The sequence below is a fragment of the Acidovorax sp. 22279 genome, assembly GCF_052045435.1.
Classification (GTDB): Bacteria; Pseudomonadota; Gammaproteobacteria; order Burkholderiales; family Burkholderiaceae_C; genus Acidovorax; species Acidovorax delafieldii.
This window is the reverse complement of sequence record NZ_JBQEOV010000026.1, coordinates 1-40990: the sequence shown is the minus strand read 5'-3', so window position 1 is coordinate 40990 and position 40990 is coordinate 1. Positions and strand designations below refer to the sequence as shown.

The 40990-nt window shown below is 59.8% G+C and carries 30 protein-coding genes and 2 pseudogenes; 17 read left to right on the top strand and 15 right to left on the bottom strand.

Annotated features, from left to right (window positions below):
* On the top strand, positions 1-340 hold a 340-nt coding region (locus ACTJKQ_RS23825), incomplete at its 5' end, for an integrase core domain-containing protein (protein WP_440598275.1).
* 14 nt (positions 341-354) lie between these two features.
* Positions 355-747: a hypothetical protein gene (locus ACTJKQ_RS23820; protein WP_440598302.1), complete on the top strand. Its 393-nt coding sequence runs from the start codon at positions 355-357 to the stop codon at positions 745-747.
* Between the two features lie 435 nt (positions 748-1182).
* On the opposite strand, the gene ACTJKQ_RS23815 is transcribed toward ACTJKQ_RS23820, so the two are convergent.
* Positions 1183-1494 (bottom strand): helix-turn-helix domain-containing protein, encoded by a 312-nt coding sequence (locus ACTJKQ_RS23815; RefSeq protein ID WP_440598301.1) that lies wholly within the window; start codon positions 1492-1494, stop codon positions 1183-1185.
* Between the two features lie 1652 nt (positions 1495-3146).
* On the opposite strand from ACTJKQ_RS23815, the gene ACTJKQ_RS23810 reads away from it, so the two are divergent.
* From ACTJKQ_RS23810 to ACTJKQ_RS23795, 4 genes are all read left to right on the top strand, one after another.
* Positions 3147-4487, top strand: a complete 1341-nt coding sequence (locus ACTJKQ_RS23810) for a phosphoribosyltransferase-like protein (RefSeq protein ID WP_440598300.1) — start codon at positions 3147-3149, stop codon at positions 4485-4487.
* 195 nt (positions 4488-4682) lie between these two features.
* Positions 4683-5831 carry a reverse transcriptase family protein gene (locus ACTJKQ_RS23805; RefSeq protein WP_440598299.1) on the top strand — a complete coding sequence of 383 codons (1149 nt, stop codon included), beginning with the start codon at positions 4683-4685 and terminating at the stop codon, positions 5829-5831.
* Positions 5832-6034: 203 nt separating this feature from the next.
* Positions 6035-8989: a KAP family NTPase gene (locus ACTJKQ_RS23800; protein WP_440598298.1), complete on the top strand. Its 2955-nt coding sequence runs from the start codon at positions 6035-6037 to the stop codon at positions 8987-8989.
* Between the two features lie 517 nt (positions 8990-9506).
* Entirely contained in the window at positions 9507-11498 is a 1992-nt protein-coding gene (locus ACTJKQ_RS23795; RefSeq protein ID WP_440598297.1) for an ATP-binding protein, read from the top strand.
* A gap of 200 nt (positions 11499-11698) precedes the next feature.
* Here the strand turns inward: ACTJKQ_RS23795 and ACTJKQ_RS23790 are convergent, their stop codons facing one another.
* The 6 genes from ACTJKQ_RS23790 to ACTJKQ_RS23765 form a co-directional block, all read right to left on the bottom strand.
* Positions 11699-15703 carry a DEAD/DEAH box helicase gene (locus ACTJKQ_RS23790; RefSeq protein WP_440598296.1) on the bottom strand — a complete coding sequence of 1335 codons (4005 nt, stop codon included), beginning with the start codon at positions 15701-15703 and terminating at the stop codon, positions 11699-11701.
* Entirely contained in the window at positions 15696-17660 is a 1965-nt protein-coding gene (locus tag ACTJKQ_RS23785) for a hypothetical protein (RefSeq protein ID WP_440598295.1), read from the bottom strand. The genes ACTJKQ_RS23790 and ACTJKQ_RS23785 overlap by 8 nt, the downstream gene beginning before the upstream one ends.
* A 14-nt stretch (positions 17661-17674) precedes the next feature.
* A complete protein-coding gene (locus ACTJKQ_RS23780) occupies positions 17675-18940 on the bottom strand; it encodes a hypothetical protein (RefSeq protein ID WP_440598294.1) in 1266 nt (421 codons plus the stop codon).
* Between the two features lie 361 nt (positions 18941-19301).
* Positions 19302-19886, bottom strand: a complete 585-nt coding sequence (locus ACTJKQ_RS23775) for an HAD domain-containing protein (RefSeq protein ID WP_440598293.1) — start codon at positions 19884-19886, stop codon at positions 19302-19304.
* A 91-nt stretch (positions 19887-19977) separates the two neighbouring features.
* Complete coding sequence (locus tag ACTJKQ_RS23770; protein WP_440598292.1) at positions 19978-20205, bottom strand: antitoxin Xre/MbcA/ParS toxin-binding domain-containing protein; 228 nt, start codon at positions 20203-20205, stop codon at positions 19978-19980.
* 111 nt (positions 20206-20316) lie between these two features.
* Positions 20317-20976, bottom strand: a complete 660-nt coding sequence (locus ACTJKQ_RS23765) for a helix-turn-helix transcriptional regulator (protein WP_440598291.1) — start codon at positions 20974-20976, stop codon at positions 20317-20319.
* A gap of 1047 nt (positions 20977-22023) precedes the next feature.
* Here ACTJKQ_RS23765 and ACTJKQ_RS23760 point away from each other — a divergent pair.
* Complete coding sequence (locus ACTJKQ_RS23760; RefSeq protein ID WP_440598290.1) at positions 22024-23058, top strand: tyrosine-type recombinase/integrase; 1035 nt, start codon at positions 22024-22026, stop codon at positions 23056-23058.
* A 345-nt stretch (positions 23059-23403) separates the two neighbouring features.
* On the top strand, positions 23404-24771 hold the full coding sequence (locus ACTJKQ_RS23755) for a hypothetical protein (protein ID WP_440598289.1): 1368 nt from the start codon (positions 23404-23406) through the stop codon (positions 24769-24771).
* Positions 24772-24808: 37 nt separating this feature from the next.
* On the opposite strand, the gene ACTJKQ_RS23750 is transcribed toward ACTJKQ_RS23755, so the two are convergent.
* Complete coding sequence (locus ACTJKQ_RS23750; RefSeq protein ID WP_440598288.1) at positions 24809-27328, bottom strand: tyrosine-type recombinase/integrase; 2520 nt, start codon at positions 27326-27328, stop codon at positions 24809-24811.
* Positions 27329-27666: 338 nt separating this feature from the next.
* Here ACTJKQ_RS23750 and ACTJKQ_RS23745 point away from each other — a divergent pair, with 338 nt between their 5' ends.
* From ACTJKQ_RS23745 to ACTJKQ_RS23725, 5 genes are all read left to right on the top strand, one after another.
* Positions 27667-27921, top strand: a complete 255-nt coding sequence (locus ACTJKQ_RS23745; protein ID WP_146191451.1) for a hypothetical protein — start codon at positions 27667-27669, stop codon at positions 27919-27921.
* 23 nt (positions 27922-27944) lie between these two features.
* On the top strand, positions 27945-28415 hold the full coding sequence (locus tag ACTJKQ_RS23740; RefSeq protein ID WP_440598287.1) for a hypothetical protein: 471 nt from the start codon (positions 27945-27947) through the stop codon (positions 28413-28415).
* Between the two features lie 13 nt (positions 28416-28428).
* Entirely contained in the window at positions 28429-29007 is a 579-nt protein-coding gene (locus ACTJKQ_RS23735) for an RES family NAD+ phosphorylase (protein WP_440598286.1), read from the top strand.
* 316 nt (positions 29008-29323) lie between these two features.
* A complete protein-coding gene (locus tag ACTJKQ_RS23730; RefSeq protein ID WP_440598285.1) occupies positions 29324-29683 on the top strand; it encodes a hypothetical protein in 360 nt (119 codons plus the stop codon).
* 19 nt (positions 29684-29702) lie between these two features.
* A complete protein-coding gene (locus ACTJKQ_RS23725) occupies positions 29703-30206 on the top strand; it encodes a chlororespiratory reduction 6 domain-containing protein (protein ID WP_440598284.1) in 504 nt (167 codons plus the stop codon).
* A gap of 159 nt (positions 30207-30365) precedes the next feature.
* On the opposite strand, the gene ACTJKQ_RS23720 is transcribed toward ACTJKQ_RS23725, so the two are convergent.
* On the bottom strand, positions 30366-31337 hold the full coding sequence (locus ACTJKQ_RS23720) for a hypothetical protein (protein WP_440598283.1): 972 nt from the start codon (positions 31335-31337) through the stop codon (positions 30366-30368).
* Between the two features lie 1305 nt (positions 31338-32642).
* A complete protein-coding gene (locus tag ACTJKQ_RS23715; RefSeq protein WP_440598282.1) occupies positions 32643-32807 on the bottom strand; it encodes a hypothetical protein in 165 nt (54 codons plus the stop codon).
* A 590-nt stretch (positions 32808-33397) separates the two neighbouring features.
* Here ACTJKQ_RS23715 and mobI point away from each other — a divergent pair.
* Together mobI and ACTJKQ_RS23705 are read left to right on the top strand one after the other, a co-directional pair.
* Positions 33398-33883: a conjugative transfer protein MobI(A/C) gene (gene mobI, locus ACTJKQ_RS23710; protein ID WP_440598281.1), complete on the top strand. Its 486-nt coding sequence runs from the start codon at positions 33398-33400 to the stop codon at positions 33881-33883.
* A gap of 1165 nt (positions 33884-35048) precedes the next feature.
* Positions 35049-35669, top strand: coding sequence for a hypothetical protein (locus ACTJKQ_RS23705; protein ID WP_440598280.1), 621 nt, complete (start codon positions 35049-35051; stop codon positions 35667-35669).
* A 325-nt stretch (positions 35670-35994) separates the two neighbouring features.
* On the opposite strand, the gene ACTJKQ_RS23700 is transcribed toward ACTJKQ_RS23705, so the two are convergent.
* Both ACTJKQ_RS23700 and ACTJKQ_RS23695 read right to left on the bottom strand, forming a co-directional pair.
* Complete coding sequence (locus ACTJKQ_RS23700; RefSeq protein WP_440598279.1) at positions 35995-36264, bottom strand: hypothetical protein; 270 nt, start codon at positions 36262-36264, stop codon at positions 35995-35997.
* Positions 36265-36272: 8 nt separating this feature from the next.
* Positions 36273-36953, bottom strand: coding sequence for a helix-turn-helix domain-containing protein (locus ACTJKQ_RS23695; protein ID WP_440598278.1), 681 nt, complete (start codon positions 36951-36953; stop codon positions 36273-36275).
* A gap of 163 nt (positions 36954-37116) precedes the next feature.
* Here ACTJKQ_RS23695 and ACTJKQ_RS23690 point away from each other — a divergent pair.
* Positions 37117-37704 (top strand): annotated as a pseudogene (locus ACTJKQ_RS23690) (transposase); the annotation flags it as partial.
* Between the two features lie 68 nt (positions 37705-37772).
* On the opposite strand, the gene istB reads toward ACTJKQ_RS23690, so the two are convergent.
* Both istB and istA read right to left on the bottom strand, forming a co-directional pair.
* Positions 37773-38582, bottom strand: coding sequence for an IS21-like element helper ATPase IstB (gene istB, locus ACTJKQ_RS23685; RefSeq protein ID WP_440598277.1), 810 nt, complete (start codon positions 38580-38582; stop codon positions 37773-37775).
* A complete protein-coding gene (gene istA, locus ACTJKQ_RS23680) occupies positions 38572-40098 on the bottom strand; it encodes an IS21 family transposase (RefSeq protein ID WP_440598276.1) in 1527 nt (508 codons plus the stop codon). The genes istB and istA overlap by 11 nt, the downstream gene beginning before the upstream one ends.
* Positions 40099-40206: 108 nt before the next feature.
* Here istA and ACTJKQ_RS23675 point away from each other — a divergent pair.
* Positions 40207-40620 (top strand): annotated as a pseudogene (locus ACTJKQ_RS23675) (IS3 family transposase); the annotation flags it as partial.
* A gap of 30 nt (positions 40621-40650) precedes the next feature.
* Here ACTJKQ_RS23675 and ACTJKQ_RS23670 read toward each other — a convergent pair.
* Positions 40651-40990: integrase core domain-containing protein (locus ACTJKQ_RS23670; RefSeq protein WP_440598275.1), on the bottom strand; the 340-nt coding region annotated here is incomplete at its 5' end.

Genomic DNA, 40990 nt, shown 5'->3' with positions numbered 1-40990 from the left:
GGTGTTGCGACGACCGGTTGAATCCGCCCAATACGTTTCCATTCGCTACACCGAACGCCTGGACCAGGCGGGCATTCAGCCATCAGTGGGCAGCAGGGGCGACAGCTATGACAACGCACTGGCCGAGACCATCAACGGGCTGTACAAGGTCGAATTGATTCACCGCAGGGGACCCTGGAAGAACAGGGAATCCGTGGAACTGGCCACCCTGCAATGGGTGCACTGGTTCAACCACATCCGACTGCTCACGCCGATTGGGGGCATCCCTCCGGCAGAAGCTGAGGCAAACTACTGGAGGCAACTCGCCAACAGCAACACCTCTGCAGAGGTGTCAACTTAAACCAATCGGCCTCCTTGAAACCCGGGGCGGTTCAGTCCGTACTGAAACTCCTTGCTTGGAAGGACCGCCACTCGGCAAGCCGCAAAGATGCCACCGATTTCCTGCTGATTGCTCAGCGCTATGCGGAGGCTGGAAATGAGGACCGGCTTTACGAATCCGAGATTGAAGTGCTGACCAAGGTGGAACACGACATGGAGCTGGCGGGGGCAATGTTGCTCGGCAAGGATGCTGCTAAGACCTGCAGCCCAGCAACTGCGCTGCAGATACGGGAAATTCTCGCTGACGAGGAGCTTCGGCAATTGATGATTGACCAGCTGTTGCGCTCCAATGCGATGGCGGAGCCTGCACTGAGAGAAGGGCGGCTTGCGGCCTTACTGAGCGCATTTGAACGCGGCTTTGGCTTCTGAAGGCCCAGAACAATCGGAGTGGGCGAGGCTTCCGGAGCAATTGTGGGGCGTCAAGGACAACTCCGCCGAAAGAGATTTCGGGAGATGCGCGTGATGATCCGATGGGACCGCGAAGAGGTGCGCATCGTTGAGAGGCGCCGTTCGCTTAAGCTTGGATCACTGCCCGAGGGGGTACCACGGATTTAGAGCATTCAGGCGCGCGTGTGCAACGCTATGGCCGGTCCACATGCCGGAATAGTTGAATTGACGGATCCACGAGCCGCACCACCGCCCAATACTCTGCTGCAAGGAAGCTGTAGGTTCTAGCCAATCAGCCCTGGCATCGGATATGGAGACCTTTGTAGAACTCAGCCGTAAGCTGATGAAACTCCTATCCTGCTTCGAATGAAGCGGTCCTTTGACTAAACGCTTGTCAGATTGCAATCAAGCTACTCATCAGCTGCGAACCCCGCCAGGCAGATCAAGCTCGGCGACTTCCTTTTGGACTGCAGCCAAGACAACCGAGACGTCATCTAGCGAGGGAGAAGCGGCAAATGAAATGGCAAGCAGCGTCAGGGGATGGACGTTCAAAGCGGTGGCGATCTGCTCCACTTTTCCCAAGGTGGGACTTTTGGTGCCCCGCTCTAGACTGCTGATGTAGGTTCGACTTGAAACAGAGGAAAAATCCTCTTGGGTGTAGCCCCGCGCGCGGCGGATTACCCGCAGAGCCATGGCGATATTGTTCAATGCATTCGAATGAGCTTCCATCTCCTCGATTAGGAAATATTGAATACAATAGGGCTACAATCTATAGTGTTCAAAAGATGGCTGACCAATGATTTCTTACTTTCGCAGTGTGTTGGCTGGGCTAGCTAGAGTCTCCCGTCGAAGAGCCCCCATGGCTAGCCTAAAATTTTCTCGGCCATATTTCTTTGTCGAGTACCGTACAAATAGCATTGGCGGAGGCATGGATAATATTATTTTGTCCAACGAAGACCTGCTGTTCGACTTTGTGAAGCAAAGTTCTGTGCAAGGCCATATTGTGGATCGCGTGAGGGTAATCTCACCTGGATACATGCAGGATTCAAAATTTTGGCATTTTGAAGATCTGGTAGCTGTATGGGAGGCAAAAGAACCTCATATGTATGAACCAGCTCTCGTGTACACACTGTCAACTGGTGTCGAATTAGTAAAATCAACTTGCTTCACTACGATAGAGCATTTAGGAAAGCGCAAACTGTTATATCGGGCTCCTTAAGGCGGGGGAAGTAGCAACTATATGCTCCATGCTTCTCTCGAAAAGCCGCTGAGCCGAGCCTCCTGAGACGTTTTTCCTTTAGTTAATTGAGGACATGACTATGACCGAGTTCTGTAACAATTCTGTTGCTGTGGGAATGAGTCTGTTCGGACTGTTTCTGTTAGTGGGTTCCGAATTTTCAAAATTGCAGGCTCATTGGGAGCAAAAACACACTCGCAATGACGATCTTTGATCGAATGCGGAGCCTCATTGCTTTTCGTGAACTTAGTTGAATCGACAGGGAGAGTAGGAGAACGCTTTTTTCCGTCCTTCAAAGGTTCCGCGATTGATTGAGCATCAGTCCCACGTTATTTACGTTGCGAATACCGCCTTGGACTTATCTATTTCATTCCAGCGCTAGTATGATTTATTGGTGTATATCTCTGCAACGGAAAATCGACGCTGAAATCTTTGGAATAGCCTTGACTGCGTTGCACCAACGGCATAAGCTGCACTGCGTGAATAAAGCACATCCGTTAGCCTTCGGTATGACCACCGTCCAACTGCAAGAGTTGGCCAAACAGGCTGTTCGTGACGCCATAACCAAGAACGTTCAGGCGGGTGTTTCAACAACCGTTCTGCTCAACGGGTGTGTGCAATCGCTTGATGCAAGTGATCTACGACTGCAGTCGCTCTTGAACGGACGGGGCGCGACTGGCCACGAGTCGTAGTGCAACGGAACTCCTTGTGGAAGGCCGTGCCCGTCATCGAAAGCTCGAACTTCGTAGGGTGTCATGGCGGCGTACCAGCTCGGACTAGTGAGGCTGGCTCTCGGGGGAGAGACCGCCACAATGGTGCCTTGAGGAAGGGCGGCTACCTCTAGCAGGGCCCGTGTCGGTTCAGTAGCGTACCCTTTGTCAAGCAATTTGCTGATGAAATCAGGTCTAGTTCGTACCGAGATTCCGAATTGCGGAATAAATGCCGCCTCATTTAAGGCGGTTCATATATCGAAGCACGTGGGTGGTGCAGCGGGCGGATTTAGGCTGGTTGCTGCCGGTCAGACACCCGACGGTGAACGGCGGCTGCGACCGAGAGCGGACTATGCAGAACAACAGCTAGCGCCTTTCTGATCCCCAAGACCTGACACACCCAGCGTAGTCAGTCATGGACGCAATCGTCTGGAATGGACATTGTTGTCGTGCGTACGGTGGTCACAGGCTACTATCACGTGAGCTTGCGCAATTCGGGACTGAAGGAGGGCTTTGTGCCAGGCAACAAGCGATTTATCGAATCCGCGCCCACTCGGGCCTGGCTGAGTCAATTCGACCCAGACTCGCAGCGTGTCATGATCGCGATGCTGAAGGCCATGCGCCTGGTGACGCGAGATATGTTTGCTGACGCGCTGCGCGCGCGACTGCTACAGGCTGCTGAAGGTACTTCGGGACGCATCGGACTTTATGTGGAACGCGAGATGCCGCAAAGGAACGGCCCGGTCTCGCCATTGTTCTCACAATCGAAAAAGCTCCCAAGACGTGCTACTGGCCCGGGACCGCGTCCCATCGAGCCAGACGAAAAACAGCCTGGCGATGTCGGCAGTGAGGGCATCGTGGCTCAACTCGTATCTGAACTTTGCCGTGAAATGCCGCAAAGCTTTGTTAGCCATCCAGGGCCCGACCAGATTCGGTCTCACGACAACCCGGTCAGAAAGTTCATATTGGTAACGGACCTCATCGGCAGTGGGCAGCGAGCCGAACGTTACCTTGATGCCGCCTGGGGTGTATTCTCGGTCAAGAGCTGGTGGTCGAGTCGGCGTACCAAGGGCTTGTCTTTCGAGGTCGTGGCTTATGCTGCGACCGAAGCCGGGCTGGATCGGGTTCAGAGCCATCACCTGCGACCTCGGGTCAGGCTCGTCGCCCATTGCCCAACCATCGAAACGTCATTCAACGAGGAAGACGCGGACGCCATCAAGCGCGTCTGCTTCCAATACAACCCGCGAGCGGCCGGGGCAAATCCGCTTGGTTATCAGGGCACCGGTGCGCTCATCGCGTTCGCGCACGGGGCACCTAACAACTGCCCGCGCATCCTGCATGCGCGCAGCAATGCCTGGGCTCCCTTGTTTGCGCGTCGTGTAACCGCTCAGACGCGATCCGAATTCAATGAAGAGTTGGATCCTGAGCAGGTCCAGCAACGGCTGGTAGATATGCGGCACCGACGCCTTTCGGAGGGCTACGTCTGGGCTCGAGCCCGCAAAGGCACCCTGGAAACCTATCTGGTGCTGGCGGCACTGTCACACCGTCCGAGAAGGATCGACGTTGTGGCTCGACGCACTGGTCTGACCTTACTCGAGGTCGAAGCGATGGTGCGTAAGGCTGAGACTCACGGCTGGATCGACAAGGAGTACAGGCTTACCGATACCGGGCAGACCTATCTGCGCGCCGCCAAGAAAAAGCGCCACGCGGTCCCCCCGACTAGCAGCGACATTGCAAAACCGTACTATCCTTCGACATTGAGGGTGCCAGCGTGACCGTCTAGTGATGCCGGCGTCGCAGGACGTTGGGCGGAGATGACTTCGGTCATCGAAGAGGGGGCACAGATTACTGTCGCTTCGCGCATGAGCTCCCGCTAGAGGCAAATCGCGCCCCGCCGTGACCCTAAAGGGCCGGCTCGGTGCCTCGCCTTCTCGGCGGGGCGTGACTTACCCTTCGGGTATCAAAGGTAGATGCAACGCTGGAACCCTCAACTTTTTCGTAAGCAGGCCTCGGGCGTGAAGCCCGAACTGCTGGCCCACCTAGTGAAAGTCGGCAGGCGCATCACTCAGGCCCACCGAGATGTCCAACCAGTCTTCACCTTGAGACATCTGGCAGCACTGAGCGAAGTCGACTATGGCTTTCTCCGGCAGACCGTGGCACGGCGGACGGAAGCCTATGCTGAATTTCGTATTAAGAAGCGGGCGGCCGAGCACCTGCCGCCGCAGTACCGCACGATATGTGTGCCGTCGCCCAGCCTGATGAAAGTGCAGCGCTGGATTACGCAAAACATCCTCGCCCATGTGCCGGCTCACAACTGTAGCGCCGCCTTTTCCAAAGGAGACAGCCTCTACAAGGCCGTGGAGCCGCACTGCCAGACGAAGTGGCTGGTCAAAATCGATGTAAAGAGCTTCTTCGAATCCATCTCAGAGTCAACCGTCTACAGGCTTTTCGACAGCCTGGGCTTCGAGCCTCTTGTCGCCTTTGAGATGGCAAGGTTGTGCACCCGCGACCAACACGATGTACAGCACAAGAAGGCGCAATCGAAAGACTACAGCCTTGCCTCGCTTTACGTCATTGAGCAGTACATTCATAGCGTTCAGGGCCATCTTCCGCAAGGTGCGCCAACCAGCCCCATGTTGGCCAACCTGGTCTGTCGCGGGCTCGACGAACGACTGGCAGCGATCGCTGAGGAGCAGGATCTCAACTACACCCGCTATGCCGACGACATAACCTTTTCCTCATCCGATCCGAACTACGGGCGCGAGATGGCAAAGGCCCTGATCCAAAGGGTCTATCGCGAACTTGCGCGGCAGGGCCTTAGACCCAATACAGCCAAGACAACCGTCGTCCCCCCCTCTGCGCGCAAGATTGTGCTCGGGTTGAGCGTGGAAGAGGAAACGCCGCGGCTGGCTCGGCATTTCAAAGACCTGCTACGGCAGCACATCCACTATCTCACGCACCCTGAGATCGGCCCGATCAAGCATGCAACGGCCCGTAAATTCGCATCAGTTGCCGGCTTAAGGCACCATGTAGGTGGATTGTTGTCTTATGCGGCGCAGATCGAACCGGATTGGGCTGCAAAGCAACGCATGCGCTTTTTAGAGATTGACTGGCCATGATCGACAGCGCTCAGCCACGCTGAAGGCATCTTTGCGCTGCAGGACCACGTTACTTGGCAGATCTACGCCAGCTTCGCCACGCAGATAATCTTCCGGACCGCGCAGGATGCCGAGGCGCGCCAGCACGCCCCGCAAGCCGCCGCACGTACACGGCGCTCACGCGTCACAGGGAGGAATGTTGAATGGCGGCTACCGAGCACACGATGAAAATGCCCGAACTCCTGGTCTTTGCCAAGATGTTTGTAGTTGGCTTGGTTGCCGCAGAAGTCTGCAGGACAACCTACTACCTGGGGACTGCGTTTGCTCCTGCGATAGCCGACTTTTCCCTTTGGGCCAGGGGAATACCGGTTCTCATCGGACTGGCGGTCTGCGTGGTCTACGCCGTCAATCGTGGCGCGCATGTTTCTGCCGTACAAATGGGGCGAAGCCTTCGTTTCGATCTACTCATCGCAATGTGCTTGGGGGTTTGGTCAAACCAGTTGGCCATGCCTTGGCTTTCTAAGTTCCACTCAGCATTGAGAGCGTCGGACCCTTGTTGGGCGCCAGTTGCTTTTCTGCTGTTCTGCACTGTGCTTTTGTCCCCGATAGTCCAGCAACATTGGCCTAGGAGGAGGCAGACTACTTCGCAACTCCATTTCCTTGCGGACGAAGAGATCAGGCGGCAGAACGACGATCTGCTCTCGAACGAGACCCAAGCAAAGTCTTTCGCAGAGATAGTCCTCGCCAGCGGCGCGCACTCGGGATTGGTGTTCGGTGTGGATGGACCCTGGGGCGTAGGCAAGACAAGCTTCATCAATCTTGCCGAGCGCTACTGGGAACGAGCCGCGGACAAGGTGATCGTTTGTCGGTTTGAGCCTCTTCGATACGCATCGGAGCCAGATCTTGCCGATCGCTTGATTCGCGACCTGTCCGCCGCGATTCAAAACAGGGTCTTTGCTCCGGAGTTCCGCCCTGCAGCCTCTAGATACTCTCGGCTCATAAAGGGAAAAGCAGACGTTTCGTTCCTGGGCTTCAAGCTTTCGCTGGAGCCGTCCCAGGAAACGGTCGATGAGCTGCTTGACGACATTGACGAGGTACTTCGTCGCATCGGTCGACGTGTGATCGTTGTCATCGACGACTTGGACCGTTTGGATGCGAAGACCGTCAACAACGTCCTGTTCGCAACGCGGCGCACCTTCAAGCTGTCGCAAGCGACATATGTCCTTTGCTATGACACCGAGGTACTGGCCGGCAGCAAAGAGGAGGGATCCAGGGCGCGGGAGTTTCTTGAGAAGTTCGTAACTGTGAAACTGAGTTTGTTCGTGGACAGCTCCAGCATCCGCAACTTCTTGCAACGCGACTGGGAAAAGAGCGAGAGCCAGCTCGAGTCTGTGCCATCAGACACTATGGTGAAGCTTGGAGCCGTACTCAACGAGCTTGCGGAGATCTTGGCTGGAGAGTCCGCCGCCAAGTACCTTCCATTGATCGGCGATCTACGCAAGGTGAAGCGCTTCATCAATGCCATTCTTCTCATGCAGATCGAGAAAACCGATCTTGGGCGGACTGATTTCAACAAGCGTGACCTCATCCATCTGATGCTGTTGCATCTGAACTATCCCGGATTGTTCAGGCGCATATATGCCGAGGAGACAGAGGGGCGCAGTGGTACTTTCTCAGTTCGGCGCAAATACGACGAATCAGAGTTCAAGAACGCCGATGGTTTTGAACAGGTTAAGGAAGAGCACCCTGGTTCTGCCAAGTTCCTGTTGGAGCAGTTGTTTGATGTGGGTGTCTTGAAACTGGGCGACGGGCGCAACATTGAAGAGTCGGTTCTTCGGTCTCGGGCGTGCTTCAACAAGGGCGACACCAGAAACCTAGAGAGCTTTCTAAAGCTCATCGTGCGCTTTGCCACGCCGGAACCGCAGGAGACCTTTGTTCTTTACCAAGCAGCGGTGGATCGGGTTCGCAAGGGTCGAAAGATTGCCTCAGTCTTCGCGGAAGCGGAGTTTGCTCTCGAGAAACAAGAGACCACACACGATCAGTTCTGGCGGGTACTGGTCAATCACGCCCACGACTTCACCAGCCAGACCGCAGAAGACGCCATCGAAACGCTCGTTGCGTATCTGCCGTGCTACTCGTCGTTCGACAACGATGACCGTGGACTGCGGCCGAGGTCGATCTACTCGCTCTTGCGGCTATTGGATCGCGCAGGCTGGGGGCGAACTGCGGGCCTGCGACGCGTGAACAGTCCGGAGAACGTCATAGAGATCGCGTGGCGCATCTTTGGCGAGGAAAAGTTTGTTGGTAAAGGTCTGCTGGAGCGGCTTGCCACCCCAGAGCGCGGCATTCTGGGCTGGAACGACCTCATGCTCTTCAGGCTACAGTGCTCGGCGGATCGCGGTGGACAGTTGTACAACCTGCACACTGCGCTCATCGTCCACCAAGACATGTCTGCTCCAAGTTCAGGGTTGGTCAGTCAGCTGGCGCTGATGGGGATGAGGACGTTGTCTCAGCAGGTCTTCGCGCACTTCAAGCGCACCTACATCGAGCCTGGACGAAACTTCATCGCTGAAGCACGGGGAGTGCCTGTAGATGCGTTCCTCGGCCAGGCCTTTGCGCATCTACGTGAGGAGGCTTCGCTGGACCCCGGATCCGATCAAGGTGACACAACAATTGCCCGTCGAGTTGCGGCCGCACGGTCCTTTGCCGCGTCGTTCGTCATTTATCATCTCAGCAATGCACTGCCCCCTAACGGCTCTGGCGTCGGATGTGGTTACTACGATGAAAGCGGTGCCGAAGATGGAGGCAGCATCTCCAGATTGATGAACGACTACGTCTTTGGCCATTGCTTTAGTCCGATCGTCGATGGCGACAACGTGCAGCTGTTCCTCGACCACTGCCTTGCCCACCTGAGCAGCCCCTTCCACACGGGGCGAGACGAAGAGGGCTATGTCGCGACCAAGTCGGGGCTACCAGGTGGGTTGGATCCGAAGGCTATGGGAAGGTATTGGCTGACGCATCGCAATCACATTCTGGGACTTGGCCTCCAAGGCAGCGGGCGATGCGTTTTTTTGCCTAGCTACACGGCGTTCTATCGAGACGATCTCGAGGGGGTTTTTGCTGTGCTCGATGAACTGGCTGAGGAGGCGGTCTCCGCTACGCCTGTTCCAGACGCTTGAGTGTGATCCTCGGACAACTTGGACCTATCAATTCGGATGTATCGCATCCAGGCAGACTTGGCGTTCAGCCCGGATCGGCTGTTGTCCGGGCCGCCGCCATAAACCGGCATACGCTCTCCTGCTGCTAAGACTGCTTCACGCTATTCACGGGAAAGCTGGGCCGCTGAATACCAACGGCCGCAATCGCTGCAGAACCGACCGCAGGCATGACACTCCATGCAGGTCAGAGTCATTCGCCCATGGCCACCTGAACGTTAGCTGCAGCGGTCACCTGTCATTCGATGCAGGCCGGCTGCGACCGCTTGAGCCTCGAGACCCGGGGACCGGGGACTCGCCGGCCGGCGCGCGCCACCGGGCCGCGAATGACCGGTCGCGGCCCGGGTGAATTTGAACTTCCGCCCCTGAATCGTCTTTCGTAGGGTCGACTGAGTTGCCAGCAAGCAGCCTCTCAGCTGTCGCCTGACCCTTGGCGGGCCGTATCCGAGTGCGAAAATATGCGCAAAAAGGGAGATTCGCCATGGCCCAGCAACAGTATCCGGTCGAGGTCCAATCGGACTTCTTGGAAAAGATCACTCGCGCGAAGCCAGTGCAGGCCTTGGCTGAACTTATTTGGAATGGCCTGGACTCGGATGCCGCCCGAGTTTCTGTCTCGTTTGGGCACAACGAGATGGAAACTCTCTCGGAAGTCATCATTCGAGACGATGGCAACGGAATTCCCAGGGCAAGGGCGCCAGAGTTTTTTCGGCGCCTCGGCGGGTCATGGAAGAAGCCGGGAGGCTCCACCGAAACCGGAAGGTTCCTGCACGGCCAAGAGGGGCGCGGGCGGTTCAAGGCGTTCGCCATTGGAACCCGCGCTGAATGGGCTGTCACATACAAGCGCGACGAGAAGCTTTGGAAGTATTCGATCACGATGTCAGCCAACGACATTCGCCATGTGAATATCTCCGATGAGGTTGAAGTCTCAAAGCCGACTGATACTGGTGTCACCCTGACGATTTCCGATCCCCACAAAGATTTTCGCTCGTTTGTGAGCGACGCCGGCATTCACGTATTGGCCGAAGTCTTCGCCCTTTATTTGGCCGACTATCCCGATGTCAATGTGACCATTGGCGGCAAGCGAATTGATCCGGCCCAAATGATCGCCAGCCGGAAGGCCATCAACTTGGCCGACATCGAAGCCGGTGGAAAGACACATCCCGTCCGGCTCGAGATCGTTGAGTGGAAAGGGCTGTCCAACCGAGCTCTGTTTCTCTGCAACGAGAAGCGCTTCCCGCTGGTGCAGGTTGATCGTCGATTTCACATCGGCGACTTTCAGTTCACGGCCTATCTCGCATCCTCCTATCTGACGGTCGCGCAGAAGGAGGGGACCGTTGACCTGGCGGAGATGCAGACGCCCGTCGTGGCAGCCATCGACGAGGCCCAGAAGACGATCAAGGACTACTTTCGGCAGCGCTCAGCCATGGAGGCGCGCAGCTACGTCGAGGCGTGGAAGACGGAGAATGTGTATCCCTTCGACGGCGATCCGGCCACGCGCGTTGAAGAAGTCGAGCGGCAAGTGTTCGAGATCGTCGCGGTCAGTGTCGCCAAGAATCTGCCCGAGTTCGGCAGCTCCGCCCCGCAGAACAAGTCCTTCCAGCTTCGGATGCTGCGGCAGGCGATTGAGAAGAGCCCCGAGGAGCTGCAGGTCATCTTGAACGAGGTGCTGCGGCTGCCTAAGCGCCAGCAAGAGGAGCTCGCAGGGCTGCTGCGCGACGTGTCGCTGTCGTCGATCATCAGCTCCGCCAAGATCGTGGCGGATCGCTTGAAGTTCCTGACCGGCATTGAGGCGGTGCTGTTCGATCCCGAGCCCAAGAAGCGGCTCAAAGAGCGCAGCCAGTTGCATCGCATCGTCGCCCAGAACTGCTGGATGTTCGGCGAGGACTTCATGCTGTCGGTCGATGATCAATCGCTGACCGAGGTTCTGCGCTCGCACAAGAAAATTCTCGGGGAGGACATCGTCATCGACGCCCCGGTCAAGCATGTCTCGCAGGAGCGCGGAATCGTGGACTTGATGCTGTCCCGCTCCACCAGGCGGCACAACTCCGATTCGATCACCCACTTGGTGGTTGAGTTGAAGGCTCCGAAGGTCAAAGTCAACACCGAAGAGATTTCGCAGATCGAGGGCTATGCCGCCTCGGTCATGGATGACCAGAGGTTTCGCAACGTCAATGTGTCGTGGGTGTTTTGGGTAATCAGCGACGATGTCGGCCCGCACGCGAGGTTCCGCATGACCGACGAGTCGGGCTTGATCCACAAGAAGGACAACGTCTGCATCTTCGTGAAGACCTGGGGCCAGGTGTTGGCGGAGAACAGAAGCCGCATGAAGTTCTTCCAAGAGCGGCTTGAATATCAAGCTGACAAAGGCGCCTCCCTAAAGCACTTGCAGGAGCACTACGCCAAATACTTGGAAGGCGTCTTTGATCCCGAACCTGCCCCAGCCAGCGGAGAAGTAGTCGCGGCGGCAAAGTGAGCGCCTCGCTTGCCTGAGATCGCGCAACGGGAGGGGCGGATTTGCCGACGGGTACAGGCTTGTCAGAGTCATTCACCGGCAGAGCTCCGAGCGACCGGTACATCCGAAACTAGACATTCGCCCAGTGGTGGCTCGTAGATTCCTGTCAGGGCTTTTCCTCGACAAGCCGCCGGAGACTTTGAACAGGTTCTGAGGCGGGTTCAGCGGTCTTTCACCGCGTCGAGGAAGGACTGCTGAAGCAGCTTACGCATGAAATTGTTGCCCTGCAAGCGGCCCATTGCGGCCGGCCAGGCAGCAAGCAGTGACTTGCGGTGCCTGTCCCAGGCCAGTGGCCGATGGTAGACGGCGACATAGCGGATCGGGTCGGCGTCGCAGACGTAGACCTTGCAGTCATCCGCTTCTTCTTCCGCAGCGGACCAGCCCTCCATGCTGAGATGGGGCATGTGTTCCCACGCCGTGGCCTCCAGCTTCGGCGGCCGTCCCGGGTTCACCTTGGTGGCGATCAGCTCCCACGAGATCCAGGGCCCGGACAGGAAGGCCTGCAGCCGGACGCGTCCGGATCCTGTCGTGGCCAGATGTAGAACGCCGTCCGAGCGCAGGCTCATTACGGGTTGCGAGGCTTCTTTGCCCAGCGACATCGACATCAGCACCTCGTCGAAGGCGCTGCGGAACCAAGCCTGCAGGTTGCCCAGGAATCGGCCCGCTTGCTCCCACTGTTCGTCGTCCCTGGCGACTTCTCCATCGTTCTTGAAAAAATCCGGCAGCGCGGCGCGGCTGCGGTAGCTGCACGGCGGCGCCGCTCCGAAGCCGAAGGAAGTGCGCAGGCAGCCGGCGAGGGCGCCCAGGCGCTTGGCCAGTCCGCTTAGGAGCGCGCCGCCGGCAGCCTCCTGCGCCACGAACTGCAGCAGCCACACGGCGCCGTCCGCGCAGGCTAGCCAGGCCCAGTCCAGATTGCGGCTTTCCTTCGCCAGCCAGGCTTCGTCGTGCTCCGCGCCCGCGGCGAATAGTGGCGCGCGCAGCAGCCAGAACCCGCACACCCGTTCCAGCAGCACCGCCTGCGTGCTGAAGCGCGCAAGCGCCAGCGGCTGGTCCACAGAGGCCGCGCAGGCTAGCGTATTCCAGCCGATGTCGAAGCGGAACGCGTGTTCGCCTTCTAGCGCTTCGACGTTGACGGGCTCTGCCTCGCCCAAGGCGGCTGCGAGATCGTCCGCCGCGCCGGCCGAGTTCTCTGCCACCAGCCACTCCGCTTGCGAGGTGTAGCGGTTGCGCCGCTTCGGCACGGCCACGGTCCTCAGGAGGGGATTGACCGCCGGAAGCGCACCGCGCCAACGCAGCACGCCAAGCTGCGGAAAATGGACGGCATCGCCCGCATCGCCGGCGCATTCCCCGAGCAGCGGAGCGATCCGTGCCGGCGGCTGCGGCTGCACTCCCTCGGCGTCGCGCGGCAGGCCCTCGTCCGGGAAGAACACCGCGCGCATCGGCGTGGCATCCACGGGCGCCGCATCGGCGCCGGGATCGAGCAGATCGTCCAGGCTGACCTTGCCCATGTCCTCGTGGTGGCGCTTCATGTCCATGCGCAGGTCGCTGCGCACCTTGGCCAGGATCACGCGCGTCACCTGCGGTGCGTCCAGCGTGCCATCGAGGTAGGGAAACTCTACCTGCAGCCGCGGCGCGCCACGCGGGTCGGCCGCGGGCCGGTAAGCGCCCAGCCGCCGGCTGATCTGGCTGCCGAAGCGGTCCACCCGCCCGATGCGCTGCTCCAGGTCGCCCGGGGTCCAGGCCACGCCGTAGTGGACGACCTCGTCGCAGAACAGGTGCAGGTCGACGCCTTCCTTCAGCACGTCGGTGCAGACCAGAACGTTGGGATGGGTCGGAAACTTGAACTGGAGGACGGCATTGCGATCCTCCAGCCGTCCCGAGCGGCCGAACACGGGCTGCATCCGGTCGAAAGCGCCATTGGCGCGGTCGTGCAACTGGGGCCACTCGGTCGCACCTTCACCGCGCAGGCACTTGTCGACGATGGAATCGAAGCCGTCGATCCAGCGCCGGAAGCGCTCGCGCCAGTTAGCGGCATAGCTGGCCAGAGGCGCTGGACCGAGGTTGCCGGCCAGGAAGCGTAGCAGCAGCTCGGGCAGGACCTGCGGCTGGTCGTCCACCTGATCGACGTAGCGGCGCAGCACGTACAGGTCGACCAGCAGGTCGGACTGGCGAATGGACTGCAGCAGGCAGCGCTTCAGCGTGGCCAGCTTCCAGGGGTCGGCAGCGGCCCAGGTATGCGCTTCCTCGCCCGCGCATAGCGCGACGAGGCGCGTCCACCAGCCGTCCGCGGCGGCCCACGCTGCGTCGTCCTGCGGCAGCGAATCCTCGGGCCGCGCCTGCAGGAAAAAGCGGAACGGGTTGCGCGCCAGCGAGCGGTCGCGCAGGCGGGCCTGGAAGGAATTCAGCTTGCCCTTGTCCTGGATCGCCTTGAAGTAGTCGAGCGAGACGGCCACAGGTGCGATCTCGCCATCGTCGTCCCTGTCGACACGGTCCTCGGGTTCGACGGGGCCCTCGTCCTCGTTGTGGGCCGGCGTGTTCCAGAACTGCCCGTCCCGCCAGGGCTGTGCGCGGAGCTTGACGCCGGCGGGCGGCGCCAGAAGCCAGTCGCGCCACACGGCCAGCCTGTGGTCCACTTCCTTCTGGAATTCGTGCAGCAGAGCGTCGCGCAGTTCCTCCACGGTGTCGAGGCGCCGGACGAAGACGAGCGACTTGTGCGTACTGCCGTCCTTCAGGCTGCGTTCGAAGATCTGCCGCACCACCTCGCTCAGCTTGGCATGTGGCAAGGAACGGGGCGCGACCGTGCCATCGGCGGCCGGCAGAGCGAGATGCGCCGAAGCCCTGTTGAAGCTGGCCGTGAGCGCGTCGATGCTGGCGCGGTCCACCAATTCATCGGCCTTCGCCGGGTCACCGTCGTCCCGGTGCTCGAACTCCGGTGGCTTCTCGGCGGGCCGGGCGCGCACCCGCACCGACGAGGCCAGCGATTCGAATGAGGAGCACTCGCCCTGGCGGAAGCGGTTGTTCTTGCCGTCGAGCGCGTCGACCAGGCGCTTTTGCACCAGGGCCATCGTCAGCGTCATGAACGGATCCGTCGCGCCGGAGATGCGCACGCGCTCGTAGCGCCGGTACTCCGTCTTAGGGTAGGGCTTGCCCTCCGCGTCCTCGTAGGTGCGGATCCGCCGCACCATGAACTCTTGCATGATCTCGACGACGTCCTGCGTATCCGGCGTGCCGGACCGCAGCCGGCGCGCGATGCGTGGCGAGTGGTGCACGGGCAGACAGCTGCAGGCGCCGGCGGCGGCCGGCCCCAGGTACGTGTCGAGGCAGGCCAGGCTTTGCGTGCCGCTGTGCAGCGGCGTGGCGCTGAGGAACAGCCAGCGGCGCGCGTGCGGGTTGAAGAGACCCAGGATGTGCCGGTTCTGCTGGTTGCCCACGTGGCGCAGATACTGCGCTTCATCGAAGACGGCCAGTGCGATGCCGCGGGCGCAGAGCAACTGGCCGAGCCGCGCCGCATAGCGGGCCTGCAGCAGCTTGCCGAAGTGCTCGACGGCGGTCTCTTCGCGGGAAGCCTGCGCCCTGGCGATCTCCGCCCGGTCGTCCGGCGACGGCTCCGCACCCAGCAGCGCCAGCGCCTCGGCATAGACCGCGAACATCGCGCCCGGCTGGTAGCCGCCGTCGTCGGGAAAGCCGAACCACAGGGGTCGGCTGAACGAGGAGTAGCGCAGCAGGTGGATGCGCCGGTCGCCGCGCTGCAGCGACAGGGCGAAGTCGCCCAACCGCTCGTGCAGCGCGATGGTGCTCACGGCGCGTCCCGTCCGCGCGCTGCGCAGGCGATCGTCCAGAGGAAGGTAGCAAGTGCGGGTGAATGCGTCCCACTCGCGCACCCACTGCTCCTGCAGCGTCTTGCCCGGACAGACGATCACGACCTGCGCGTCGGGGTCTTCCAGCAGCTGCAACGCGATCAGCGCCATCGCTTGCCGGGTCTTGCCCATGCCGACCTCGTCGGCAAGATAGCCGAAGCCCTTGCTGCGCAGAAGCTGCCACAGCGCCGCCACGCCATCGCTTTGCGTGCGCGCCTGCGTGCCGGCGCCGGCGCCGCCGCCGTCGAAATCGATGAAGGTGCGCAGCTGGCCAGCGGTCAGCGGCCCGGGCAGGAGGTTGTCAGCCATGCGCGGCCCCCACTTGCTGGCGGAACCAGGCGATGAGCATGTCGCTGCGCTGGCTGGCCTTGCTGCGCGGAAACATGCGCGCGAAGGCTTCGGACTGGCCCAGCAGCGCGCGCACGCGCGCCTCCGGTTCATTCAGGTCTTCCCGCATGGCCGCACGAAGTTCGGCCTGGCCGGCCCGGGCCGCGGCCGATGTCGGTAGCGCCTCGACGGTCGCCAGCAGTTCGGCGAGCTGCACATAGCGGACGATCAGTGCCTCGTCGCCTTGAGCCTGCTGAAGCGCGACAGCGCGGTACAGGACGCGGGGGCCGAAGGGCGAGCTGGCGTCGAAGGGGTCGAGCTCGCGGTGGCTCTCGAAGTAGCGGCGCATCTGAAAGGTGGCCTGGAAGAACGCGAACAGGTCGAGCGAGGGCGCGCTCGATTCGTCCTCGACGCCGTCCTCCTCGTCGGAATCGCCCTCGCGCTGCGCCCGCTTGTTCACGTCCTCGGGCTGCTGCTTGGGCTGCAGGCTGCGCAGCAGCTTCAGCACAGAGGAAAGGCGCGGCCGCGGCCGGTAGCCCAGCGCTTCTTCGGGCGCATCGAGCTGCAGCACCAGCCCGGTGAACTTTGCTTGCGCGCCGCCCTTCAGCGCGTACGCCACCTCGAAGCTCTTGATCGTGCGCAGCGATTTCGCCGGGAAGGTGAAGACCTGCGGCACCTTATTGCGGACGTCGATGCGCGCATCCCATTCCCCGATCGCGAGGCTGGCGGCCTGCAGCACCGCGCCTTCGTGAAGGCGCACGCGCACGACCAGCTTGCGCGCCTGCCAGTCGCAGGCGGCCTCGGCGTCGAAGGGCGGCAACGGCGGCGCGCCTTCGGCGTCCGGATCCTTGTCCTGCTGCGCGTCCGCGGGCTCGTCGCGCCTGGCGAAGAGGCCTTGCCACGGCGAATCGCCTTGGATGCGATAGCGCAGCATGGCCTCGACGTTGGACAGTATGCCGCCGCCGTGCGACCACGCCGCCGTCGTGAAGTTGGCCGAGCCGGTGGACAGCACGTGCTCGCCGGGCCGGCTGAGAAGGACGGCCTTGGCATGCGACGCCCGCTCGGCGCCCTCAACGAAGTGCCCGTATTCATGGCGGCCCGCGGCGGTGCCGGCGGGACGCAGCGTCCGGCCGTCGGGCGCCGGCGCGGGAACCAGCATGCAGTCCCTCACACCTAGCTGGCGCACCAGTTCGTCGACGCCCGCCCAGTACGGCGAGACCACCACCGCGCGCTCCCAGTTCTCGCCGGCGGCGATGGCCTGAAGCAGCGCCGTGCCCGCTTCCCCTCCGCCGGCCAGCGCCGGCGGCCACGCCAGATGCAAGGTGGGCGTGCCGGGGCGCTCCGGCGCGAGGGATGCCTCGTCGGCCAGAGCCGTCGCGACGTCCTGCAGCAGTTGGGCAATGTCACCTTCGGCCCGGGCGTTGACGTTGCCGGCGAGGCCGGTGCGCTCGCGCGCCTGCGCCTGCAACCAGCGCAGCAGCGGCAGCAGCGCGTCGCGATGCTGGCGCGTGACGGGGGTCACGCCCGCCACCTCGCGTTGGATGGCCCAGCCCGAAAGCGACAGGTTGCCGCTGCTGGCCGTGAGCCACAGCGCTTGCCGCGACGGAGCGGCCACCGAGGGGCCGCCGAGCAGCATGAGCTTGGGATGGAAGCGACCGGCTTCCAGCCCCACCGGCAGCAGCCCGTAGCGCATGTCGCCCTTGGCCTGAGGATTGGCGGACCGGTCGCACACGACCAGCGTGCGCACCGAGCGCAGCGCGTCGTTCAGTTCGGCGCGCACCACCTTGCTGCCCTTCAGGTCCTCCAGCGGCATGCCGGCCAGCAGGGGCAGCACGTTGCCTTCGAAGAAGGTCGACGAAAAGGTGAAGGTGGTTAAGAGGGCCCAGGCGGGCTTGCCGCCGGCGAACTGCGCCAGCATCTGCTCCAGCGCGTTGCGCATCACGGGCGGCTCCGTCAAGCGCCCTCCTTGAACAACTGTGTGTGGATCGTGCCGGCGGCGGCGAGGTAGTAGCCGTTGATCCAGGGGGTGCCGCCCGCCAGCCGCTGCCGCACTTCGGGCAGCTTGCGGTCTTCGCCGAGCGGCGAGACGACGCGGCCCTCTTCGATGGCGAGTAGCGGCTCGGCCCCGCGTTCCCGCACCAGCCGCTGGTGGTGTCCCGCCAACTCCTGCAGGAAGGACAGCGGCGAGCCCTGCGCCAGGTGGCCGGCGAGCAGGGCGATCTGGCCGTCGCGCTCGCCGGCGTTGGCGTCGAACAGCGCCACGAAGCGTTCCGCCTTCGCCTTGTGCGCCGCATGCTGCGGCTCCAGGAAGGCGGCGGCGTAGTCCAGTGTATGGCGGTCCAGCGCCCGCAGCAGGTCGAAGCTGTTCTGCAGCACAACCAGGAATTGCTCGCAGTCCGCGACGCGCGTGAGCGAGGGCAGCAGCGCGCTGGCGGCGTCCGGCGCATCCTGCAACCGCTGGGCCAGTTGCGCGACGAAGCGGTCGGGGCTCGGTGGCTTCTGTCCGCGGATCGCGGCGCAGTGCCGCGCCAGCGCCACTTGCGCCGCGTTGCCCAGCAGGCGGACCTGCAGCACTTTCGTCAGCGGCTCTGAGGCGAGGACCTTGCGCAAGGCCGCGCGCAGCGGCTCCGACGCCGCGAGCACCCCCTGCGGTCGGTAGGACAGGCGGCGGTCCTCCAGCACGCGCTGGAAGTCCGGCTTCAGCGCCTGCGTGGCCGCAGCGGACCAGCACTGTTTCAAGGCGATGGCCACTTCCGGCGCCAGGTTCCACTCGCCATCCAGCAGGCCCGCACGCCGGCAACTGCCGCTGTAGTACTGGTAGAGGCCGTTCACCACGGTGCCTGTATCACTCGTGTTCACCCGGAAGCCGCCGGGGCTTCCCAGCGCGCGCGTGCCGTAGCAATGCAGCTTGCCGGGTTCGGCCCAGAGGTAGTGCTCCAGCATCCCTTCCAGCAGCCGGAAGCATGCTCGGAACTTCCGGTCGGCGAGGTCCTTCAGCGGGTTCTGCGTGAGCCAATGGATCAACAGGACCCCCTTGATTCCGTCCAGAATGCTCACCCCCGATGCGAGGTTGGGCACAAGCTCCCTGCCGATTCCGCTCCACACCGGGAGGACGCCGACGGGGTCGCGGACCGAGGTGGCGCGGACGAGCACGGGATCGGGGGCGGTGAAGAAGGGGAGGCCAGTGACAGTCTCGACGCTGCCTGCGTTGGAACTCATCTCGGCATTCTGCAACAACAGTGCGCCATGTCGCGTCTCTGGATCGCTACATGTGCATGTGGATCGGCGGCGGAGACGGCTACTTGGCCCCATAGGCGCACCGCTGCGGCCCTGATCGCCGAGCGCGTTGGGCATGAGGGTCAGGACCTAGGAGAGCTATGGCCGCATTACCTCGGAGAGCAGCCGTCATAACAAGCGCCGAACGTCCGAACCCAATGACTGCTTGGTGCCAGCCAGCGGGAGGACGGTCAGCTTAGCTGAGCGACAGCAACCGCTGCGATACGGCCATTGGTTGCACTGTGCCTACTTAACACTTCCCATCAAAGTATTCTCGTCCCGATCCATTTTGTGGCTTCTAAAACTAAGATGGTCTGGCAGACAACACCACATGGCAGTGGCGCAATTTCTCCTTCAGTTCGCGTTGGACTACAGGGCTGGACAAGCCGGTAGTTCCTTCGCACGCAACCAGATTTTCCCGACAGGAGTCAGGCCACCCCTCCAAATCGTCATCAAGTGCCAGCCACTGTCGGGGCTTTCGGCGACGAGCGTCATCTTGAACTTGCACACCACGGGGCGTGGCGTGAAACATGGACAGATTCCAGGGATCCACGCCATGGACACGCTTGTGGTACGTCCCACCAATGAACCGCGCACGCAGAGAGGCCGGAAGCCGTTTGAGGGTTGCGCTGTATCCGGGGCGGATGCACCAGGTGCTACTCAGTACCAGAGCAACTGCCGGGTAGGGGTCAAGCACCGATTCCAAGATATGCTCCCATTCGAAAAGAGAATGTCCTGCAGCTTCATACGGGCTCATGTAGATTCCCTTGCGGGGATGCCAGAGCACTTTTTCATGGTGAACAACACCATCGAGGTCCAGGTACAGAACGACGTCCGCGCTGCGGGGAGTAGACGCAGGGAGATACGGGGCGTTCTGGCTAGAGGGCATAGCCGTAGGGATTTTGCATGGTGTTAATTGGTTGGCGGGTATGACGACAGGTCCATACCGGACTCACGACTAGCCAACTCCCTACCTGTGCTTACGAGTAAGCGCCGGATTGGGTTCGCAAGAGCAAGCTCTTCACGACTTCCAGGCCGTCCGGCTCAATGAGCACATCGATAGGTCTTCGACTTCCCAAGGCTGGGACCACCCCAGTAAGCCAACGGTCCAGCAACGCCCTTGCATCAAAACCGGCTTGTTCTCCTGACTCAGCGAGCATGCCCTGTCCGAGCACGGTGAGCGTGGCGATGTCGTCTTCAAGGGCCATGGCTTGCTCCGTGGAAATGGCTGCGGATCAGTGCGCAACACCGATGGTGCAATTCTTGGGGTTGAGCGTCAAATTTGGGCCTTTGCAGGCGGCAGGTCTGAGTCACATTTGTCATAGGCGATCCATGCCGATGCCTTCCTTGAGCGCACGGATCTCGCCGAGAATGCGTTTTCGTACTTCTGGCGGCAGAACCGTAGCCATCGGGGACGCCTGCCTAAGTTCCTGCGCTCGGTGGGTTCTCCCGAGTGCCTTACGCCACCTGCCATGCTCAAGAATGTCCTTCCACTCAATCCAAAGATTCGCCGAGCGTTGGTCCCCAGTATCCAGCCACTTTTGAAGAACTGCCTGGGCCTGCTGGAGCAACGCAGGGTCAGCGCGAACGCGCCGCACCGCTTCTTCATGGAGGGCGAGACTTTGTAGATCCTGGATACGGTGGCGCGTGGTGTCTGCGGAAACGACGATTCGAGCCAACGGCGCTTCGCGGCTTGCCCCTGCAGCCTCGGTATTTGACGTGACCGGTCGCATAACGTCATCCGCCAACAACGCCAAGTCACCCACGATGCCCAACGCGGACATGACTCTCAAGTAAGTACCGATGGACGGCGTGGGATCTCCCGCTTCGACCGCTCTCAGTGTTGCGCGCGAGATTCCCACGCGGCTCGCCATCTCCGCCGTGCTCAGGCCTTGGGACTCTCGGAGGCGCCGGAGCCTGTCGCCAAATTTGAGGAGCAAGTGGAGCTGCAGCACTGAGGAGTTGCTGGAGACGAGCATTTGTTCGAATGCTTGGCTGTGTATGTATTCGTTATAGCAAACTGACACACGAAAAAATTGCCGCGGATGGCGTACCAATAAACCCCTAAAGAGATTGGCGGAGGCAACTATCTCGAACGCTTCTGGGCATCATTTGGCGTGGCAGTGTATGGGAGTCGTCGGGCTCATAGGCCCGTCTCACACTCTTCGCTGCCACGCCCTTCAGTTCACGCGAAGCGGGCTCATGAGCATTGATACTGCTATCGGACGGTGGGTTTGCCATGACGATCCAATCAGTAATTGGACTGACAGGGTAGCAATTGTGATCCCCTTATGTCCATCCGCCATGGGGACCTACCGCCGCCGAATTCTGCTTTAGAAGAGCGCCTGGTCACCTGTCATCGGTGCCGGCGGATTGGTCAGATCGAAATAGACTCAGTGTTCAGGTGCGCCCGGAATACGCAATGGGTTTGCGCCCCTGGCGGTTGGTCTATAGGGGGTACGAACCGAAGGTCTAGATTGATTTGCACGTGATGGAGCCGACTCGCTACCGAACGATCTTCCATCACAACACTCGGATGAGTGGGACCGCAGCAGCTTTGCTGGGTACCGCGTCCATCCCAAAAAGAAGGGTCGCCCAGTACATGGATGACCCGTTGCGGCTCGCCAGTCTCAGTTTTGTGATCAATCATTCCCGCGGTCAACGAGCGTTTATGAACTCAAGGCTTGCTGTACTGTGCAGTGTGAGTACCAAGTCGGTCTTCTCGAATATTGTCAGATGCTTGCCGGCCGAACCGGCGGCTCAGATTTTGTCTTGGCGTTATTCTGCTACAAATATTTGGATTACATGAACCGGCCAACTAATGCCCACACCATGTCACCAAAAATGAAGCTATACAACTCCTAGAATAGTTTTGCATGCAATAGGGGATTGCAATACGGTCGCCATTCCTCATCATCTCCCACTGGTAATCGATCATCGCGTCAATGTTTTTGCATACCGGACTGCCCCTTGTCGCACTCACTCAAAAGCACGTCGTGCAATAACTCGCGTCAAGCCGATTGGCCATGAAATCCACTGTTGAATTGAGCCCTGACGACATTTTTGAACAATGGCTAGAGCGTTGCTCGAACAATGACCAGCGGGCCATCAATGATTTCGTTTTCTACAGGTACTTTTGGACTTCCTGGACGGCCTACTTGGAAACCAGTGGAGACCGTGAGAATCCCAAGAAGACCTATTGGACCGAAGTGGACGGCGCTTTCATCAAACAGTTTCTTGACTCCGGTATCGAAGCACGCGGTAAGGGTGGCAACGTCAGCATGATCACCAAACGCCGGTACTGGCGCCTGCTTGAGCGGGTATACGACTATGCTGTGGACCTCGGGTTGATTCCAGTGAATCCAGCTACTGCCCTTGTCGCAAAAGAAAAGCCTCCCTCGGAAGATCCCAAGGGGGCCATCTTGTTGCCCGTTGTCTGGGAGCAGTGCTTCAAGATCCTTCGGGAAGGCTGCGAAGACTCTGTGGGCCTGAAGCCCATCGACCTCCGCAACCGGGCGCTCTTGCTGGTGCTCTTTGAGTTGGGGCTGACCTCGGCTGAAATCCGCGCGCTCACGGTCGAGTCCTTCGTAGACGGCGGGGGAGGGAAGGGCGCCTCGATCCGCATTACTTCGGGTGGCGTGAACCAACTGCGCACGATGGTTGTGTCCGACGAGGTGCGCTCGGCCGTGAAATCCTGGCTGCAGGTGAAGGCGACAGCGGGCAAACACGCTTTGTCACCAGCACTTTTCAGCTCGCAGACTGGCAAACCTATGACCGACGAAAACCTGCTGGTGTTGGTTCGCGCGCATCTGCTTGCCGCCAGTCGAGCTGCTGGCCAAGCTGACCCGGTTCGCACTGGGCCGCAGATCGTCAGGAACACCAGGCTGGTGCAGTGGATGCTGTCTGGCATGCCTCAGCCAGAAGTGGCACTTCGCGCTGGTCTCAAAAACGTCCGGGGGCTCGTGCATCTTCGCCTGCATTTGCCCGACGGTCCACGCCTCGAACTCGCACGCGCGGCCAGCCGAAAGGACGACGAACCGCTACGCCCAGCCCACGCGTAGCTGTTCGAAGCGTGACCAGGTGGTGCTCAAAAACAGGCCTTCTTCCTGTCCACTGGCAACACGCAAGCCTCGGGTTTCACTCATTCTCCGAACGCTGTTGCCCATTGGGGGCCGGCTTTGCCGTTTGGGGCCAGTCAATTTCGGCATAGGATCACCACCGTGGTTTCCAGGCCAAGGCCTGGACTTGGCATTGATCGGGAGGCTCCTTTGAGTACAAGAGAGAGGGTAACGCGCAACACGCGCGAGTTCTGGATGGCGACGTGCGGAATCGACACCCACGCTCGGGGTTCTGGGAATGCTCGCAATGACACACCGTGGGTCGCCTTTACGGCGGATCGGAGCGCTTTGGTTTGCACGGTCTGGGAAGACCAGATCGCCAAGGTCGTTGACCCCATAGATAACCGGACCCGCAGCTTCGTGATGCTCGGCGGGAAATCAACAAGGTGGAAGGCCGGAGCGGTAAAGCGGGGGCGCGAAGCGGAAGCCGCCATCAGTGAAGCGCTGAAGTCGCGCGTGCCAGTCTTTGGCTTCCGCGCGGTGGCGTCTGGTGAAGATCCCGCCAACATGACTCGCCATGTGAAACACATCGACCTCGAACATGTCTATATCCTGAAGCCTCACTTCGGACTCGCCGCCGATGATCCACGGGTGCGCCTGAACTTGGAAAAGGAGCTTCGGGAGCGCTGGAAGAGCCCTGACGTTGATGCGCTCGATACGGCGACTCTCTTCGAATTGGTGGACGCCTCTGGCAATGTGCCCGGTGCCGACTGGAATCCTTTGCTTGAGTCTGCTGCGGGGGCTGATGGGGCCGCAGAGCTTCGCGCCACTGCGCAGGCCGCTCGCATCGTGCTGCCCTACCTGGTAGAACACATCCGCAGGCAGACCGATGGCATCATCGAGCCTCTGACCTACTCCGACGTGGCCAAGATGCTGGGTCGCCTGAAGGCCGATGGGAATGCCTACGCTCAGGGTATGGGAAAAGTCCTTGGTGAAGTGACCCGTCTGGTTGATGCAGGCACGAGCGATTGGCCGGAAGAGCTTCGCCCCCCTCACATCACCTCCATTGTGGTCGCCAAATCAGGGGCCACTGCCGGTCTCCCAAGCGATGGCGTCAAGGACTACTGGCCTGGTTTCGAGTCGCTGACACCGGCTGAGAAGCGCGCAAAGGTCCGGGATGAATTTGACCGCATCCTGGCCTACGGTGATCGCTGGCTCCAGGTCCTTGAAAGTGTGGGCCTTGGCTCCGCACCGACGCCGGCAGTCCCCGATGCAGCGAACGGTACACACAAACGCTACGGCTGGGGTGGCGGCGAGTCTGAGGAGCACAAGCAGCTGCGCCTCGATGTTCTGGCCAGGCCCGAACTGTTCGACCTGAAAAACACCCTGCTCTCCGAGACTGAGTACCCGCTCCTGTCAGGTGATCGGCTGGACGTGTTCTTCCGAACGCAGGCATGTTGGGTCGGCGTCGAGGTCAAATCCATTCGGTCGGGAGACGATGACCTTGAACGCGGCATCTATCAGTGCGTGAAGTACCTGGCCGTGATGCGGGCACAGGCGCTCATCCACGAACCTCCTGGCACAGAGATCCAAGTCATGGCGGTGCTGGCGGTGCAAAAGCAGCTCCCAGATGATCTGGAAGAACTCGCCATGAAGCTGGGGGTGAAATGGATGGTGTTGCCCCCAGGGCATTTTGTTCAGGACAGGCCAGCTTGAAGTCTGAGGAAGCAGTGATGTGCAGCCTGCTGCGCCCCTAGACACTCGACTTGAGCTTTTCCGCCACCTTGATCCGCTCGGACATGTCCGCTTTCACATAGATGGCGGTGGTGTTGATGTTCTTGTGTCCCAGCAGACCTTGCACCACGCTGAGGTCTCCTTCTGACGACTTCAGCGCCTTGTGCGCATAGGTGTGGCGAAGCCAGTGGGTGGAGGCCCGCATGAAGGGCCCCTTGGCCTCGCCCAGTTTCTCACCAGCGGTGGCAGAGCACATCGCAAAGAAACCCTTGAGGATCTGATACAGCATGTGGGCAGACAAAGCGCCGTGCTCGTTAACGGTGTACTTGAGCTTGCCGGCCTCGGCGATGCCCTCGATCTCAATCGTCGGCAATGCAGCGTCGTCCAGTGAGTCCTTGGCTTGCTCGTTGCGTTTCACCGCAAGCTTCTTGTTCTGTGCCCAGATCCACCGGTCATCCAGCACACCGATCAGCGGCTCGTCTTCGGGTTTGACGTGAGCGAAGTATTTCAGTCTGCCCTGGCTCACCAGCTCCTCGCGATCCTTCCGGTGCTCGCGCAGCGCTTCCATGGTCTCTGCGTTCAAGGGCACTTGCCGTTGGCGCTTGCCCTTCCCCAGTACCTGCAGCACGCGCGCTTCAGAACCCGGTTCCAGCGCTCGGTCGGTCTGTACGTGGGACCACCGGGCCTGCGCTACCTCAGCACGGCGAAGACCGGCGTTTTCGAGCAGCCTGAACAAGGCGCGCAGCCGCCGCTTGGGAGCACCATCGGGAAGATCTGCAAACGTGCGCCCCACCACCTCCAGGTCGGCTTGGGTGAACGAGCGGAACACGTCCAGCGTTTCCTCCTCTCTCTTTTTACCGTGGACGGCCTGGGCTGCGTTCGCGCTGATGTAGCCTGACAGCAACCACTCCGCGTACATGGTGCGCACTGCCGCAAACGTCACGTTCAGGCTCACAGAGTTGAGGGGCCCGCGCAGGGGCCTCCAGCCGGTGGTTTTCTTCCCCGGTGAGCCTTTAGCGACTTGAACCCAGTGAGGCGGCGGGTTCATCAAGAAATCCTTGAATGCAAAGAAATCGTCTTGGTCCAGGGAAGAGAGAGCCTTCTTGCGCTCATGAACTGCCCAAAGGATCAAGCGTTCAATCGAGCGCTGGTACGCTTCCTGGGTGAACGGCGACATGTCCTTGATCTTGCGAAACCAACCCCTCATGGCCTCCCGGTCGTTGGAAGCACTCATGGTGTTCACCCCGTACTTGCGAAACGTGCCCTTGGTCCCGATCAGATCTGCAGGCCACTTCATCAATCTCAGCGGCTGCAGGACCTTTTCATCCGAAACCTGCACCTCGTTGGCGGTGGCACTGGCCAGGACAGGAAGCTGGGACAGGCCCACGGCGGGCTCCAGGTTCCAGCGCAGAATCCACGCCAACAGGTTGCCCGCCCGCTTGACCCCATAACCAGGCAGGGCGTCGTACCAGGTGGGCCCTTGCAGCGACATCCAGTCCACCAGGTTCCCCAGCGTGACCACACCCGCTTTGCGCAGCGCCTGCATCTGAGCTGCCGACATGATCACCCACTGCTCCACGCGGTGGGCACGCTCGGGCTTGGTCCCCAGGTGTTCGTCCAGCCAGTTGATTGCGTGCAGCACGTCCTTCATGCGCTCGGCCGCGCTTCGAGCCTCCTCCAGAGCCTGCACCGGCTCGACCGGGATCAATGGCGGTTCGCTGGCCAAGGCGATCTCCGCCTGTGCCGGCAAAGCGGTGGCCACGGGAGCGGGGAGGGCGGGCTGGGCTGCTTCGGCTGCAGCCACCGCTTCCAGCAGTGCCTCCTGATACCTCTCGATCAGCTCCGCTTCGGAAAACATGCCCTCGTCAAACTGCGCCGCAAACTCTTCCAGCGTCGGCGGCTGGGGCGCCTGAATCGCCACTGGCTCGGAAACGGAAACGGCACCGGCCTGCGCTACAGGGGCCGATGGCTGGGCACCGGGTTCAGTGGCAGGAATCCGCGGCGCCTCCAACACGATGGTCTGGTGGTCCCTGAGGACCCTCACCATAGAGCGGGCCTCCTGGGACTGCTCGATGCCATTGGCCGCTGCCTCGATGCGGTCCAGAAGCTCCTGGTATTTCTTGATGAGCGCTGGGCGCTCGGGCGCGCGGCCTGGCCAGAGCAGGTACTGGCGGGCGGCAAGCGTGAGATCCACACCTTGGGCGACCGCACGCAGCATGGCAAATTCGTCGGCCGTCGCGCTGCTGTCGTGGGCGATTTTGGTGCGCGAACCTGGTGGCCGACCGCGCCGCCGCGCTGGCTTGGCGGGTTGCGCGGGCTCCAGCGGCTGTCCGCCGTCAAAATCCCCGACCGCGAGATTTCCTGCGCCGTCGATGGGGCCGGTGTCTGCGGGAATCTGACCCGCAGGAATTTCGGGCGTAGCGTGAACCATGACTGCGAAAAACCGATTGTGTGGAACATTGGCCAGCGGGTCCACCGGCTGGCAAAAAGGTACAACTAAGCGATAGAGGAGCCGGGAAATCCCCTCTTTATTTTTCAACTCATTTGATCCACCTTAACAGAGTTTATGGAACAGTCAATATTAAATGTAAAACTATTCCGAAACGTCAAAAACTTAACAAATTTAACGGATTGATCGGACGCACTCAATTCAACGTAGCTATCTAATCTTGCGAAGTTTTCAGGAGCGATGTACATTTCCCCTTGGAAGCATGGCCTGGCCGATAGATGTCGGCCGCGTGACCACAGGAGATCGAAATGCTTGTTTGTATAGACGGCCCGAGTCTGCCCAGAGCGCCTTCAGCGCTTGATCACTACGCGATCATTCGCCGCAACGGCTGCGTGGTTCCGTTCGAACCGCAGAGGATTGCGGTAGCCATGATGAAAGCGTTCCTGGCCGTGCATCAGACGATGCGGAGGTCATGCACATGGCACCCCTTTTCCTACCCGATGAGTACCCTGTCGAGTCGCGTCTCGCAGTGGTACAGCCACGAACGCCTGGAAGTCCGCTTCCCGAAGATGGGCGGTGGTGCGCGCCTGAGCGCACGGCGCCGCAACAACACCGACCTTCGCGACGGATCTACTTCTGGCTTCTTCTCGGCGGCAAAGCCCAACCTGCGCAACGCGCCATAAGCGCACCACGGTTTGAAATTCCCATGAACACCTTGTCCATTTCCTCACCGTTTACCCATCGCAATGCCCCAGACCTCTCGCAGGCGTCTCCTGATCCCTACGCGACAGCGGCCCAGTCTGCCGCTGTCTTGCGCTCGGGTGCGCAGTACCGCCGCGAGCGCATGGAAGCCGACGACATGATCACGACCGACGACGCTGCACTGCTGGCGGGCGCCAGCCGGGTGACCATCAACGCCTGGATCAAGTCGCGCCGCTGCATCGGGGTTTCCCACCTGCGCCGGGGTTTCAAATTGCCACGCTGGCAGTTCGAACCCAACCTGTGGCCCATCCTGCAGCCCTTGGCATCGGCCCTTGGCGCGTCCGATGGCTGGCAGGTGCTCACCTTCCTGGAGACGCCGGCATCGGCGCTGGACGGCCAGACACCGCGCGCCGCTCTTGAGCAGGGCGTCCCAGCGAAACACATCCTGGCATTGGCAACGGCTGAGGCTCACTGAATGACCTCGCCCCATGAACCTGACAGACCTCAATCCGCCATTCATTGAACTTCCCGACCGCCAAACTTGGCACCGCATCCAGCGCACCAGCTGGCGCAAAGACAGCGTGCGCACGCGCGGGTTCATCCTCCCGCCCTTCGGTGTTCCCACCGGCCGCTTCGATCTGTCCGACGAACCCACCGCCTACCTCGCCGATAGCGAGTTGACCTCGTGCTACGAGGCGCTTTTTCGGCGGGACACGCGCAGCTACACCCTGGACCAACTCCGGCAGCGCTCACTGGTCGCCTTTCGCACGGCTCCAGGCATGCGCCTTGTCGATCTGCGCGGGCTGGAGGAGAACTACCCTGTGCTGCAATCTCTGCGTTACGAGACCACTCAAGCCTTTGCCGCCGACGCCCGGAAGGCCGGTGCCCATGGTGTCATGTACGCATCCGCGCAGCACCCCTACCATTCCTGCATCTGCCTGTTCGAACGCGGCGTGGCCGGCATGACCAAGGTCTCAAGCACACCGCTTGTGCAACCCGGCAGTGATCGCCTCCACCTCGGCGTTCTGCGCGCAGCACTGGGCTCTCAAGTGGCCATCGTCTTGTGAATCGGGGTCGGGGGTCGGGTGAGGTAATTCGTTTGACAACACTCGGGCTAACCCATTTGACGTTCTTCGAGGCTTCCACTGCAGCCTCTAGATCCAGTGGCCTTTGGTCACATCCTCTCGATACCTCCAGGTAATTCGTTTGGCACTTCAGGTGGAGAACCTCTGCCTCAAAGGGAACTGCACACTGGCAAGTGTCAAACGAATTACCTCACCCGCCTCCACTCCCTTGCAGCGCGCCATAGATCTGAAAAAATGCCCCATTTGTATATTCCCTATTAGATATGTATGATTGGGCATGTGCAAGACAAGACACACCATGCTGACCTTCGATAGCGGTTCTTTTTCAGACCTGGCGGACACCCCAATGGGCGAAGACCTTTGGACGCTGATGACAACGCCCGAATCTCTCATTCGCCTGGAAACAGCGACCTATCTGGGTAGGCCCGCCATCGAGGCCCTGCAGCCTCAACTGCTGGCGGCGTTCGGTGATTCCATCCGCGAGAACCGCTGGAAACAGGTGGCTGGCGCGATGGCCAGGCAAGTGATGGAATACCGGGGGTATCAGTTCGTCCGATCTGGGGTGAAGATCAAAGTCAAGGATCTCTTCAGCACAGGTGCCATCTACGTGAAGCACCTCAGGCCAGCTGAGACCGAGGGAAATGCACCAAATGCATAGACCCTCCCGACCCAAGGTAATGAGAACGGACGCTTCCGGCCTCGCCGCCTTTGAGGGTGACGCGTTGCTGGTGCTGGAGATCTCCAAGCGCGAGATTGAAACCGGCAACATCGCCAGTGCTTTGGAACGTCTCCATGCAATCGCGGAGTCCAGAGAGACCGCCCTTCGCTACCAGGAGTGCCTGGTCATCCAGGTGGTGGGTTACGACACTGACCCGCGCGAGTTGGCGGAAATCCCCGAGGTGCGCGCCTTCTTTGCCCGCCTCGCCAAAGAGTGGCCCCACTGGTTGTGGTTCCTGCACAGGCGTGTAGGCGCGATCCATCTGCTGATGGCGCTGCTGTGCATGGTCGAAATCTATCGCCGGGGGGGCAGTACAGGGACCGATTATCTTGACCGCTACGAGCTTGCCGCCCAGATGGCAGACCTGTTTCAGCGCGGCAACGCCATGTTCGAGGCGTTCGGAATCAGCGAAGGTGAGGCCGAAGCTTCATGCGAGAGTGCCTGCTCAGAGCTGGTTCCATAGCCATGGTCATCACGGGCCGGAGATCAGCCGATGGGTTGATGGATCGCGCCCCTCTGTGTGCCCCGCTCCACGACAAGAAGCACCTAGCGACAGCGAAATCTGAGCGGGAAGGCGAATCCTGTCGCCCCAACCCCCGACAGGATCACCCGAGCGAAAAGGTCAGTCCTGGTAGACGGACACACGCCGCATCGTCTTCCCCAAAACGACCACCTCCACGCTGCCGACCGTGTAGCCACCGAGCTGCCATCGGCGGCTACCATCTGACGCCCGCTGCTGCTCCCCAAAGGCACCTGCCATCCGCTGCTCGAACGCAGACATGTCCTCGGCCGTGACGCTGCAGGTGACACCCACCATGCCCCGGCGCGGCTGGAAGTCGAATTGCACAGGTCGATCCACCGAGCAGGGAATGAAGCCGTCGCTCAAGCGGATGGGCGGCGGCATCCCGGCCTGGTAGCCCATGCCACACCCGATACCGCCTCCAAACGAATAGGCACTGCAGTTGCGGACATCGAAGCCATAGAGATCACCAGCATCTCTGGGCGACATCCCCAGCGGCGCTGCAACCGACACGCCACCCCCATCACCAGGCTTGGCGATGTAGACCATCTGAGCCGAACCGCAGCTGGTGTACAGCCGCACCTTGTAGCTGGTACCGTCCTTGAGCTGGCTGGACACGTCGAAGAAGCCCTCCTTTGAAAACGAGGTCTTCACATTCCACGGACCCTCGTGCTCCAGCACCTTGCTTATGGCCTCGATCAGGCTGGACTCACGACAGGAGCCGCTTTGGGTCGCGGCGAACCAGGTTGCCTTGGCCTGCGCCGATTTCGTCACGTCATCGGTGCAGCGCAGCCAAGACTTGTCCGAGTTGGCGGCGGCATAGGGCCCCCAGCACCACCCACGGGATTCAGCCATCTCCTCCGCGAGGTTCGCGCGACTGCACGGAGATCCTGGCTTGTCAGAATCCTGTGTCGCCGCGCGGCACTCTACCCGCTGGTGCAGGGCCTCGGCCTGCAGCTTTTCATCGCTCATGGCGCCGTAGACCTTGCGCACGTCTTCGACGGTCGCTTCACCGCAACCGGTCAGCACCAAAGCTGCGGCCGACACCAAAGGCAAGAGGACAGGAAGTTTCATTGGGCTGGACGGTAAGGGGAAGTGGCGAGCTTAGCCCGGAGCGTGCTCAACTGGCCCCCGCTGGCGTCCAGTTCGGTGAAGTCTTTCACGCTGCCCGTCCAACAACAAAGGGCTGACCAGAGGTCAGCCCTTTGGCAAAGAAGCGAGCGTAATGTGAGAGCGCTGTTCTTCGCAAAACCCGATCAAAGGATCAGAACGCTCATGCTACCCGCGCCCTTCACTCAAAACAAATGTCGGTGGATACTCGTAGCCCCTTTTCAAAAGGTACGCCTGTACTGCGGTGAATCTGACCTTGGCTATATCCAGGTGCGTGAATAGTTCCTGTCTGCGCCCATGACGGCGATTTGTCTCGCCGTACCAATGGCGGTTGATTACACAGGCATCGAACAGATCAACATCCAGGCTCAGGATGTACCGGCGTTTTCCACGAACAAACTCTTGACGCATACGCGCTCCGCAGAAACAGGCCTGCCTACGACGATTTGGCGCGCTTGCTGGCGAGTCTCACGGCCAGGTCTGTCAAGACCGCAGCTTGCAGGTTCTGCAATAAATCCTCAGGCACTCTGGTCCATGCCAGAATGGAATTGGGATATGCGCCTACTGGCATTCCGTGTTCATTGAGGATGCAGATGGTATTCCCCTGGGTGAAAACACTGCCATAAATGACGGTAACCGATGGCTTCACCATCATTTCCAGGCCGGGGACTCAAGGTACATCAAAGGGTCGTGGGCAATGACCTCCACATACCGCTCATTGTGAATACCGCACCACTTACGGCAAGCCATGGCGACTCGGACTCCCTCTGGGGGTATGCCCACAGTCCAGGAGCCAAGACTTACGGACTGAGTGTTTTTCAGATCTTCATTCATTCAATTAACCCAAAGAACGTGCAAAGCTTCGAACGCCTTTGCCCACTCTATTACTGGCGTCGGTCGTAGAAGGCAAATCGGAGGTATGCAACGCTGGATTTTTGTCTGCTTGCAGAGAAAATACCCGTACTTATTCAATTGGCTCTAGAAGAGCGTTAGCGGCAGCCACATTTGTTGGTGGTGTGTTTCGATCTAATCTTGGAGGAGATTGGGAGGCTGGAGCCATAGATTTAGACACCAGAACTGACAGTGTTGCTCCCCGCCCCCAGGAATTTTCCCAGATTCTGAATAGAGCGCAAGAAACACCAAAGAGCCCGAGAACTTTCCTTGAACAATTTAGCAACATTGCGGTTTTTGTGTTACCAGCGTGGAGCGAGTTCATCCGCATTTCTACACGATCTGTTGAGGTACCTGCAATAAAATTCTGCCCACTCACTAGAAGATGGGAGAAATATTTTTACGAATGACCATCAAATCAACTTCGAAAATTCTATTTAGGTTGCGCATATGCAGATGAATTATATTTTTCAACACACCCTCAGCCGAACCACGCGCAGGCTTCAGATTCAAATACTCGCCATCAATTTCAGTAACGCTCATTACATGGAATTAAAAATTGCAACTAATTAGCGAACGTAATGCAATTGTGTGCAATTCTTGTAGAAGTTCAACCGCAGCGTAGTCGCAGCCCAGTCGGCTTGCATCGGACGGCCTCGTTGCAGTACAGAGTGACTAATGGCCTACCCCAGGGCACATCGCACGGTCAAAACGACGTATAGTGCATTGTATGCGCCTCCATCCTAATAGGATGAATCCACCCCCTATTTTTTGCAGCAACAGTCAACACCGGCATCACTGCCAGATTGAGCTAGTACATCCATCCTATTAGGATAGAGCCCTTCCTCTTTGACTACCGACCGATGCAACCCCCACAGTTCTCCGGGATGTGAATGGCCTTGAAAGTTGTCCATCCTATTAGGATGGATTGGCACCCTGAATCCATCCTATTAGGATTGATACTTTTCCTAGTCCTCCACCTCGGATACTATAGAGTGGGTAGATTCATCCAACTAGGATGGACCAGACCGGCACCTCCATCCCGGAAAAAGTGTGTTTTGGGCAGTACGGCCCCGTGGATGGATGTACCGGGTATCTCCATACACGGTAAAGAGATGGATCTACCCCCCGAAATGAACAAAGACGAACTAGCCCTCTATGAAGATGCAATCCAAGGCCTTGAGCGATGCATCGAGGTGCTCTATGGCCAAGCCATGATTGCAGCAGACGAGTACATGAGCTTTGTGGATCGGATTGAGGCGAAGGCGACAGGCTGGGAGTCCAGGTCAACACTGCAACTGTCGTGTACCAGAAAGGGCAACCACTTGGATCTCAAATGGACGGGAATCCGTTGGTTTGGTCAAAAGAACAACCGACAGTTCATTCGAGTGAGGATTGCGATCAATGATGAATCAATGACCTATGCAAAGGACCGGTTGAATACCTTTGCCAAAGAATGGGAAATTGATGAAGTGATGAAGACAGAGAAAAAGCTTCAATCCATCAGACGAAAGTCAAAACACATTGTCAAAGCCATCATCAATACTCGAAATGCCATTCGTGTGTTGAAAGCGCAGAAGGGGGATGAGGTTGAGGCCGAGGAAGAGGCGGTCGGCTAGGCCTATGTAAAAGCAATAGAACCCGCAGCTTGACCCACAATCGTCTTTTTCACTTGCACTTAAACCTGGGCCCTATGTAGATGCACATGGGGCCTTTGACATTTCAGACGGGGATGGATGTGCTAGCTGGGTATTTCCCTCGTGGCGTTTGTGCTCTACCTGCCCCGCGCTTTGTCCCCAGTCATCTTTTCCCCGAAGAAATCTACGCGCCGTAGTTTGGCTCCCTGCATCTCGGGGTTAAGCGCTCCCACAAGCTCCTCCTCTATACCCATTGCGGGCTTTCGAGGCTTTTTCTGAAGGGACGAATCACTCCTCTCGAAGTCGTCTCAATCGCGGCATTAGCCGTGGCCCTATGTTGATGCCTTTCAATGTAATTGCGCATCGATTTTTAAGACGGCCTACGTCGCCCCATCAGGCCGACATCGGTTTAGTGTTCGTCCCGCACTTCCGTATCCTTCGTTTTCCACCCGCCCCGGTATCTGCACCATTTGGTGTCGGTATTTGGCCTGTTGCGAGACCTCGCCTTTCAGCATTCTGGTTCTTGGCTTAGATTGGGGATTCGATTTCGCAGGCAGCACTTACGAAAGCGGCCGGGCGGCCATAACGAGCGTTCGACACGGCGTGCTATGTATACGCAATTGGGACGTTTTTTCACCTAGTGCCCGCGACGCACAATTTTGAGACACACGTCACTATTCAATCTCCCGCTCAGAGTTGGATTGGCTACGCTGCTCGCGATGATTACCTCGCTGGTGCGCTTATGTGCTCGCCACGGGAATGTCCTTAAGGCGCGTGACTTATTGGGGCGTGAGCCGCATTTGCCTGGCTCCCCATGACCACTAGCAATCTCCGTCGAATAGCCTCGCATCCTTCATCGATTTCCCACGCAGTAGCAGAAGGAACGCCGCCTGAGTGGTGGGTTACAAGGATGGTGGTCAGATCCAGGCGATCAACATGGAAGTCCTCGGCGGGTGATGGAAAGCCTGCACGTACCACGTCACCGCCCACAGGCAGCACCAGCGGCTGGTCGGAAATGAAGATAGGCAGCAGGTCACGTTTCGCACTGTACAAATATACAGCATTCGACAAAACGAGCAACTCCAAGGCCTATGGCCGGTAGCAGCTCGATATACTCCTCGTAAGTTGTAACAAGCCCCCCCCCAGCATGGCCCCCATTGCCCGCCGTCTTGGCCTCTACGCCATCCCTCTTCTCGCGTCCCTGACCCTCCCGGTTTGGGCTGCTGGCCCCGTGGGGCTCGGGTACCTCAAAATGGGGATGAGCAAGAGCGCTATAGAGCAGGGCGACTCCAGCGGCGCGATCAAGCTGCTCGGCCCCCTGCAGGAACTGAAGCTGCCGACCAAAGCACCTGTGGCTGACGACTACTACACGACCCAGGCGGTATTACCGTTCTCTCCCGACCCTGTGAAACTCAGTCTTGGCTTCAAGGGGGAGTCTCTTTCGGTCATCAACATCCAGCTCCCCGATGAAGCCATGGAGAACAAGATCCGGGCTGAGCTTGAGGGCAAGTACGGCCCCCCAAAGCTGGATGATGGCCGCAAGGACGAGCAGTGCATCTACCGGAACGGCAACAGCTTCACCCTGAAGTCGGGCGTGATGTCGGTGGGGTGGACGGACGAAGAAACCTCAACCACCACGGCGCTCAACCTGGTGCATTTCCAGTCATGCCCTTCCAGCCTCAGTGGCGATATGGTCAGGACACAGCCCTCCCGCAGCCTGTCGATTCAGCGTCGGCCAGCACCAGCCAAGGCCAGCGGACTCTTCTGACGGCCCTCCTCCCCCTCTGGGCGGCAAAAGCGCCTTTTTGCTCAAGTGCGAAGCACTCACGAGTGAGAAAAGCGGTCGAACTCAACAGTCGGTTGTAGGAGGCAGAGCGCACGCAGCCTGACCCCGGATTAGGGCAGGTCATGTAATCCAAATTCATGACTTCGGGTTCCAAAGCGCCTATTTTTTCGACCCAAACCATTGGTTGAAAATCCACGGCATGGCCGTCGATTCAGCATGGCTGCGCCTTACCGTAAGCCTTTGATTTCACTTGCGATTTCGGAATTCCGCGTATGGGCCAAGCGCATTCGGCCACGTCATCCAGTCTCTACAGGTGATCGTGTGACTCGGCGTGTTTGATGAGCATGCAGACCGCCTGAAAGCTCTCCATCACCATGAGTGTGCGGCTCCCTCCCTGCCCTTCCTTTGCCTTATCGCTCTCCGTGAGCGTGATCTTGGTCTTCACACCCGATGGGTAATGTGCCTGGGACACATCCACCACGGTGCCAATCAACTGGACCAGCACCAGGGCGGAACGCGGCGTCACGAGTGCATCGCTGGTGTCGGTGACGACAGTGACATCGATATGGGCAGTCATCAACGTTTTCACTTGCCCAGATGGGGCATGTCATCCCGTGCACCGGTCGGCAAAGAGCGCACGTCCGCGAGGTGGCGCTGGAACGAAGCCGCAACGGCGGGGCCGAATTCGTTCTCCAGCCGCTCTACTGCCTGTTCGCGGCCACCGTCGCCGGTATAGACCACCTTGAACTCATTGACGGCCAAGCGCGCCAGCAGAGAGTCCATCTCGTCACTGCGCGGCCGAGCCCCGTTGCTGCGCATGACCGTGAACTGCGCCAACATTTGGCTGCAGCGTTCATCGCTCAAGAGCCCCGACTGAACAAGCTTCACGAAAGAGTCAATCACAGCGTAATGCATCGGGTTCGACGCCACCACACTCAGGCTGTAGCTCTCCGGGGCATCCTCGGGCGATACACGATCTGGCGCGCGGGGGGCTCTGGGGCTGTCTCGAAGACCGCCCCGCTGGGCATCTGTCAAAGGCGACACCCCGCCCTCCTTGTCCATGGCCCCTTCTGCAAGCCCAAGAGCCCTCTCGATGCGTAAACAGCTATTGCGACCCATAGGAGACCTCTCGCGTTTGAAGTGGTTGATTGCGCTCTGCGACATGCCAACCAACTGAGCGAAATCCCATTGGGTCATCTTCCCGATGAGAACGTCAAGGTTGGCCAGTCGGATCTGGTTGAGGGGGTCGGAGACACTGGAGCGCATACATTTGATAATTAGTATTTATTAGTAATAGTACCACGCGACAGCCAAAGGTTGAGTGTTCTTTGCTTCCGAGCCCCAAATGCAGGGTTTTGACCGCTGATCGGTCAGTCATCCCGCCGAGGGGGGGGTGCGGACGAAAACTTGGACTACTAGAAGGTAGTTCATGTATTCCTACGAAGAAAGAATCCGAGCAGTTGAGCTCTTTATCAAGCTGGGCATGCGAGTCAGGCCCACCATCAGGCAGTTGGGGTACCCGACCAAGAACTCATTGAAAGGTTGGTATCGGGAATATCAGCAGCGCCAGGACTTGCCTAAAGGCTACGCAGGGCGTGAGCCCAAGTTCTCACAGGCGCAAAAGGCTGCCGCCCTTGAGCACTACCTTACCCATGATCGATGTATTGCAGCCACCATGAGGGCCCTGGGCTATCCCGGTCGTGGAACGCTCACAAAGTGGATTCGCGAGGCCATTCCTGATGCGAGGAAAGCAATCGTCGGTAGTGTTGGGCAGCGAAGGTATCCCGAGTCATTGAAGCAGATGGGAGTGGTGGAGCTCTGTACGCGACAGCAAAGCGCACAGGCTGTTGCCGACAAGCTAGGCGTGTGCCGGCCAACGTTGTACAACTGGAAGAACCAGCTTCTGGGACCTGAGGCCCCTGCTTCAATGAAACACACCCATCGATCCGTGCAGCAACGAGAGCGCGACGAACTCGAACTCCAAGTGGCCGTTTTGCGCCGCGAGGTCCGGCTGTTGATTTCCATGCAACCGTAACCCACCATTTCCATCTCGATCTGACCCACCCTTGTTCGTGAACTTCACGCTCACGTTGTGGATAAGTTCTTGGTTGTCTTCTCCTTTTTGGCGGGGGTTGGGGTCTGTGGCTGCTGCGCCGAACTGTTCTTGAACCGGTAGCTGTCGTTACCCGTTTCCAGAATATGGCAGTGATGCGTGAGTCGGTCCAGCAGTGCCGTGGTCATCTTGGCATCCCCGAACACACTGGCCCACTCGCTGAAGCTCAGGTTGGTGGTGATCACGACGCTGGTGCGCTCGTACAGCTTGGACAGCAGGTGGAACAGCAAGGCGCCTCCTGATGCACTGAACGGCAGGTAGCCCAACTCGTCCAGAATCACCAGATCCACATAGGCAAGCCGGTGGGCCATCTGCCCTGTCTTGCCTTGGGCCTTCTCTTCTTCCAGCGCATTGACCAACTCCACCGTCGAGAAGAACCGCACCCTGCGGTGATGGTGTTCAATGGCTTGCACCCCCAGGGCTGTGGCAATGTGGGTCTTGCCCGTACCCGGACCACCCACCAGCACCACGTTGTTTGCGTTCTCCAAGAATTCACAGCGGTGCAGCTGGCGCACCAGTGCTTCGTTCACTTCACTGTGGCTGAAGTCGAAGCCTGCCAGGTCTCGGTACGCGGGGAACCTGGCTACCTTGAGCTGGTAGGCCACCGAGCGCACTTCGCGTTCCGCTGTCTCAGCCTTGAGCAGCTGGGACAGGATGGGCTGTGCTGCGTCGAAGGCAGGCGAACCTTGCTCGGCCAGTTCCGTAACCGCCTGGGCCATGCCGTGCATCTTGAGTTCGCGCAGCATGATCACGATGGAAGCGATGGCAGGGTCATGACGCATAGCGCACCTCCCTCAACTGGTCATAGCGAAGCACGTTGGCCTGGGGTTCCACCGCCAGCTTGAGAGCCTGGGGCGATGTGACCGGTGCTGGAGCGGGCTTGCCGTCCAGCAGTCGGTGCAGCACGTTCAAGATGTGTGTCTTGCTGGCAGCACCTGACTCCAAGGCCAGTTCCACTGCGGCGAGCACGGCCTGCTCGTCGTGGTGCAGCACCAGGGCCAGGATCTCCACTATCTCCCTGTCGCCGCCTGGCTGCTTCACGAGGGCGGCCTGCAGTCGCTTGAAGGCCGGTGGCAGCTCCAGGAATGGAGCTCCGTTGCGCAAGGCCCCGGGCTTGCGCTGCAGCACCGCCAGGTAGTGGCGCCAGTCGTACACGGTCTGCCCAGCGCCACGGTGGTTCCGTTCGATCAGGCGCTGGTGCTCGCACACGATCTGGCCTTCGGCCGCGACCACCAGGCGATCTGCGTAGACCCGCAGGCTCACTGGCCGATTGGCATACGGCGCCGGCACGCTGTAGCGGTTACGCTTGAAGTGGACCAGGCAAGTGGGCGAGACGCGCTTGGTGTGCTCCACAAAGCCATCGAAGGGCCTTGGCACAGGCATCAAGGCGGCCCGCTCCTCGGCCCAGACGTCCGCGACGGTGCCCGGCAGCTTGCAGTGCTCGATCTCGTGCCACAACGCCACGCAGCGCTCTTCAAGCCAGGCATTCAGATCCGGCAGGCTTGGGAATGGCGGCACCACCTGCCACAGGCGATGGCGGGCATCGCGCACGTTCTTCTCCACCTGGCCCTTCTCCCAGCCCGAAGCGGGGTTGCAGAACTCGGCCTCGAACAGGAAGTGACTGACCATGGCGGCGAAGCGTGCGTTGACGTCGCGCTCCTTGCCACGGCGCACCCGGTCTACGGCGGTGCGCATGTTGTCGTAGATGCCACGGCGGGGTACACCGCCCAGGACTGCGAATGCATGGTTGTGGGCATCGAACAGCATCTCGTGCGTCTGCAGCGGATAGGCGCGCAAGTAGAACGCTCGGCTGTGGCTGAGCTTGAAGTGGGCTACCTGCAGCTTGGTGCGCACGCCGGCGAGAACAGCCCAGTCCTCGCTCCAGTCGAACTGGAAGGCCTCACCCGGACCGAAGGTCAGGGGAACGAAGGTGCCACGGCCAGTGGTCTGCTGTGCCACAAGGCGCTGCTCGTGCCAGAGACGCGCAAAGGCTGCAACGCGGTTGTAGGAGCCGCCATAACCGAGCGCCTGCAGATCCACGTACATCTGCTTGATGGTGCGCCGCTGCTTGCGGGATCGGCCAGCTTCCGTCTTGAGCCAGCCGGCAAGCTTCAAGGCGAAGGGATCGAGCTTGGATGGACTGACTCGCTTGGCATAGTGCGGCTCGGCCTCGCCTGCGCGCAGGTACTTGCGGATGGTGTTGCGCGAGAGGCCCGTGCGGCGGGCGATCTCCCTGATGGACAGCTGCTCTCGCAGGGCCCAGCGCCTGATGACACTCAGTGTTGCCACGTCTATCACTCCTGGTCTCCTGCTGCTCAACAAAGCAGCAGGTTAGGGTTAGTACGTGGGTCAGGTTTGGATGGAAATCCTGGGGGTTAGTGGGTCACTTCTGCGTGGAAATCAACAGTCCGGCAATTGAGGCTTGAACAGGACCTCTTGAATAAGGCCAATGAACTGTTAAAAAAAGGCCTGGGCGTCAATCTGCAGCTCCTGTCCAACCGGGAGAAGACGCTGCTGATTGACGCCCTGAGAGAGCACTATGGGCTCCCAGAGCTCCTCGCGCAGGTGGGGCTGGCCCGTAGCTCGTACTTTTACCACCGGGCCCGTGCAATAGTGGGCGACAAATATCTGCAGGTGCGGCAATCCATCACTGAGATCTTCGAGTCCAATCACCGGTGCTACGGCTATCGCAGGTTGCAGGCCTCGCTGGCCAGGCAGCAGGGTCCGATCTCCGAGAAGGTGGTACAGCGGCTCATGAAGCAGGCACACCTGGTCGTTCCAAAGCCCAAGAAGCGCCGATACGCCTCATACCTGGGTGAACCGCCCCGGGTTTCAAGGAGGCCGATTGGTTTAAGTTGACACCTCTGCAGAGGTGTTGCTGTTGGCGAGTTGCCTCCAGTAGTTTGCCTCAGCTTCTGCCGGAGGGATGCCCCCAATCGGCGTGAGCAGTCGGATGTGGTTGAACCAGTGCACCCATTGCAGGGTGGCCAGTTCCACGGATTCCCTGTTCTTCCAGGGTCCCCTGCGGTGAATCAATTCGACCTTGTACAGCCCGTTGATGGTCTCGGCCAGTGCGTTGTCATAGCTGTCGCCCCTGCTGCCCACTGATGGCTGAATGCCCGCCTGGTCCAGGCGTTCGGTGTAGCGAATGGAAACGTATTGGGCGGATTCAACCGGTCGTCGCAACACC

Excerpts from the sequence above, each read along its gene's own strand:
- ACTJKQ_RS23770 (WP_440598292.1), bottom strand. The coding sequence starts at position 20,205 with ATGGCCCTTGAAGACGACATCGCCACGCTCACCGTGCTCGGACAGGGC.
- ACTJKQ_RS23700 (WP_440598279.1), bottom strand. The coding sequence starts at position 36,264 with ATGACTGCCCATATCGATGTCACTGTCGTCACCGACACCAGCGATGCA.
- ACTJKQ_RS23730 (WP_440598285.1), top strand. The coding sequence starts at position 29,324 with ATGCTGACCTTCGATAGCGGTTCTTTTTCAGACCTGGCGGACACCCCA.
- istB (WP_440598277.1), bottom strand. The coding sequence starts at position 38,582 with ATGCGTCATGACCCTGCCATCGCTTCCATCGTGATCATGCTGCGCGAA.
- ACTJKQ_RS23775 (WP_440598293.1), bottom strand. The coding sequence starts at position 19,886 with ATGCCCTCTAGCCAGAACGCCCCGTATCTCCCTGCGTCTACTCCCCGC.
- ACTJKQ_RS23800 (WP_440598298.1), top strand. The coding sequence starts at position 6,035 with ATGAAAATGCCCGAACTCCTGGTCTTTGCCAAGATGTTTGTAGTTGGC.
- ACTJKQ_RS23695 (WP_440598278.1), bottom strand. The coding sequence starts at position 36,953 with ATGCGCTCCAGTGTCTCCGACCCCCTCAACCAGATCCGACTGGCCAAC.
- ACTJKQ_RS23735 (WP_440598286.1), top strand. The coding sequence starts at position 28,429 with ATGAACCTGACAGACCTCAATCCGCCATTCATTGAACTTCCCGACCGC.
- ACTJKQ_RS23805 (WP_440598299.1), top strand. The coding sequence starts at position 4,683 with ATGCAACGCTGGAACCCTCAACTTTTTCGTAAGCAGGCCTCGGGCGTG.
- ACTJKQ_RS23795 (WP_440598297.1), top strand. The coding sequence starts at position 9,507 with ATGGCCCAGCAACAGTATCCGGTCGAGGTCCAATCGGACTTCTTGGAA.
- ACTJKQ_RS23790 (WP_440598296.1), bottom strand. The coding sequence starts at position 15,703 with ATGGCTGACAACCTCCTGCCCGGGCCGCTGACCGCTGGCCAGCTGCGC.
- ACTJKQ_RS23705 (WP_440598280.1), top strand. The coding sequence starts at position 35,049 with ATGGCCCCCATTGCCCGCCGTCTTGGCCTCTACGCCATCCCTCTTCTC.
- ACTJKQ_RS23760 (WP_440598290.1), top strand. The coding sequence starts at position 22,024 with ATGAAATCCACTGTTGAATTGAGCCCTGACGACATTTTTGAACAATGG.
- ACTJKQ_RS23745 (WP_146191451.1), top strand. The coding sequence starts at position 27,667 with ATGATGAAAGCGTTCCTGGCCGTGCATCAGACGATGCGGAGGTCATGC.
- ACTJKQ_RS23810 (WP_440598300.1), top strand. The coding sequence starts at position 3,147 with ATGGACATTGTTGTCGTGCGTACGGTGGTCACAGGCTACTATCACGTG.
- ACTJKQ_RS23725 (WP_440598284.1), top strand. The coding sequence starts at position 29,703 with ATGAGAACGGACGCTTCCGGCCTCGCCGCCTTTGAGGGTGACGCGTTG.
- ACTJKQ_RS23765 (WP_440598291.1), bottom strand. The coding sequence starts at position 20,976 with ATGCTCGTCTCCAGCAACTCCTCAGTGCTGCAGCTCCACTTGCTCCTC.
- ACTJKQ_RS23780 (WP_440598294.1), bottom strand. The coding sequence starts at position 18,940 with ATGAGTTCCAACGCAGGCAGCGTCGAGACTGTCACTGGCCTCCCCTTC.
- ACTJKQ_RS23715 (WP_440598282.1), bottom strand. The coding sequence starts at position 32,807 with ATGAGCGTTACTGAAATTGATGGCGAGTATTTGAATCTGAAGCCTGCG.
- ACTJKQ_RS23815 (WP_440598301.1), bottom strand. The coding sequence starts at position 1,494 with ATGGAAGCTCATTCGAATGCATTGAACAATATCGCCATGGCTCTGCGG.
- ACTJKQ_RS23720 (WP_440598283.1), bottom strand. The coding sequence starts at position 31,337 with ATGAAACTTCCTGTCCTCTTGCCTTTGGTGTCGGCCGCAGCTTTGGTG.
- ACTJKQ_RS23785 (WP_440598295.1), bottom strand. The coding sequence starts at position 17,660 with ATGCGCAACGCGCTGGAGCAGATGCTGGCGCAGTTCGCCGGCGGCAAG.
- ACTJKQ_RS23740 (WP_440598287.1), top strand. The coding sequence starts at position 27,945 with ATGAACACCTTGTCCATTTCCTCACCGTTTACCCATCGCAATGCCCCA.
- mobI (WP_440598281.1), top strand. The coding sequence starts at position 33,398 with ATGAACAAAGACGAACTAGCCCTCTATGAAGATGCAATCCAAGGCCTT.